At 41.8% G+C, this 57,671-nt stretch carries 56 protein-coding genes and 3 pseudogenes (2 of these 59 cut by a window edge); 22 read left to right on the forward strand and 37 right to left on the reverse strand.

The genetic code is table 11. The features are described 5' to 3' along the window. Together H6G97_RS01695 and H6G97_RS01700 are read left to right on the forward strand one after the other, a co-directional pair. Positions 1 to 1,017 carry the 3' portion of a 30S ribosomal protein S1 gene (locus H6G97_RS01695; RefSeq protein ID WP_190939001.1) on the forward strand. 132 nt of this gene lie to the left of the window's left edge, so only the last 1,017 of its 1,149 coding nucleotides appear in the window; the start codon falls outside the window, past its left edge; it ends in the stop codon at positions 1,015 to 1,017. 147 nt (positions 1,018 to 1,164) lie between these two features. Continuing rightward, positions 1,165 to 1,899, forward strand: coding sequence for an HAD-IA family hydrolase (locus tag H6G97_RS01700; RefSeq protein WP_190939002.1), 735 nt, complete (start codon positions 1,165 to 1,167; stop codon positions 1,897 to 1,899). A 46-nt stretch (positions 1,900 to 1,945) separates the two neighbouring features. Here H6G97_RS01700 and H6G97_RS01705 read toward each other — a convergent pair whose 3' ends face one another. The 3 genes from H6G97_RS01705 to H6G97_RS01715 all read right to left on the reverse strand — a co-directional run bounded on the left by H6G97_RS01705 (position 1,946) and on the right by H6G97_RS01715 (position 3,955). Continuing rightward, the gene (locus tag H6G97_RS01705) at positions 1,946 to 3,049 is read right to left on the reverse strand and encodes an AI-2E family transporter (RefSeq protein WP_190939003.1); all 1,104 of its coding nucleotides are present in this window, start codon (positions 3,047 to 3,049) and stop codon (positions 1,946 to 1,948) included. A 151-nt stretch (positions 3,050 to 3,200) separates the two neighbouring features. After that, positions 3,201 to 3,635, reverse strand: a complete 435-nt coding sequence (locus tag H6G97_RS01710; protein WP_190939004.1) for an NUDIX hydrolase — start codon at positions 3,633 to 3,635, stop codon at positions 3,201 to 3,203. Positions 3,636 to 3,649: 14 nt separating this feature from the next. Continuing rightward, positions 3,650 to 3,955, reverse strand: coding sequence for a hypothetical protein (locus tag H6G97_RS01715; protein WP_338421555.1), 306 nt, complete (start codon positions 3,953 to 3,955; stop codon positions 3,650 to 3,652). A gap of 410 nt (positions 3,956 to 4,365) precedes the next feature. Between H6G97_RS01715 and folD the strand changes: the two genes are divergently transcribed. The 3 genes from folD (at position 4,366) to H6G97_RS01730 (ending at position 7,063) form a co-directional block, all read left to right on the forward strand. Beyond that, positions 4,366 to 5,253: a bifunctional methylenetetrahydrofolate dehydrogenase/methenyltetrahydrofolate cyclohydrolase FolD gene (gene folD / locus H6G97_RS01720; protein ID WP_190939006.1), complete on the forward strand. Its 888-nt coding sequence runs from the start codon at positions 4,366 to 4,368 to the stop codon at positions 5,251 to 5,253. Between the two features lie 160 nt (positions 5,254 to 5,413). Next, positions 5,414 to 6,346, forward strand: coding sequence for a geranylgeranyl diphosphate synthase CrtE (gene crtE, locus H6G97_RS01725; RefSeq protein WP_190939007.1), 933 nt, complete (start codon positions 5,414 to 5,416; stop codon positions 6,344 to 6,346). 261 nt (positions 6,347 to 6,607) lie between these two features. Continuing rightward, a complete protein-coding gene (locus tag H6G97_RS01730) occupies positions 6,608 to 7,063 on the forward strand; it encodes a divergent PAP2 family protein (protein WP_190939008.1) in 456 nt (151 codons plus the stop codon). A gap of 57 nt (positions 7,064 to 7,120) precedes the next feature. Here H6G97_RS01730 and H6G97_RS01735 read toward each other — a convergent pair whose 3' ends face one another. From H6G97_RS01735 to H6G97_RS01750, 4 genes are all read right to left on the reverse strand, one after another. Continuing rightward, complete coding sequence (locus H6G97_RS01735; RefSeq protein ID WP_338421556.1) at positions 7,121 to 7,807, reverse strand: hypothetical protein; 687 nt, start codon at positions 7,805 to 7,807, stop codon at positions 7,121 to 7,123. A 240-nt stretch (positions 7,808 to 8,047) separates the two neighbouring features. Further along, entirely contained in the window at positions 8,048 to 8,377 is a 330-nt protein-coding gene (locus H6G97_RS01740; RefSeq protein ID WP_190939070.1) for an MgPME-cyclase complex family protein, read from the reverse strand. A gap of 65 nt (positions 8,378 to 8,442) precedes the next feature. Continuing rightward, positions 8,443 to 9,162 carry a SnoaL-like polyketide cyclase gene (locus tag H6G97_RS01745; RefSeq protein ID WP_190939009.1) on the reverse strand — a complete coding sequence of 240 codons (720 nt, stop codon included), beginning with the start codon at positions 9,160 to 9,162 and terminating at the stop codon, positions 8,443 to 8,445. A gap of 101 nt (positions 9,163 to 9,263) precedes the next feature. Beyond that, positions 9,264 to 9,989, reverse strand: coding sequence for a pyridoxine 5'-phosphate synthase (locus tag H6G97_RS01750; RefSeq protein ID WP_190939010.1), 726 nt, complete (start codon positions 9,987 to 9,989; stop codon positions 9,264 to 9,266). Positions 9,990 to 10,174: 185 nt separating this feature from the next. Between H6G97_RS01750 and H6G97_RS01755 the strand changes: the two are divergent. From H6G97_RS01755 to H6G97_RS52140, 3 genes and pseudogenes are all read left to right on the forward strand, one after another. Continuing rightward, positions 10,175 to 10,315: pseudogene (locus tag H6G97_RS01755) on the forward strand (Uma2 family endonuclease); the annotation flags it as partial. A gap of 6 nt (positions 10,316 to 10,321) precedes the next feature. Further along, positions 10,322 to 10,531 (forward strand): type II toxin-antitoxin system HicB family antitoxin, encoded by a 210-nt coding sequence (locus H6G97_RS01760; protein WP_190939011.1) that lies wholly within the window; start codon positions 10,322 to 10,324, stop codon positions 10,529 to 10,531. 80 nt (positions 10,532 to 10,611) lie between these two features. Continuing rightward, a pseudogene (locus tag H6G97_RS52140) lies at positions 10,612 to 10,749 on the forward strand (type II toxin-antitoxin system HicA family toxin); the annotation flags it as partial. Between the two features lie 94 nt (positions 10,750 to 10,843). On the opposite strand, the gene H6G97_RS01770 reads toward H6G97_RS52140, so the two are convergent. The 6 genes from H6G97_RS01770 to H6G97_RS01795 all read right to left on the reverse strand — a co-directional run bounded on the left by H6G97_RS01770 (position 10,844) and on the right by H6G97_RS01795 (position 22,067). Then, the gene (locus H6G97_RS01770; protein WP_190939012.1) at positions 10,844 to 12,838 is read right to left on the reverse strand and encodes a caspase, EACC1-associated type; all 1,995 of its coding nucleotides are present in this window, start codon (positions 12,836 to 12,838) and stop codon (positions 10,844 to 10,846) included. Positions 12,839 to 12,869: 31 nt separating this feature from the next. Further along, entirely contained in the window at positions 12,870 to 13,247 is a 378-nt protein-coding gene (locus H6G97_RS01775) for a hypothetical protein (protein ID WP_190939013.1), read from the reverse strand. A 391-nt stretch (positions 13,248 to 13,638) separates the two neighbouring features. Further along, complete coding sequence (gene ilvD / locus H6G97_RS01780) at positions 13,639 to 15,324, reverse strand: dihydroxy-acid dehydratase (RefSeq protein ID WP_190939014.1); 1,686 nt, start codon at positions 15,322 to 15,324, stop codon at positions 13,639 to 13,641. 468 nt (positions 15,325 to 15,792) lie between these two features. Then, the gene (locus H6G97_RS01785) at positions 15,793 to 16,548 is read right to left on the reverse strand and encodes a calcium-binding protein (RefSeq protein ID WP_190939015.1); all 756 of its coding nucleotides are present in this window, start codon (positions 16,546 to 16,548) and stop codon (positions 15,793 to 15,795) included. Positions 16,549 to 17,384: 836 nt separating this feature from the next. Beyond that, on the reverse strand, positions 17,385 to 18,506 hold the full coding sequence (locus tag H6G97_RS01790) for a calcium-binding protein (RefSeq protein WP_190939016.1): 1,122 nt from the start codon (positions 18,504 to 18,506) through the stop codon (positions 17,385 to 17,387). Between the two features lie 441 nt (positions 18,507 to 18,947). Further along, the gene (locus H6G97_RS01795) at positions 18,948 to 22,067 is read right to left on the reverse strand and encodes a DUF4126 domain-containing protein (RefSeq protein WP_190939017.1); all 3,120 of its coding nucleotides are present in this window, start codon (positions 22,065 to 22,067) and stop codon (positions 18,948 to 18,950) included. A gap of 606 nt (positions 22,068 to 22,673) precedes the next feature. Here H6G97_RS01795 and H6G97_RS01800 point away from each other — a divergent pair. From H6G97_RS01800 to H6G97_RS01815, 4 genes are all read left to right on the forward strand, one after another. Further along, entirely contained in the window at positions 22,674 to 23,966 is a 1,293-nt protein-coding gene (locus H6G97_RS01800; RefSeq protein ID WP_190939018.1) for a histidine kinase, read from the forward strand. 151 nt (positions 23,967 to 24,117) lie between these two features. Beyond that, complete coding sequence (locus H6G97_RS01805; protein WP_190939019.1) at positions 24,118 to 24,576, forward strand: BON domain-containing protein; 459 nt, start codon at positions 24,118 to 24,120, stop codon at positions 24,574 to 24,576. Between the two features lie 193 nt (positions 24,577 to 24,769). Further along, complete coding sequence (locus H6G97_RS01810; RefSeq protein ID WP_190939020.1) at positions 24,770 to 25,204, forward strand: CAAD domain-containing protein; 435 nt, start codon at positions 24,770 to 24,772, stop codon at positions 25,202 to 25,204. A gap of 699 nt (positions 25,205 to 25,903) precedes the next feature. Then, positions 25,904 to 26,311 carry a hypothetical protein gene (locus H6G97_RS01815; RefSeq protein WP_190939021.1) on the forward strand — a complete coding sequence of 136 codons (408 nt, stop codon included), beginning with the start codon at positions 25,904 to 25,906 and terminating at the stop codon, positions 26,309 to 26,311. Between the two features lie 213 nt (positions 26,312 to 26,524). Here the strand turns inward: H6G97_RS01815 and H6G97_RS01820 are convergent, their stop codons facing one another. The 3 genes from H6G97_RS01820 to H6G97_RS01830 form a co-directional block, all read right to left on the reverse strand. Further along, on the reverse strand, positions 26,525 to 28,075 hold the full coding sequence (locus H6G97_RS01820) for a metallophosphoesterase family protein (RefSeq protein ID WP_190939022.1): 1,551 nt from the start codon (positions 28,073 to 28,075) through the stop codon (positions 26,525 to 26,527). 81 nt (positions 28,076 to 28,156) lie between these two features. Next, the gene (locus H6G97_RS01825) at positions 28,157 to 29,128 is read right to left on the reverse strand and encodes a YegS/Rv2252/BmrU family lipid kinase (protein ID WP_190939023.1); all 972 of its coding nucleotides are present in this window, start codon (positions 29,126 to 29,128) and stop codon (positions 28,157 to 28,159) included. 630 nt (positions 29,129 to 29,758) lie between these two features. Further along, positions 29,759 to 30,865, reverse strand: coding sequence for a peptidylprolyl isomerase (locus tag H6G97_RS01830; RefSeq protein WP_190939024.1), 1,107 nt, complete (start codon positions 30,863 to 30,865; stop codon positions 29,759 to 29,761). 201 nt (positions 30,866 to 31,066) lie between these two features. On the opposite strand from H6G97_RS01830, the gene efp reads away from it, so the two are divergent. The 3 genes from efp (at position 31,067) to H6G97_RS01845 (ending at position 32,700) form a co-directional block, all read left to right on the forward strand. Beyond that, the gene (gene efp / locus H6G97_RS01835) at positions 31,067 to 31,624 is read left to right on the forward strand and encodes an elongation factor P (protein WP_190939025.1); all 558 of its coding nucleotides are present in this window, start codon (positions 31,067 to 31,069) and stop codon (positions 31,622 to 31,624) included. A gap of 108 nt (positions 31,625 to 31,732) precedes the next feature. After that, complete coding sequence (gene accB, locus H6G97_RS01840) at positions 31,733 to 32,290, forward strand: acetyl-CoA carboxylase biotin carboxyl carrier protein (RefSeq protein ID WP_190939026.1); 558 nt, start codon at positions 31,733 to 31,735, stop codon at positions 32,288 to 32,290. A 62-nt stretch (positions 32,291 to 32,352) separates the two neighbouring features. Further along, positions 32,353 to 32,700: an ArsR/SmtB family transcription factor gene (locus H6G97_RS01845; RefSeq protein WP_094349905.1), complete on the forward strand. Its 348-nt coding sequence runs from the start codon at positions 32,353 to 32,355 to the stop codon at positions 32,698 to 32,700. A gap of 120 nt (positions 32,701 to 32,820) precedes the next feature. Here H6G97_RS01845 and H6G97_RS01850 read toward each other — a convergent pair whose 3' ends face one another. Then, positions 32,821 to 33,432, reverse strand: coding sequence for a GerMN domain-containing protein (locus H6G97_RS01850; RefSeq protein ID WP_190939027.1), 612 nt, complete (start codon positions 33,430 to 33,432; stop codon positions 32,821 to 32,823). Positions 33,433 to 33,750: 318 nt separating this feature from the next. Continuing rightward, positions 33,751 to 35,559, reverse strand: coding sequence for a proline--tRNA ligase (locus H6G97_RS01855; RefSeq protein WP_190939028.1), 1,809 nt, complete (start codon positions 35,557 to 35,559; stop codon positions 33,751 to 33,753). 150 nt (positions 35,560 to 35,709) lie between these two features. On the opposite strand from H6G97_RS01855, the gene H6G97_RS01860 reads away from it, so the two are divergent. Next, positions 35,710 to 37,092 (forward strand): lysophospholipid acyltransferase family protein, encoded by a 1,383-nt coding sequence (locus tag H6G97_RS01860; protein ID WP_190939029.1) that lies wholly within the window; start codon positions 35,710 to 35,712, stop codon positions 37,090 to 37,092. A gap of 21 nt (positions 37,093 to 37,113) precedes the next feature. Next, a complete protein-coding gene (locus H6G97_RS01865; RefSeq protein ID WP_190939030.1) occupies positions 37,114 to 37,362 on the forward strand; it encodes a FitA-like ribbon-helix-helix domain-containing protein in 249 nt (82 codons plus the stop codon). Here H6G97_RS01865 and H6G97_RS01870 read toward each other — a convergent pair. The 17 genes and pseudogenes from H6G97_RS01870 to H6G97_RS55855 all read right to left on the reverse strand — a co-directional run. Then, entirely contained in the window at positions 37,334 to 37,909 is a 576-nt protein-coding gene (locus H6G97_RS01870) for a Uma2 family endonuclease (protein WP_190939031.1), read from the reverse strand. The two genes, H6G97_RS01865 and H6G97_RS01870, sit on opposite strands and share 29 nt — an antisense overlap. A 118-nt stretch (positions 37,910 to 38,027) precedes the next feature. Then, positions 38,028 to 38,570, reverse strand: coding sequence for a (2Fe-2S) ferredoxin domain-containing protein (locus tag H6G97_RS01875; RefSeq protein ID WP_190939032.1), 543 nt, complete (start codon positions 38,568 to 38,570; stop codon positions 38,028 to 38,030). A 101-nt stretch (positions 38,571 to 38,671) separates the two neighbouring features. Beyond that, positions 38,672 to 38,875, reverse strand: a complete 204-nt coding sequence (nifT, locus tag H6G97_RS01880) for a putative nitrogen fixation protein NifT (RefSeq protein WP_190939033.1) — start codon at positions 38,873 to 38,875, stop codon at positions 38,672 to 38,674. Next, positions 38,850 to 39,137 carry a nitrogen fixation protein NifZ gene (locus H6G97_RS01885; RefSeq protein WP_069070441.1) on the reverse strand — a complete coding sequence of 96 codons (288 nt, stop codon included), beginning with the start codon at positions 39,135 to 39,137 and terminating at the stop codon, positions 38,850 to 38,852. The genes nifT and H6G97_RS01885 overlap by 26 nt, the downstream gene beginning before the upstream one ends. After that, positions 39,124 to 40,257, reverse strand: coding sequence for a homocitrate synthase (gene nifV / locus H6G97_RS01890; RefSeq protein WP_190939034.1), 1,134 nt, complete (start codon positions 40,255 to 40,257; stop codon positions 39,124 to 39,126). The genes H6G97_RS01885 and nifV overlap by 14 nt, the downstream gene beginning before the upstream one ends. A 371-nt stretch (positions 40,258 to 40,628) precedes the next feature. Beyond that, positions 40,629 to 40,826, reverse strand: coding sequence for a DUF2949 domain-containing protein (locus tag H6G97_RS01895; RefSeq protein WP_094349915.1), 198 nt, complete (start codon positions 40,824 to 40,826; stop codon positions 40,629 to 40,631). A gap of 306 nt (positions 40,827 to 41,132) precedes the next feature. After that, on the reverse strand, positions 41,133 to 41,378 hold the full coding sequence (locus tag H6G97_RS01900; protein WP_190939071.1) for an Asr1405/Asl0597 family protein: 246 nt from the start codon (positions 41,376 to 41,378) through the stop codon (positions 41,133 to 41,135). Positions 41,379 to 41,458: 80 nt separating this feature from the next. Further along, positions 41,459 to 42,220 (reverse strand): serine O-acetyltransferase, encoded by a 762-nt coding sequence (gene cysE, locus H6G97_RS01905; RefSeq protein WP_190939035.1) that lies wholly within the window; start codon positions 42,218 to 42,220, stop codon positions 41,459 to 41,461. Positions 42,221 to 42,900: 680 nt separating this feature from the next. Next, complete coding sequence (locus H6G97_RS54650; protein WP_277883241.1) at positions 42,901 to 43,026, reverse strand: hypothetical protein; 126 nt, start codon at positions 43,024 to 43,026, stop codon at positions 42,901 to 42,903. A 285-nt stretch (positions 43,027 to 43,311) separates the two neighbouring features. Then, entirely contained in the window at positions 43,312 to 43,788 is a 477-nt protein-coding gene (locus H6G97_RS01910; RefSeq protein ID WP_190939036.1) for a hypothetical protein, read from the reverse strand. Between the two features lie 90 nt (positions 43,789 to 43,878). Next, positions 43,879 to 44,319, reverse strand: coding sequence for an HNH endonuclease (locus H6G97_RS01915; protein WP_190939037.1), 441 nt, complete (start codon positions 44,317 to 44,319; stop codon positions 43,879 to 43,881). A gap of 9 nt (positions 44,320 to 44,328) precedes the next feature. Continuing rightward, positions 44,329 to 44,583 carry a hypothetical protein gene (locus H6G97_RS01920; protein WP_190939038.1) on the reverse strand — a complete coding sequence of 85 codons (255 nt, stop codon included), beginning with the start codon at positions 44,581 to 44,583 and terminating at the stop codon, positions 44,329 to 44,331. A gap of 32 nt (positions 44,584 to 44,615) precedes the next feature. Further along, entirely contained in the window at positions 44,616 to 44,843 is a 228-nt protein-coding gene (locus tag H6G97_RS01925) for a type II toxin-antitoxin system HicB family antitoxin (RefSeq protein WP_190939039.1), read from the reverse strand. A gap of 53 nt (positions 44,844 to 44,896) precedes the next feature. Beyond that, positions 44,897 to 45,130, reverse strand: a complete 234-nt coding sequence (locus H6G97_RS01930; RefSeq protein WP_190939040.1) for a hypothetical protein — start codon at positions 45,128 to 45,130, stop codon at positions 44,897 to 44,899. Between the two features lie 15 nt (positions 45,131 to 45,145). Beyond that, entirely contained in the window at positions 45,146 to 45,931 is a 786-nt protein-coding gene (locus H6G97_RS55845) for a HEAT repeat domain-containing protein (protein ID WP_422394152.1), read from the reverse strand. Beyond that, a complete protein-coding gene (locus H6G97_RS55850; RefSeq protein ID WP_422394153.1) occupies positions 45,904 to 47,487 on the reverse strand; it encodes an NACHT domain-containing protein in 1,584 nt (527 codons plus the stop codon). The genes H6G97_RS55845 and H6G97_RS55850 overlap by 28 nt, the downstream gene beginning before the upstream one ends. 186 nt (positions 47,488 to 47,673) lie before the next feature. Beyond that, positions 47,674 to 47,907: pseudogene (locus tag H6G97_RS55855) on the reverse strand (zinc-binding dehydrogenase); the annotation flags it as partial. A gap of 293 nt (positions 47,908 to 48,200) precedes the next feature. On the opposite strand from H6G97_RS55855, the gene H6G97_RS01945 reads away from it, so the two are divergent. Both H6G97_RS01945 and H6G97_RS01950 read left to right on the forward strand, forming a co-directional pair. Further along, positions 48,201 to 49,805 carry a PQQ-dependent sugar dehydrogenase gene (locus H6G97_RS01945; protein ID WP_190939041.1) on the forward strand — a complete coding sequence of 535 codons (1,605 nt, stop codon included), beginning with the start codon at positions 48,201 to 48,203 and terminating at the stop codon, positions 49,803 to 49,805. Between the two features lie 602 nt (positions 49,806 to 50,407). Next, on the forward strand, positions 50,408 to 52,591 hold the full coding sequence (locus H6G97_RS01950; protein WP_242054777.1) for a PQQ-dependent sugar dehydrogenase: 2,184 nt from the start codon (positions 50,408 to 50,410) through the stop codon (positions 52,589 to 52,591). Positions 52,592 to 52,899: 308 nt separating this feature from the next. On the opposite strand, the gene H6G97_RS01955 is transcribed toward H6G97_RS01950, so the two are convergent. Beyond that, positions 52,900 to 53,844, reverse strand: coding sequence for an NAD(P)-dependent alcohol dehydrogenase (locus H6G97_RS01955; RefSeq protein ID WP_190939042.1), 945 nt, complete (start codon positions 53,842 to 53,844; stop codon positions 52,900 to 52,902). A gap of 235 nt (positions 53,845 to 54,079) precedes the next feature. Here H6G97_RS01955 and H6G97_RS01960 point away from each other — a divergent pair, with 235 nt between their 5' ends. Next, complete coding sequence (locus tag H6G97_RS01960) at positions 54,080 to 54,439, forward strand: element excision factor XisH family protein (RefSeq protein ID WP_338421559.1); 360 nt, start codon at positions 54,080 to 54,082, stop codon at positions 54,437 to 54,439. After that, positions 54,421 to 54,762 carry a XisI protein gene (locus H6G97_RS01965; RefSeq protein WP_190939043.1) on the forward strand — a complete coding sequence of 114 codons (342 nt, stop codon included), beginning with the start codon at positions 54,421 to 54,423 and terminating at the stop codon, positions 54,760 to 54,762. The genes H6G97_RS01960 and H6G97_RS01965 overlap by 19 nt, the downstream gene beginning before the upstream one ends. A gap of 61 nt (positions 54,763 to 54,823) precedes the next feature. Here the strand turns inward: H6G97_RS01965 and H6G97_RS01970 are convergent, their stop codons facing one another. Then, positions 54,824 to 55,402, reverse strand: a complete 579-nt coding sequence (locus H6G97_RS01970; RefSeq protein ID WP_190939073.1) for a Uma2 family endonuclease — start codon at positions 55,400 to 55,402, stop codon at positions 54,824 to 54,826. Between the two features lie 1,144 nt (positions 55,403 to 56,546). On the opposite strand from H6G97_RS01970, the gene nifB reads away from it, so the two are divergent. Further along, a protein-coding gene (nifB, locus tag H6G97_RS01975; RefSeq protein WP_190939074.1) for a nitrogenase cofactor biosynthesis protein NifB crosses the window boundary here: on the forward strand, positions 56,547 to 57,671 show its 5' portion. 324 nt of this gene lie beyond the right edge of the window; only the first 1,125 of its 1,449 coding nucleotides appear in the window; the start codon lies at positions 56,547 to 56,549; the stop codon falls past the right edge of the window.

Raw genomic sequence — 57,671 nt, forward strand, 5'->3', positions numbered from 1 at the left:
CGCGGCGCTCTGATTGACATTGGTGCTAAAACCGCAGCATATATTCCTATACAAGAAATGTCTATTAACCGGGTGGATAGCCCGGAAGAAGTCTTACAGTCAAATGAAACGCGGGAATTTTTCATCCTCACCGATGAAAATGAAGATGGTCAATTAACTCTTTCCATTCGCCGCATTGAATATATGCGGGCTTGGGAGCGCGTGCGACAACTGCAAGCAGAAGATGCTACAGTACGTTCTGGCGTATTTGCAACCAATCGCGGCGGAGCATTAGTACGAATTGAGGGATTACGTGGCTTTATCCCAGGTTCTCATATCAGCACCCGCAAACCCAAAGAAGAATTGGTAGGCGAAGATTTGCCATTGAAATTCCTAGAGGTGGATGAAGAACGCAACCGCTTAGTTTTATCTCACCGTCGGGCGCTAGTTGAGCGCAAGATGAACCGCCTAGAAGTCGGCGAAGTAGTGATTGGTACAGTTCGTGGTATCAAGCCCTACGGTGCTTTCATCGACATTGGTGGCGTAAGTGGTCTACTGCATATTTCTGAGATTTCTCACGAGCATATTGATACACCTCATAGTGTGTTCAATGTCAATGATGAAGTGAAAGTTATGATCATTGACTTGGATGCAGAAAGGGGTCGGATTTCCCTATCTACCAAGCAGCTAGAACCTGAACCCGGCGACATGATTAAAAACCGGGATTTGGTCTACGATAAGGCGGAAGAAATGGCTGCTAAATATCGTGAACAGCTACTAGCCAAGCAGCAAGGTGCTACTGCTGCAACAGCTGCATCTCTAGAAGTTTCAGAAGAAGAGATTCCACCAGCAGTGGAACTTGACGAAGAAATTCCGCCAGCAGCGGAACTTAATGAAGAGATTTCACCAGCAGCGGAACTTGAAGAAATTCCCGCAGCTACAGAAACTGAAGAAGAAATTCCCGTAGCAGCAGAACTTGAAGAAATTCCCGCAGCTACGGAAACTGAAGAGGAAATTCCAGTAGCTGTTGAAGAATAATAGATTTTTTATAGTTTTACTTATTTTTAAGTAAGAGTATTAAATGATTGTATAAAGAGGGTTTTCCCCTCTTTTTTTATGTGCAGAATCGTTAAAAGTGGAGAGTTAGGATTTAAGAGTTAGGAATAATAAGTGGGGTGAAATATTGTGGTAACTATTAAATGTAGAAACATGACTTTTGATAATATCCAGGCAATTTTGTTTGACAAAAATGGTACTCTGGAAGATTCAGAAACGTATTTGCGATCGCTAGCACAAAAAGCAGCAAGATTAATAGATGCTCAAATTCCTGGAACAGGAGAACCTTTATTGATGGCATTTGGCATCAATGCTAATCTTTTAGATCCCGCGGGTTTAATATCAGTAGCAAGCCGTCGGGAAACTGAAGTTGCGGCTGCGGCATATATTGCTGAAAGTGGGAAAGGATGGTTTGAGTGCTTAAAAATAGCCCGTCAAGCTTTGGATGAAGCGGAAAAATACATTGGACAAACCCCTTCACCATTGTTTATGGGTAGCCTAGACTTATTGAAATACCTACGGAAAGGTGGATTAAAACTTGGCATCCTCTCCGCTGCAACAACTGAAAAAGTACGTAATTTTGTCGCCAATCACCAATTAAATGATTATATCCAATTAGAAATGGGAGTGGATGAGGGGCCAGGTAAACCAGATCCAGTGCTATTTTTGCAAGCTTGCCAAGCCTTGGGAGTTGAACCAGGCGCTACATTGATGGTGGGAGATGCAGTGGGTGATATGCAAATGGCACGTAATGCTAAAGCCGCAGGTTGTATTGGTATCACTTGGGTGGGTAAGCCAGATAATGTTCGAGGTGCGGATGTGGTGATTAATCAACTTGATGAAATCCAGATTTTGGAGGATTAATTTATAGCGCTTACCAGTATTTTTAGCTAATCGGAATGATTAAATCTTAGCTATAAGTTCCTACTCTCTCACTTGTTACCGCAACAGGTTCTGACTTGATATCATTTATCTTATTAAATTCTCCAGCCCGCCAGCTATCTGTTATATCCTTGATAAAACTGGCAATAGGGATCGCAATTAACAAACCCAGCACTCCTCCTAACTTTGCCCCCAGCAGTAAAGAAATAACAACCCATACAGGATTTAAGCCGGTCAAATTGCCGAGAATTCGCGGTGCAACAATATTAGAATTAACTTGGTCGATGGCAACAGCTACACCTAAAACTTCCACCCCTAGCCAAAAATTTTGTAGCGCGACCAACAAACTTACTATGGCGATACCTACTCCTGTACCAAAGGGAAAAAGTGAAAACAAGCCAATACCAATACCAAAAAGTAAAGCTAGGGGAACTTGCAGTGCCAAAAACACCAGTGTAATTGTCACACCTAACACAGCCCCCAATGTTGCTTGACCAATGAAGTAATTGTGGAAATCCTCCCGCAGTAATTCCCGCATTTTTGGCCCAATGTTATTGGGAAACCACTGAAAAATTCCGTCCCAAAGACGTTCGCCGTTCAATGTTAGGTAGATAGTTAGCACTACCGCCAGTAGAACATTGAGGACAATACCAATTGTATCGACAGCAAAACCAAGAATTCTACCAGTAAAGGACTGAAGTTGGTTAGATAATCGTTCTAGAAGTTGGGTAAATAAACCACTTAAATTAATGGGAAGTTGTTGTTGACTTAAGGCCCAATCTTGAAAAGTTTGCAGCTGCTGAGTGCCAGAATCTATCCAACTGGGCAAAATATTAGCCAGTTCAACAAGCTGTTGGATAATCAAGGGAACCAACGTGATGCCTAAAGCTCCTAAAACCACCGCAGTCAAAAGCAACACTCCCCCGATCGCGAGGTTGCGTTTTACCCCTTGTTCTTGAAGAAACTGGATTGGATAGTTCAATACAAAAGCCAGCAATATAGCGGCGGCAATAATGCTAACTAAAGGTTGAAAATATTGTACAACCTGGATCAGTAGCCAGCCGTTGAGAATGGCAATGGGAAATGCCAATCCTATAGTTAACCATCGCGGTAGTTTGTTTGTTGATTGCATTAGTGATAACCCCATAAGAGTTTGTTCTAACTTTATTTTGGCTTCTTGGGATGTGGGAAGTGTGGGGATGAGGGAGTAGGAGAAGAAGAATTAATAATCAATGTCTAATGACAAATGACAAATGACTAATGACAAATGAGTAATCCCCAAATTATGTTGGATTTTTCTCAATAAAATCCAACATAATTTTCTGATGCATTGCCCCCAAGGGTCGAATTTCGCCAGCGTTTTGTGAATAACAGTTACCTTGGCGAATATTTTCTAGGGTGAATAACCCCATATCCCAGCCCTCATTTAGAACCAGTTGATTTAATTCCACCAAGAGTGGTGCATGAAAGACATGACGTACAACTCTTTCGTCACGATAACAGCCAAATTCAACAAAGGACGGTAGACTATAGCCGATTTCTTCTAAAATTTCTCGTTTTACCGCGATATCCGGTGTTTCCCCAGGTTCGATGTGACCGCCAAACAGCGCCCAGTAACCAGGGTAGAGAATACCGGGGATGTTGTCGCGCAGTTGCATGAGAAAGTTGTTTTTTTGGTAGAGAATTGCGATCGCTACATGCACCTGTTCATTGTTCATATCTTTATTGCTGATTACTCTTCTTCTAAATAGACTTCCCCCAATTCTTTGCCAGCTAAGGGAATACTTCGGTAGCGAACTTTACCCTTAATTACCACTTGTGAACCCTCACCCAGATTCTTTTGATTGGTGACAACCCAAATTTTGCCAGTTGAATCACTTATTTCATAAGCCCACTGTTTGATCATGGGAGCTTGCTTTTCTACCTGACCTTGGATGTAAACTATAGCCTGATTGTCTTGTTTTGGTTTAATTTTTCCAATCGGGGTGACATTTGTACCAATTTGTAAGCCATTTTTACTTAAGTTAGGCGATGTCAAGTTACCACAACTACAAAGCCCCCCTACCAGGAAAAAAGCTAACCCTAGGCGGTAAGGAATAATACTGTGCCTATACAAGAACGAAAGGTACAATTTTTTCGTTTGTCGCATGAAAGTCACCTATTTATTTTGGGCATTGGGTATTGGGGTTAGGGGAGAGGTGACAGCTTATAGGGAATAATCTGTTGTACTCTGTACCCTGTAACCTATTCCCTCCTTTACTCACCACTCCCCAATTCTTTATTCATCAGATGATGACGTTGATCTGAGAAAATAAACATTATGGATTTACTGTGAGAGAAACGCTACGACATCAAACAGCAACACAATAATAGTCGAAAGTCAATATTTAAGAATCAATATTTTTACTTTGGACTTTCGAGAAAAGACGAATATAGCTGGGAATTTTCATGGAAACAAAAACTGCCAAACTCCTTGATGGTAAAGCTTTAGCTGCAAAAATTCAGCAAGAACTTTCTGTTGCCATTACACAAATACAACCAAAAATTGGACGACCCCCTGGTTTAGCAGTGTTGATGGTTGGTGATAACCCAGCGTCAGCAGCTTATGTACGCAATAAAGAAAAAGCTTGTGCTAAAGTTGGTATTGCTTCTTTTGGCAAACATTTTCCCGCCCAAACAACCCTTGGCGAGTTAGAAGAGGTAATTGCTGCACTCAACCACGATGAAAGGGTGGATGGTATTCTTGTGCAGTTGCCCTTACCTAACCACTTAGATGCTGTAACTCTGCTACATCAAATTGATCCCGATAAAGATGCTGATGGACTGCACCCAGTGAACTTGGGGCGATTAGTACGGGGAGAAACAGGTTTACGTAGCTGCACCCCGGCTGGTGTGATGCGGCTTTTGCAAGAATATAAGATTTCTTTACAGGGAAAACAGGCAGTAGTCGTGGGACGCAGTATTTTGGTAGGTAAACCGATGGCGTTGATGCTACTAGAAGCTGATGCCACAGTTACGATCGCTCACTCGCGATCGCATGATCTTAAAACCATCACCCAAAATGCTGATATTCTAATTGCAGCAGTAGGCCGTCCCGGACTGATCTCTGCTGATATGGTGAAACCGGGCGCTGTTGTGGTAGATGTGGGAATGAATCGCGTCACCGATGCTAGTGGCAACAGTCGCTTAATTGGCGATGTCAATTTTGAATCAACTGCTGCTGTAGCAGGATTTATCACCCCCGTTCCTGGTGGTGTTGGTCCTATGACTGTCGCCATACTATTGCAAAATACATTTGCTAGCTATTCTAGGGCAGCAAGAGAACAAAGAGAGTGATGAGTTAAAAGTGATGAGTTAAAAGTTAAGAGTTATTAATTCCTAACTCCTAACTCCTAATTCCTAACTTTTAACTCCTAACTCTTCATTTTTTCAGCGCCACAGCACCTTAAAATTGTGACGTATGAGACGAAAATCGCAAAATGTTAGGATTTAAAGCATGGTAGCAACTGATAACGTTCAAAAGACACCACCAGAGGAAGCCACGTTTAACTTAGCAGCCTATCTAAAAGAGCGACAAAAGCTTTGTGATACTGCCTTGGATCAGGCTATCCCGATCATTTATCCAGAAAAGATTTATGAGGCGATGCGCTACTCGTTATTAGCTGGAGGCAAGCGTGTACGTCCTATTCTTTGCCTTGCTACCTGTGAAATGATGGGTGGAACTATTGAGATGGCCATGCCAACGGCTTGTGCGGTGGAGATGATCCATACAATGTCGTTGATTCATGACGACCTCCCAGCGATGGATAATGACGATTACCGTCGTGGAAAGCTGACGAATCATAAAGTCTATGGCGAAGATGTGGCGATTTTAGCTGGCGATGGCTTATTAGCTCTCGCTTTTGAGTTTGTTGCCATTGAAACCCCCCAAAACGTTCCTAGAGAGCTAGTCTTGCAGGTAATTGCCCGTCTTGGTCGGGCGCTGGGGGCAGGTGGCTTGGTCGGCGGTCAAGTTGTCGATTTAGAGTCAGAAGGTAAACCAGATATTTCCCTAGAAACCCTAAATTTCATTCATAAACACAAAACAGCCGCTCTTTTGGAAGCTTGCGTAGTTTGTGGCGGGATCATAGCTGGGGCATCACCTGAAGATGTGCAACGACTGACCCGTTATGCTCAAAATATTGGGCTAGCATTCCAAATTATCGATGATATTTTAGATGTCACTTCTACCCAAGAGCAATTAGGTAAAACTGCTGGCAAAGACCAAAAGGCGCAGAAAGTGACCTATCCTAGCCTTTGGGGGCTTGAAGAATCGCGCTCAAAAGCCCAAGAGCTAGTTAAAGCAGCTTGTGTAGAATTAGAACCATTTGGAGACAAAGCCAAACAACTCCAAGCGATCGCTCATTTTATTACCAGCCGCAAGAACTAGTAATGCTTTAGGGAATTCGTAATTTCTATAGCGTAAGCGTTTAATTGGTTTTGAATGGGTGGTTTATTGATGCCATGCTGTACTACACCTGCTAGCAGAATTCAAAACTCGAAAAGCTGATCAAGTAAGTTTTTGGATGATTTTGAATAATGGGTCTGTTTCCACCGTGATGTACTAAGTTAATTTTGAATTTTAGGTTGAATCTAAATGTTTCCTCAACCAACAACTGCTGCTAATATTTACTAACCTAACCAAAATACCATGCAGGACATAGGCAACATTTTAGACAACCGGGTGCTGCTGGTTGCTCTGGTAGCTTGTTTAATTGCTCAAGCATTAAAGCTCGTAGTCGAGATCGTCAAAAATCGCAAACTGAATGTGCGTGTTTTGGTGACAACCGGAGGTATGCCCAGTGCCCATTCGGCTCTGGTTACAGCTCTAGCCGCAGGTGTAGGGCAAACACTGGGTTGGGCATCTCCTGATTTTGCCGTTGCGATCGTTTTTGCCATCATCGTCATGTATGATGCAGCCGGAGTTCGCCAAGCGGCCGGTAAGCAAGCTCGTATCCTCAATCAAATGATTGATGAATTATTTCATGAAAAACCAGACTTTAGCCAAGACCGTCTGAAAGAATTACTCGGACATACACCAGTTCAGGTAATCGCTGGGTCGGCTTTGGGCATAACCATCTATTGGTTAGCTAGGTCTGCTTATTAGTCAATAGTCTACAGCCCAGAGTTTATTAACTAATGACCAATGACTAATGACTAATGACTACAACCGCACACTTGAGCGCAGCAAAATCACCTTACGACTATCTACTATGCTGGCAATGAAACCGCCATTGTTTAGCTTTTGCAATGTATTGTATGCTTCACTTTGGTTAGTTGTATAAACTGCCAGCAAGTAAGGGCGTTGTCCATAAGAAACAAAACCGACGTTACCTCCTACTGCTTGCTGCACACTATTTACTAGTTCTGGACGGTTGTAATAATCTACCAGCACTGCATAACCCTCTCCTAAAGCTTGAGGATTATAGCTGACTGTTGGCTGAGGTGGCTGTGCCTGCCGCTGTGGTTGTGGCTGTGGCTGTGCCTGCCGCTGTGGTTGTGGCTGTACATCTGGTGTTGTTGGTCGAGTGGTAATTATGGCAGACAAGCCAACAATATTGCTGACATATCTCGCCCAACGATTAGCATCGTCGATTTTGTTAAAGCCCCCTACTCGCGTCACAGTTTCGTTGAGATATTTGCAGGTGATGGTTTTAAGTTCAGGTGGTAAGGCACTACGCAACTGCTTTTGATTATTTGTTGTGGGGCTGACTACTAATAAAAGATACTCACCCGCATTTGGTGGTTGACAAGAGGGAATGGCTTGTTGGGCAAAGACAGAGCTTATGCCACCAATCAACCCTGCCATCGCTAATCCTAAAACACTTGGTAAAGTCGGAAATCTATGCACAAAAGTTAGATTATGTAAATCAAGGTGTCTTAGAAGATTTTATAAGAAAAAAGATAAAAACCTAGTTAGTTCAGTATGGCAATAAAAAGAGTGTCAAAAAATATATTTTGCTACTCAAAAATAAAATTAGAAAGTGGGGAATAGAGAAGGGAATAGGTTACAGGTTAGAGGGTACAGATTATTCCCTATAACCTGTCACCTCTAACCTAATCCCAATGCCCAATGCCCCATGCCCCATCCCTAAGATACGGTAGCTAACGATGCCAAAGCATCTGGTATTGCTTCAGAAGGAGCCTGGAATTCTCCTGTAATGACGTACTCTAAACGCAGTTTTAACCAAGTAATAAATTGAGGATTAGTAGAAATAATCGCCACTGCTGGTTGAGGACATTTTTCCTTTAGCTCTTTAAACTGCGGTGTTTCCAAGAAAGCTGGTTGTTCAACCAACCAAAAATCTATTTGTTTTTCTTGTTCGTGGTAATGACGGGTACGTTCTTTAATAACTTCGTGTATCGGTTCTTCTTCGAGAAGAAAACGTTTACTAGCCAAAACGTAATAGTATGTTTGCATTTTCATCCTTTGGTTGCTATGTGAATAATTTAAGGGCACAGTCCTGCACTCTGTACCCTTACAAGCTAAATTTTGTGGGATTTCTTGAACCAAGAACTGAACGGACAAGCACTTTTTTGGTTTTCAGCATTGGTTTGTTTGCCACCAGATGTTAGCTTTTCCAAAAACAGATTATTGTCAAAGTAGTGTTCTAAGGAAATAACTTTCAAGTCATCGGTAACTTTTGCAATGCTCATGCCGATAATTTCTACTGTCTCTCCAGTAGGTGCATGGCCTTTATATTGTCCGTTAAAATGTCCCCAATGCCGCCATTTGAATGTGACATTTGGTGGGCCTGAGAAAACTTCCAGTACTTCCCAAGGAAATCCTTGAGGAAATGTTGTGTGGAAGACTTTTGCGGATGATTCAAAGCTTTCTTCTGAAGCCTTGTAATGTTCTGAATCAGCCATAAATAAATTGTAAGTACCTTGGGCTGATAAATCTGCTGCGGTATACTCTACTCCGCCATTGGTACTCACCCGAAAGTTTTCATTAACAATAGATAACCACTGTTGAGGGTTAGCTTTGAAGGATACCTCCATCTCGAAGGTTCGCACTAAGTTTTGCACGATCGCTTCTAGTGTACCTTCAAGGTGATTGTAGATACTTTCTTTAGCGAGGTTCTCTTTGGAACGGGAATAATCAGGCGGTGTCTGATAACGCCACTCGACATCAGTGCTTTCAGCTATCACTCGATCTCGATCCTGTACCCAAAGCGGCAGGTTGTTAGATTGTGTTGCGCTCATAGAAGTTTTTGCTGAAGATTTGATCCCAATTTCTAGATTTCGCAGTGACAACCCTCTGTGGGGGATTGGGAACTGGGGCAGATGAGGGAAAAACCAATACCCTATGCCCCATTCCCTCTTATAGCTTGTTTCATCTCTCGGACTGCCCTTTCTATACCTACTAATGCTGCCCGGCTGATGATGGTATGACCAATATTCAGTTCTTCCATGCCTGGAAGCACAGCCACCGGATAGACGTTCCAGTAGGTGAGTCCATGACCAGCGTTGACTCGTAATCCAGCTTGAATCGCTTGTTCACACCCTTTAGCTAATATGGCTAATTCTCGCTGGCGATTTGCTTCATCCTTAGCCTCAGCGTATTGTCCGGTGTGCAATTCAATAAACTGCGCTTGCACCTTGACAGATGCTTCGATTTGTGCGGCTTCTGCGTCGATAAATAAACTAACTGGAATATTAGCGCTTTGCAATTTATCGACTATCTCACTTATTCTAGCAATTTGCCCGACAATATCTAATCCGCCTTCTGTTGTGACTTCTTGGCGCTTTTCGGGGACTAAGGTCACGTAATCTGGTTTGATATCAAGAGCGATCGCTAGCATTTCGTCTGTAGCGGCCATTTCTAAATTAAGGTGCGATCGCACTGTTTGCCGCAATATCTGCACATCCCTGTCCTGGATATGCCGCCGATCTTCGCGCAGATGCACTGTAATTCCATCTGCACCGCCTAATTCTGCCAGCACCGCCGCAGCTACGGGGTCTGGTTCCACCGTCCGCCGTGCTTGCCGGATAGTGGCGATGTGGTCAATGTTAACGCCAAGTGTAGCCACCCCAAATTTCTCCCAAATCCACAGTCCTCAGAACTTGATTTTACCGGAAATACCGGGAGTTTTGCTGGAGAAGCTAAAGACAGATTACACACGTAAAATAGTTTTACTCAGCACTCTTGATTTTTCTTGTTGTGAAGAATAATTTATGATAAAAATCTAAGGCTTTCTGAGAAAGGCGATCGCTCATGACTACTGAGACAAATCCAGCAGCCATTGTGGACTGGGAACCCCCCATGCCTCCTACAGATTTAATTTTTGATGATAGTGAACCCTTAGAATCAAATCGCCACCGTATTGCCATGAATGTGTTGATTCGGTCATTGCGTTAATAGATGAAAAGACAAGTTATTATCTATCCAGGAGAAGATGGTTATTGGGTAGCTGAATGCCCTAGCTTACCTGCTTGTATCAGCCAAGGAAAAACGAAAAAAGGAGCTATTGGCAATATTAAGAAAGCTACTGAATTATATATTGAAGTATTAAAAGAAGAAGGTCGTCCTATTCCAGAAGATAACTTGGAAACAGTTTTAGTCGATGTATGAGCAAGTTGCCAATAATTTCTGGTCAAAGATGTATTAAAGCTTTAGGGAAGGCTAGTTTTTATCTTTGACGACAACGTGGAAGCCACATTATTTTACGTCGAGATGAACCATTTGCTGAAATAGTAGTTCCAAATCATCAAGAATTAGACAAAGTAACTTTACGGGCAATTATTAGACAGGTTGGGTTAAGTGTTGATGAGTTTATCGAGTTGTTATAAATTAAAAACTGGTGCGATCGCTATTTTGAAATATCAGAATTAGTTAGTGCGTAGTTTACCGCCGTAGGCATCGCTATTAAGTAAAGCTGCAAAATTAAAGTTTAATTAGCACAAAATTTCTGATATTTCTTAAAATCTTACCTTTTTTTTGCCAATAATTCACTATGTAGCTGCGACGATTAGAGCGAGTGTTGTTTCGACCGATAAAGCATTGTGCTGTGTTTTGTTGACCGAGTACTAAAGTATCTTTTGCATCTGCTTCATTATCCAAAATCGCCATTCGAGAGCGACCATCAGTCAACAACCAACCACTATCTCCTTCATTTACAATCTTGAGATTAGCTGGATTATAGGATAAGCAGTCTGGTTGCTGGATTGTAGTATTAATACCTGAATTTCCTGTCCAATAATTCACTATGTAGCTGCGACGATTGGGGCGAGTGTTGTTACGACCTAAAAAGCAGTGTGCTGTATGTCGTTGAGCTAGTGCTAGAGCGTTCTTTGCATCTGCTTCATTATCCAAGATCAGCATTCGAGAGCGACCATCGGTTAACAACCAACCACTAACACCTTCATTCACAATCTGAAGGTTAGTTGGGTTATAAGGTAAGCAGTCTTGTTGCTGAATAACTGGTGTGGGTGGTTTGGGTTCGGTTGTCTCAGTTTGGGTTGGTTTGGGTTCAGTTGTCTCAGTTTGGGTTGGCTTGGGTTCGGTTGTCTTAGTTTGGGTTGGTTTGGGTTCAGTTGTCTTAGTTTGGGTTGGTTTGGGTTCAGTTGTCTTAGTTTGGGTTGGCTTGGGTTCAGTTGTCTTAGTTTGAGTTGATTCTGGCTTTATTGTTGTTTGACTTCCATCGTCTTGAGAATTTAAAGTTGTCAGCAAAGGCTGAGTTTCTTGATAACCAATACTCCATTTCCATGAAGCAAAACCAGCAAAGAGAAGAATCCCTGTAACAATAGTTGCGATCGCCCACTTGGAATTGCGAATATAACTTTGATTAGACACAAATTTTTTAACTTCTTTGGGCGCAACACGGACTAAAATTGGCTCTAAATCTTGATTTCTCAGTCCTAAAGCTTCTTGAAAAGATTTCAACTCGTTACGAGTTTCGTCACTCAGAGGATATTTCTTTTTAATCTCCGCAATTAATACTTGCTCGTATCGCCGCAATCTTTTTTGGTATTCTTCGTAGGGTTTGAGAACCTCAGTTTCAATAATGGTTGCTTCTTCTGGTAACAATCCTAAACTTTGCCTTTTCAAGTCTAAGGTATTGCGTCCAATAGCAGAAATTACACCACGACTGGCAAAAAGCTCAACTTCTTTGCGATATCTCAATTTAGGATCGCCAATAGGTGCTTTAGCAAGACGAATTTTGAAACCTTCCTTAACTGCATAGATTTCTGGTTGCATGGCGGGAGCCGCTTCTCTAACTTTCTTTTTGGCGTACTCATGCAGCTCATCTATGGAAATCACACCATCATTATCTTGATCTGCTGCTCCTGTTTCAATACCTTCGACGACATAACGAGTATAAATTGAGAGATTGTCTCCCTCTTGTTGGAAAGAATATTGTGTAGAAGTAGAAGAGGTGAGAATAACTCGCCCTTCACCTCCCAATTGAGTATGAATATCTACAGAACCGTCATCTTTAGCTGATAAGCCTTCTGCAAATGCGCCACTAAAACAACAGTCGAGAATTACGACTTGTCGCTTACTGCGGCTATCACTCATAATGTTATGAATAAAATTAGCTGGAACTGCTGTCGCCTTGACGAGCCGCCCCTGAGAATTTTTGCGAGTGAGGCGAGTTGCTAAGTAAAGTTTGCCACTTTCATCTTTAATACCGTGACCTGAAAAGTAAAGCAATATGAGGTCTTCTTTGCGGCGATCGCTAAACAAAGTCTCGATCGCTTCCTGCATTTTTTGAGGATCGGGATTCTCCAGTTTTTGGATATCTGCTTCAGCAAATGCGCCCATTTCTGGATGCTGCAAAACTTTAGCGATCGCTTCCATATCTCTGACTGAGGCTGGTAATGGGTTAAGACCAGGCTCGTAATCACTGACTCCTATTAGGAGAGCTACCTTTGTCATCTCCTTATCCTATCTTTTGTTATAAAACTTCTCAGCCTACGGCTACAAACTTTTGCGCGGCTTCCAGCGCTGCTGCTAATTCTTGCTGGCTGCTGGCTTTAATTTTCAGCTTTTTACCGTTGGCTTCAACTTCCAATTCAACGGTTTTATTACCCAAGCGATCGCCCACAAATCCCAATACTTTCTTAAAATTGGCCATACTCACCTCAGCTTGCAACACCCCTAACAGGAAACCTCCTAACGCCTTTGATCCTTTGGGTGTTTCTGTAACTGCTACAAGTTCAGCACTTTCCACATCTAAGTCTTTAATTTCTCGCACCAGATTCCGTGTTTCACGTTCTTGCTCTTCTGCATCTAAGTTTGGATTACCAAGAGCGATCGTGAATTTAATGTTAGATTGTTCGGTCATTTTTATCCTTTTAAGTTTTCAAATAGCTAAGAGTCAATATGTATTTCCGTGATTCCCTTGTTGACACCATATTTGATAGATTAATTTCCCTAAAACTCTGGATTTACTTTACAAAACTTTACAAAATACCAATAAATATTTAGTAGAAGCAGGGGCGATCGCTCCTTTCTAACTCGGATTTTTTAGTATAAAATAGCAACGTAAACTGCTAAAAACACTTATAAAACTGACTGCTACAACATTAAAAAAGCCACTAATATCACAAAGGTGAAGAAAAAGTGTTAATTAGTGGCATGGTCTACAATCGCATAGCGTCTAGTTTCCAATACTTTGGATAGCCTACACTGACCTTGACAGTACAGTGTAGGTAGTTGACTTCATGTCAAATTAACTAAAACAAGTCTAAATCTGTCACAGCACCAATACTGCTAGAAGATACCAATTTGGCATATTTCGCCAACACGCCTTTAGTGTAGCGCGGAGCCGGAGGTTGCCAATTGGCACGACGCCGAGCCAATTCTTCTTCGGACACATTCAACTGCAATAAACGAGCAGGTGCATTAATAGTAATACTATCGCCTTCTTCTACAAGGGCGATCGCACCACCAACTGCTGCTTCTGGTGCAACATGACCGACCACCATGCCGTAAGTACCGCCAGAAAAGCGCCCGTCGGTAATTAACCCTACAGCATCACCCAAACCAGCACCAATAATTGCTGAGGTGGGAGCCAACATTTCCCGCATCCCTGGGCCGCCTTTAGGCCCTTCGTAGCGGATAACTAGAATATCACCAGCTTGAATCTTACCCGCCAAAATTGCATCTAAAGAAGCTTCTTCCGATTCAAAGACCCGTGCGGGCCCGGTAATTACTGGTTTTTTCACGCCGGTAATTTTGGCGACAGCCCCTTCCGTTGCTAAATTACCTCTGAGGATGGCTAAATGTCCTTGGGGATACATCGGGTTATTCCAAGGGCGAATCACATCTTGATTAGAAGATGGTTCTTCTGGGATGTCTGCTAATATCTCTGCAATTGTTTGACCGCTGATGGTGAGGCTATCACCATGCAATAAATCATGCACAAGTAACATCTTCATTACTTGGGGAATGCCACCAGCTTTGTGCAAATCTGTAGCTACATATTTACCGCTTGGTTTTAAATCACACAAAACGGGAACACGACCGCGGATAGTTTCAAAGTCGTCCAGGGTTAATTCTACATTAGCGGCACGGGCGATCGCTAAGAAATGCAATACCGCATTGGTCGAACCACCCACCGCCATAATCACAGAAATAGCATTCTCTATAGATTTACGGGTGATAATTTGGCGGGGCAAGATTTGTTTGCGAATCGCTTCGACTAACGCATAAGCCGATTTTTCGGTACTGTCGGCTTTTTCGGCATCTTCGGCTGCCATTGTTGAGGAATAAGGCAAACTCATCCCCAGTGCTTCAAATGCTGAAGACATGGTGTTAGCTGTGAACATTCCCCCACAGGAACCAGCCCCAGGACAAGCCCGACTTTCAACTTCTAATAATTCTTTTTCGTCAATTTTTCCAGCACTGTATTGACCAACAGCTTCAAAAGAACTGACAACAGTTAAATCGCGTCCGTTATAGTGACCGGGTTTAATTGTGCCACCGTAGACAAAGATAGCAGGGATATTCATCCGGGCGATCGCCAGCATTGCCCCTGGCATATTTTTATCACAACCGCCAATTGCTAGCACACCATCCATACTTTGTCCAGTACAGGCGGTTTCAATGGAATCAGCAATGACTTCCCGCGACACTAGGGAATATTTCATCCCTTCAGTTCCCATCGAAATCCCATCACTAATGGTAATTGTGCCAAACATCTGCGGCATCGCCCCAGCAGCTTTAATACCAACTTCTGCCCTTTGCGCCAGTTGATTTATCCCCATATTACAGGGAGTGATCGTGCTGTAGCCGTTGGCAATACCCACAATAGCTTTATTGAAATCTTCATCTTTAAAACCAACTGCACGCAGCATAGCTCGATTAGGCGATCGCTGCACTCCTTGCGTGACAATTTGGCTTCTCAAATTCTCTGACATCTTTTTTCCTTCCGTGCCATCATCGCAACTGTTGCGATTGTATTATCTGATTTTCTCATGCCTAGGCGGTGCGATCGAACATAAGTAATTCTCTATTGTTTCACGGTGTCTTTTGGTTAGCCCCAACTATAGTAAATGTTTGTTCATCTGAGCGTTGGATAAAATAGGGATGATTATTATGTGTTAGGCATCTAGAGTGCCAGAAATACTGGGGATAGCACTGCGAATTTAAATGTGAAAAAAAGCTATTGCCATAAGCCGATGTTCCGACTTTCCGTACTCATCCCCCACTAATTGATTCAGGTGCAAAGCTGGAGACAACTTTGCACCTGAATCAATTCTTGTTCAACATTAGACCTGCCTTCAAAATAGCGACTAGGGACTAAGTACTGAAAAAGAGATATTTTCATTCTCTTCTGCCTTGTGCCTTTTGCCTCCTGCCTTATTTTCAAGGTAGATAATATTAAATTAAAGGATAATGTCGCTTGCGACTAGTTGTGGTGCTCCTACAAGCCGAATCTCAAAATCAGCTGACAGATCCCCGCCAGTGTTAGCTTGGAGAATATCTCCTGAATAACGGATTTGACCGGGTGCGGTGAATGCCCTACTTCCAATGAAAGTGAAAGCTTGGTTGCCCCCGATATTGGAGTTGGCATCAATGGTAAATAGATCAATTCGATCACCTGGCAAGCTACCGTTTCCATTAAAGTCAGTGATGACATCGCGTGACGAACCACGTTGACTCTCAGAAATCAAGTTGTACTCGAAAATATCCCTACCTGATCCTCCAGTGAGACGATCAGTCCCACTACCGCTAGTCAGGATATCATCCCCATCACCACCAGTCAGGATATCGTTGCCAGTATCGCCAAAGAGCCTATCATTGCCACTGCCGCCATCAAGAGAATCGTTGCCTCCGCCAGCGTTAAGAGTATCGTTGCCAGTACCGCCAAAGAGCCTATCATTGCCATTAGCAGCATTAAGGATACTGTTGCCACTACCACCGATAAGTGTACTGTTGCCGCTACCACGAACGGTAACGATATCGGTATTACCATTACTGCTACTGCTACTGCTACTGCTGCTACTGCTGCTACCTCTGCCACTGCTGCTACTAAAACTAGAAATAGAATTAGGACCAGAACTAGAACTGAAACTAGAACTAGAACTAGAACTAGAACCAGAACTAGAACTAGAACTAGAAGTTATTGATGAAGTTGCCATTAATCGTTTCTCCTAAACTTAGAGGGAAAAAAATTACATCTTTACTGCTTTATTATAAAACGGGATTGCTGATTAATAGTATAAATTTGGTTTACCTCAAAGTTGCAAAACAAACAGTTTCATACATTGAATTTTGGAGTTTCATACTTTCATTCAGTAACGTCGATAAAACAAGGTGAAAATATCACAATGAAGAAATAACTGAAGTAAACCTGATTGCAATAGGTCTTTGCTTTTAAGCCTAAAGACTTGAGAATATTTGAGGATAAATAGATGTATTTGATGATATTTAGATTAAAATTTTACCAAAACTCATTTTCTATCCTTGTTCCTTATATTTTCCCAGGTTCCGGTTGGAAAATGCTAAGAAATAAGTAAAATTTATACTATGTAGTTGCATAGGGTTGAGAAATTGTGACTGTATTCAGAATAACAAGACTATAGTATTACCTTTCAGCATATTTTTCTCTTATTAAGAAATAATAATTAGTTTTCTTTTTATCCTCTCGTCAGAACAAAATTTGAAACCTTTGTTCATATATAGTTGATTTTAGTTTTTGGCTTATCAAATTCTTTGATATCTTTTTGACTTCCCTGGCATTATCACAACTGTTGCGATTGTATTAGCTGATTTTCTCATCCCTACGTGGCGCGATCAAGTATGAACCAGCATTGGTAATTTTCTATAGTTCAACGTCTAGCTATTACCATCATAAAAACACCCCTTTTAGAGGAGGGGTGCAAAAATCTAGCTTTAGTGGAGTGGGGTTGTAACGAGAATTAAGAGTGATTCATCTAACTTGATATTAGATCCCTACTATTTCGATTATTATTGATTAAACTATAATGTCGCTTGCGACTAGTCCTGGTGCTCCTACCAGCTGAATCTCCAACTCAGGGGAAAAATCGAAATTGGTGTTAGCTTGAAGAATACCTCCCGAATATCGGATTTGACCAACTGCGGAGAATGCAGCAGTCCCAATGAAAGTGAAGGCTTGATCGTTGGCTAAAAATGGGTTGGCATCAATGGTAGATAGATCAATTTGATCACCTGCTAAGTTACCGTTTCCAAGGAAGTCAGTGATAACATCCCTTGATGCCCCAGGTTGACTCTCAAAAACTGAGTTGAAATCGAAAATATCGTTACCCAATCCTCCAGTGAGGCGATCAGTCCCATTACCACCGTTAATGGTATCGTTACCATTTCCACCCGATAATTGGTTATTTTGGTCGTCGCCCACAATACTGTCATTTGCATTTGTGCCGATGACATCATCAAAGTCAACTACTGTAAATGGCAATCTTCCCAAAACAGGAACGTTATTGGCAACTAAACTTCGGGTTTCCAAGTTAACGGTGATAAATACCCCAGCCAAAGACTGGGATGCATCTATAGTGTTGTTGTCAACATCAGAATTAGCAATAATGTTTTCTACTCTAAAGAGCGTGTCTTGCCCCAATCCCCCAGCTTTTCTAACGGTTCCAACACCTGACAAGGTAATCCTTTGAGATACAGCTCTATAGTTTATAGTATCAAAGCCTTCTCCACCATCAATACTGTCGTTACCCTCACTGCCTATGAAGGTATCGCTGCCATCAGCACCCCCAATGAGGGTATCGTTACCAGCACCCCCATCAAGGATATCGCTACTATTACCCCCATCAAGGATATCGTTACCACTACCACCGTTCAGGACATCCCTGTCAGCACCGCCATTAAGCACATCATTGTCAGCACCTCCATCGAGAACATCGCTGCCAGCACCCCCATTGAGGATATCGCTACCAGTACCCCCATTAAGGATATCGCTGCTGGCATTACCGTTCAGGATATCGTTGCCGCCATTGCCGTTCAGGATATCGTTATCAGCACCCCCATTTAGGGCAGGGCGCAAGATAGATGGGCTACCGTTGATGGTATTGTTGTCATTAAAATTACTACCGTTAATGGTTGCCATAATCAGCTTCTCTTTAAATTAGAGGTTAAAAAAATTGCCTCGTTCCTCCTTATAAGGAAACGAGGTGGAAAAATGAACATACAGATGAATTAAACCTGATTAAAGCAGGTCTTTACCATCAAGCCTGAAAATTTGAGAAGCACAGAATACAACATTAATTTTGACATCAGAATACTGCCAACATTAATGTTGTATTCATTGTTCTTATAGGTTATATTTTTGCTACTTTCACTACTAAGGTAGTAAAAAAATGAGTAAGTTTGCTCATGCTGTAATTATACGCCTTTTAAAAGGTTTTTACTGTGTTCTGCATAACAAATATCGAAGCGTTTTCCATTACCTGTGCGTAAGTCCTATTTTAATTAAAAAAAAAGTGGCATTCATTTGTAGAAACTGAATACCACTCTGTATTTCTGAAAAATTCTTGATGACGGAGATATTTTAACGAGGTAGAGGTATCCCCAAAACGGCCACTGCTCCAGCGATCGCACTGGCTGCAAGAGAAGTAATCGCTGTCCCAAATAACCACCAAGCAGCATTGGCTACGGTTTTTTTGGTTTCTTGAGCTTGTTTTTTAGTTTGCTCTTGGATTGCTTTCAGGCGTTTTTGTGTTTCTTTCTGGATGCGTTCGGCTCGGTACAATACGCCATCCCGCGCCGCTTCTATTTGGTCAATAATGCGGTTAGCATCCGCCTCAGAAATATCCTGACGAGAACTTATGACTGCAATTAAGGTGTCACGATCAAATTGACTGAGGCGATCGCGCAAGGCTTCAAATCCGGCTTGCGGATCGTCAAACACTTTCGCAAAGTCTTGCTTAATCCCTTCATAGTTGAGTTCGGAACGATCCAGAGAGTTGAGATAGTTGCGAATTTTGGCAAAGACTCCATCCAGCACTGATTGCACTCTCTGCTGGATCTGCTGGAATTGTTCAACAATGGAACCACGAACAGAATCAATTTGATCCACAATCCGATTCGCTTCTTCTTCCGAAATATCCTCGCGTTGGGATAACAGCGATACAATTGTCGAACGGTCAAATTTCGAGGCGCGATCGCTTAAACTCCCAATTCCAGCGCGGGGAGAAGACAGCAGCAATTGTAAATCGCGTTTGATTCCTTCGGGATTAAGTTCTTCTTTGTTAGTGTTACGCAGATATTCTTCGAGATTGGCTTCAAAATCTAAAGCTTGTTGAGCAGTACGTTTGGCTAAACGTCGTGGCGCTCTCACAATATCATTAATCGCATCTTGTACCTGATCAATAATCTGATTAACCTGCTCTTGGCTCAAGTCTCCGCGTTGACTGACGAGTTTAACTAAGGTTTCTCGATCAACATTGGATAAGCGATCGCGCAGTGCTAAGGCTCCAGCTTTGGGATCATCGAGTAATTTTTCTAAATCGGCTCTGATCCCTTCTGGATCGAGTTCTTCCAAATTAGTGTTGCGGAGATATTCGGTGATCGCTTTTGTCGTTTTTTCGTACTGTTCTCTCGCCTGTTGCGGTACTTGCAAAATACTATCTCGGACTGCTTCAAGCTGATCGAGAGTTTGGTTGATCTGTTCTTCGCTCAAATCTTGACGCTGATTGAGCAATTGTACCAATGTATCGCGGTCAAATTGCGATAGGCGCGATCGCAAAAGACTAATTCCAGCTTGCGGATCGTCTAGTAAAACTCTAAACTCACGTTTGATAGCTTCGGGATTGAGTTCGTCTTTGTTAGTATTCCGTAGATATTCTTCAACCCTTTGGCGCAGTTCATCAGCTCTGGCTTTTGCTTGTTCTTGCAATTCTCTAGCACGATTTAACAGATTATCGCGGTTACGTTCGAGTTGACTAACAATATTATTAGCTTCCTCTTCACTAATATCTTGACGCTGACTAAGCAATTGTACAAAAGTATCGCGGTCAAATTGCCCAAAGCGACTAGTCAAATCTTCAAACCCAGCTTGCGGATCTTCCACTAAGTTGGCAAAATCCCGTTCAATACCTTCAGGATTGAGTTCTTCTTTCCCCGTCGAACGAAGATAATCTTCGATCCGGCTGCGGAAATCCTGCCCTTTTTCTCGCGTTTGAGCCTGTTTTACAGTTTCTAAAACTTCCAGGCGATCGCTTTCCATTTGGCCGGCAATTTCTTTCACCCTGGCTTCGCTGATATCACCGCGCTGCTTCAACAAGTTGGTGAAATATTCTTGATTGATTTCTTCCAACTCCCGTCTTACGGTTGCCGGATCGGCATTCACATCATAGATGACTTCTTTAAATTCATCTACTAGGGTAATTCGGTTAAAGTGCCAAGGGAACGAATTCAATATGTAGTCTTCTACATCTGCCTTAATCGTGTTTCCAAGTGATATTGGTAATTTTGCAGAGACTTGTTCAGCTGCTTGCTCTCTATACTTATTGAATTGTTCTGTGATTTGATCAACATCGACATCTTGAACTTTTTCTTTCAGCTTTTGCAACTGAGATGTAATTTTGTTCACATCGATATTAGAAAGATTGACCCGATCCAGAACTGCTGGTGCAGCGGCACTCAAACCATATCGAATAGCTTGGTTAATTATACCATTGCCATTACCGCCTCCCACTGTAACCAGTTGTTGAAGCCGTTCACCCAATTGCTCAGAATTCAATTCTTCAGGTGTAGCAGACTTCAGTAAATTGATTACTTGCTCAGTGGGATTTTTGCGATTCAAAGCTTGTTGCCAAGCAGCTTCAAATTGGTCAGCAATGCTATTAATATCTTCTTCAGATAAATCTGCACGACTGCTGATTAAGTCAACAAATGTTTGGCGATTAATGTTTTGCAATAAATCGCTATTAGCAACAGACTGCAAATCTGTATCTTTAAGAAGTTGGTCAAATTGATTTCGAATTTCTTTGATATCCAGTTTTGGTAATTGCAGAGAACCTAAAGAACTTTGGAGCGTATTTCTAATACCTTCAGAATCAAAACCTGAAGTTAATTCCCGCCGGACTGCGGCTGTAATATCTTCGGCGGTGGAAACTAACTGTTTTTTTGCAGCATTAGCACCGATGCCAGCAGTTGCTGTGCCCATCAGAGCTTGAAAACCAGAAGTCACAGTATTAGAGATAGAACCAATTAAAGAACCTACCGCCGATGAACCTAACCAAATTACTAGTGCAAAATAGGTAGACCAGATGACTACACCTATAATTGATCCTAAAAATGCACTTTCTATTAAGCTAAGTTTTACCGCTAAAAAACAAGCAATAAATAATGCAATGCTAGCGGTTATTAACGCCCAAGCACCAACTTTAGCTTGAACATTACGAATTGTTTTACCCAAACCTTCTGACTCATCATCAGAATCTGAATCAATTTCCCAAGATGAAATTCCTACAGCGACTGAAAAGTTTGTGAGTAACAATTGAAAAGCAAATGCCATTGAAACCCCAGCCAGCAAAGCTACCAAGAATTTAGGCCCAGAAAAAAGAACTGATGCTTCTTCAGGAGTTAGTACTTCTTGAGCTATTATCGGCGCTAATCCAAAAGGCAGGCAATTCCATCCCAAAATAGTTAAAACACCTTGAAACATAGGATTTTCTCACTTGCACTGATGAAACAAATACCCATTTAAAAAATGGCTTAATTATTAGTTTAATCAGCCGTTATATCAGATGACACTTTCTTAGGTAGTAGGTTCATTTGCCAAAAGTAATATTTTGACAAAACCTGGTTATTTTTTTCAGAAAAAATATTGTTTTCTTCCAATTTGGATGAGTTCGTATAGAAGAAAATAGGCTTAAATATCTTGTCTTTAAGGTGTATTTCTTACAACTATTTTATAGAAATGAATATTTGTATTTATTACCCATATTCACATAAAAAAATATTTTTATTAAACGAAAAATTATATAAAGGCATTACGTAAAAAAAACGAGCAAGAGTAAATGATATAAATAAAAAATCTTTCTTATACTAAACTATCAAAAATATTGACAAACAAACTAATTAGGATTTAAAATTTTGTAAAGCAAACTAGCATTTTAGAATATTCATTAAGATAAAATCACCTATTCCTCATGATAGAGACAAAAATTCTTCCAAGCGATTGATGGAAACTAAAAATAAATGTGTATTAATAAAGTTATTACAAGCTATAAAGTTGCGAATAGTTGATTTTGGCTGAGGAGAGAAAGTAATGGTTGTAGGTATACAGAAACGTGGTGTAGGTGTATTTTCTAATCGTCGAAATGTTGAAAATGCACTACACGAATTGAAAAGTGTCGGATTTGACATGAACAGAGTTTCTGTCATTACCCAGGATGGAGACAGAGATGATATAGCTGGGGCTGATGTGCGCGATCGCGTTGGCGATAAATCTGACGAAGGCGCTAAAGTTGGAGCAGCTACAGGCGGTGCTTTAGGCGGATTAACTGGCTTGTTAGTTGGTCTTGGCACTTTGGCAATTCCTGGAATCGGGCCAATTATGCTCGCTGGAGCCGCAGCAACTACCATAGCTACAACTCTTGCTGGTGCTGGTATTGGTGCAGTAGCTGGTAGTTTGCTTGGTGCATTAGTTGGGTTAGGAATTCCCGAAGAACGAGCCAGAGTTTACGACGAACGCGTCAGACGAGGACATTATTTAGTTATCCTTGATGGCACAGATGCAGAAATTCTCAGAGCAGAAACAATTTTAAATCGTCAGGGTGTAGAAGAGTTTGGAATTTACGATAACCCAAATCCTACACATACAGCCACAGATACAACCACTGGTTATGTAGCTCCGGCTAGTAATGCGGCTTATAGTGGTGTTGCTAAACGCGCGATTGGGGTATTTTCTCATCGCCGAGATGCAGAAGTAGCAATTACAGATTTACGAGATGCGGGTTTTTCCTTAAGTAAAGTCTCCATCATTGCCAAAGATGCAAAGGGTCATGGGATCGCTGGTGTAGATGTAGACAAAAACGTTGGTAGTGGAAATAAAGCAGACGATGGTGCAAAAGCTGGAGCAGCTACAGGCGGAGTCGTCGGCGGTTTGACTGGTTTGTTAGTTGGTCTGGGGACTTTAGCAATTCCTGGAGTTGGGCCGGTGCTTGCAGGTGGCGCAGTAGCAACAGCTTTAGCGACAACCTTAGCTGGTGGTGCGATCGGTGCAGCGGCTGGGGGTATTGTTGGCGCACTTGTTGGTTTAGGAATTCCTGAAGAGAGAGCTAGAGTATATGGCGATCGCTTTGAAAGAGGCGACTACTTAGTAATTATTGATGGTACAGAAGCTGAAATCCATCAAGCTGAAGCGATTCTTAAACGTCGCGGTATTGAAGAATTTGCTATCTATAATTCCACTGAGATTAATGAACATCGCCCTGGCTTAGACCGAGCAACGCATAACGATACAGCAGTTGTAAATAGCGATCGCACCAATTATTCAACTGGCCTTCATGGAGACGATCCTGCTGTAGTCATTGTTGATCGTCGTGATGAAACACTTTAACCCAAGGTAGTTGTCACTGACATCAATTCTGCGAAATTATAGGAGCAAGTAGATAAAAACTTTGCTCCTCGCTTCAGAAACTTGCTCCTCACTTATGCCGTGAATATCAACAAACTCCACAAGTTTCCCTTTCCGATTCAGAATTAAACATATGCAAAAGCTAACTCCTTTCTTAATTAGTTGTCTCTTTGTTTTTGGTGTCGCCGCTTGTCAAGATACTGCCAAAACAACTGTAAGTGCGCCTGCTCCTGAAGAAGCTCCACAAGTTCCATCGACACAAACAACACAAGCTGCTAAAGAAGACGCGCAAAGTGAAGTTCGCAGAAGGCAACTTAATGCTGATATTCGCGCCCGCGAAGAGCGAAATAATCTCACTGGCGGCGATACAAACAGAGCCGCCAGTGACTTAGCAAGTCAAGTTCGCTCTAAGTTAGAGGCTAATATACCGAATGGTCAATTAACAGTTGATGCAGCAGATGATGGGACTGTAACTGTAGCAGGAACCGTAAACAATCAAGACCAGTTGGCTAAGATTGAACCTTTATCTAAGGAAATTAAAGGTGTCACAAATGTAGTTGTTAAAGCCGTTGTTGCTCCTCCACAAAGCTGAGGTAGCTAACAAAAAATTTAAATGAGTAGGTAGGCATAAATAAGTTGCGATGTCCCTACTCGCACTTAGTGGTCAGCTATACTCAATAGTGACCATTAATAATTTATAACTGAACGACTGACGACCTGAATAATTATATTTATTGACGATCAGTCAGTTATACAAACTCTTACATTGGTCAAAAATAAAAACTATGGAAACCGAACAACAGCAACGTGAATCCATCAATGCTTCCTTATCACAAGATATGCTAGCAATTGAAGGTGCTGATACTCAAAACTTGCCAAAGTTACCACCAGCATCTGAACCTGAATCTCAATGGCAGCAAATTAGCAGGCAAGTTTCTCAATTTTTGGAGCAACTGCCTAGATACTTAGGTAGCTTTTTTCAGGACTACAAGCAACCTCTAATAACTGTTGCTTTAATTCTGACGGCGATTATTACAGCCAAAGTAGTACTAGCATTACTTGATGCAATCAATGATATTCCCCTACTTTCGCCACTCTTTGAGCTAGTCGGAATTAGTTACGCCAGTTGGTTTATTTTCCGTTATTTGCTGAAAGCTTCTACTCGGCAAGAATTAGCTGATGAAATTGAATTTCTGAAAAACCAGTTTTTAGGCGAATAAATTACTAACTTATCTGAGACAGGATTCAGGAGTCATAATTCAGCATAAATTCTGTATGAATAGACTCTTTTTAAACCCCAACTAAACCTCTGCTTTAGTTGTTTTTAAGAGTATTACAAAAATACTGGAACTGCTAAAGCTACGCCCGTAAGGGCACGGCTTGCAATATAATCTTGTACCACATCTGAATGGGAACCGCTATAATAGCAAAATTCAGTCGAAAAGGACTAATAATACTATCATTAGTTCTTTTAAAATAAATTAAAAAGAAACCGCCCAGAAGTTTATTTTCGGGCGGTTTTTTAATTTTTACAAGAGGTCTAATGCCCCTTGATATCAGCGTCAATTTCAGCCTAAATCTTTGTTCTACATAATGCAATACGGTTAAGTTAGACCTAAAAACTTTAGGCTGCGTAGGTTAGGTTAAAGAAGGAAACCAACATTTTCGGGCATTTGTTGGGTTTTACTTCCCTACGGACGTTACGCGAACGTTTAACCCAAGTGTATTGCTACATAATGAACCTAAATTACAACCATTTAACATAAATTAATATGATTTTCTAGGATACATCAAAAGATAGATAACATAACATTATATTTTAATTTAAATCACTTCTAAAGATAGTAGATTCAAGATGAAAAAAAGCGTAGTCTAGTTTTTGAAGTTATTTAATACATTCTTTAACGAGGACATAAATTATGGCTAATGAAGCAGTTAATCAAGGTATAGATTCATCTGATCGGGCTGAAGTAGATACTTATGATCGTGGTATTATCCCAGCAGAAACAGCCGCTCGGATGGAAAGAGAAGGAACTACCTACAAAACACTCCCCACAGAAGAAAGGGAGGCAGATGCACCTACAGATGACCAAACTGATCCAGATAGTATACGCACTACTGACGGCTATACCGTAGACAAAGAAGGTTTGTTGAACAACTATGCAGTTGAACCAGAAATGTACTACGAAGAACCGGGTGATGCACGTAAAAAAGCAGCAGAAGATAAAGCAAATCGTGTTGAAGAACTTGGAGAAATTAATCAAGACGAAGAAGGCAAGTTGACAGAAAAGGGTGACAGCCGGGGCAGAGGGCCAGGAATAATTTAATTCACAATTATGCTTTTTCTGGATAAAATTAGACGTAATAAAACGGAATAGGTGGTTGTAGAGACGCAATGATTGCGTCTCTATTTATATGGGCAAATAAAGTGCAAGCTGACATAGAATTGTATGAGAATTTTTTAGCTTGGGCTGTGTTTTAACTTAGTGCCATTCAAGACAAGGGGATAAGGAGAATAATCCATGCCCAATGCCCATTCGTTAAATGATCAGCGGCTCAAGTTCCCGATTATGCCATTGCCGTTGATGCCATTCGGCAACCAAAGGACGGACAATAAACTTAGGCTGTCCATCGCCTTTAACGTCAATGCGTAAACCCGAATAAGGTCGTCGCTTCTGAAAACCTTGACCATTGCGACCAATGAAGAGATGCGATCGCGCCACTAATCTATCCTCTTCCATCAAATCTGCTCCCTCAATCCGCTGGCGGCGCAAACTAAAGCCGCTACCACCACAAACAAGCCAGTGGATATGAGAATCAGCGTGTCCTGTATCCATTGTCTCCAGGTGTTCTAAGCAGTGCGCGTGACCGTTTAATACCAAATCCACTAAAGAACGCCCCTGAGTTAAGGAACCTAGCTCTTTCGCTACCGCATCCAGCACACCACGCAGGCGATCGCGAATAATCAGAGTTTGTGCTTGTTGCCACTTTGTCGCCTCAGTTACATAAGGTGGATGATGGAAATAAATTATCCTTCCCCGAACTTCAGAATTATTCCAAGATTCAATTAATCTTTGTTTGAGCCACTTTAGTTGTTCAATGTCAGTCAGTGTTGTTTTATCAGCAGCTAGTTGTTTATCGATATCAACAATAATTTCTTCAATTTGTGACAGCTTGGCGTGGAAGTCGTCTAATTGGTCGGCTTCGCTGGGGTTTTCGGGTCGAAGTTTGGCTGAGGTTTCAATAATTTGCTGCTTTTCCTGTTCGTAATCTTCACGACGTTTTTCTAGAATTCTGCGATCGGCATCACCTTCTTTTGTTTTAGGCAACGGTGGTGGATCGTTAAATGTATTAGAATCTAAGGCAAAGAAATCAATACCGCCATAGCGAAAAGTATAATAGCGATTGGGAAGACGGGTAAAATGCCCAGGTTGATACGAAAGACAACGACCTGTATCTGTCTTAGCTGTGTAGTGTTTATCTAAGTGGCTGGCTAACTCTCCCGGAAGCTGAAACGCCTTTAGATAGTCCATAAATGCCCGTGCGTAGGCTTCACCGGTTCCTGAGCCATGCAAACCCACATCTAAGTCTAACCGCGATCGCAACAGGCGACGAATGGGTAATGTTGTTAGAGATGCCAAGCTCAATAAAATTGGCAAGTTATAGTAATCGTGATTTCCCGGTACAGGTAAAATGGGCAGCTTAAAAACCATCTGGTCATAAGCAATCTGCTTGGCATCCTCTCCACCCAAGATAAACTCTTGATAGGGCTGGATAAAGTTTTGCTGGTAGTATTCCCTCGAACCCACTAAATAGATCACATCTCCGGTGTGCAGCATAAAACTGCATTCATTGTGATAAGGAAGCATGAGTTCAGCTACCTGTCGCTGAGGATTGTGACCCCGGTGCTTGCCGGAACCACTATCACCGACAACTAAAAATGAGAACTCAGAATTGTCTGTTTGACCATCCTCTAACACCAGCCGGGTTTGATCGATGTTCCGTTCCACAATTAACGGATCTTGCCACCGTACCCGCTGATTCATTTTACGAATTTTGTTAGCGATCGCTGGATCAGATACGAGTTTCAATATAACTTACTCCTGAATCTTTAATTGAAGGTGAGCAGAAGAAAGAGGTTACAACAAGTGTTTACCCCATGCTCAATGCCCTCATTCTGTCGCTGTGTCTTTCATCTCAATAGTTAGATTAGGAAGTCCCTCTAGTTTTTCTGTAGGTTCAACTTCTTCTACTAATGGCACAAAAATTCGTAAGCCTGCTGGCACACACTTAATTTCTACTGGTGTTGTGCCCACTATTTCACCATCTAGAACAACCTTTTGTGGTGGCTCAGTTGTAATTTTAAATTGTTTGGCTCGCAGAAAGCCAATATCATTCCGTTCTGCGGCGTTACCTGTAGAAGCTGTTTGAAATAGATGAAATGTAGCTGCGATCGCTCCTGCCCTGTTAGCTGGAGCTACAATTGTTAAATCTAGTAACCCATCATCATAAATCAGGCCTGCTGGCCCCTGAGCCAAAACTGAAGTTGCAGGCGCGGCATTTGCTACCGTTACCGCACAGGCGCTAGTTTTAATTATCCTGTCTTCAGTTTCAATTTCAACATCAAAATTTTTTAAGCTTCTTAGTTGCTGAATTCCCGCGAAAACGTAGGCCATCATTCCAAAACGATTCTTGGCTTCCCGGTCTGCCAATTCTACAGTTTCAGCTTCAAAGCCAATACCTGCCAAAAGAACCATAGGGTGATCGTTGCAATAAGCTACGTCTACATCGCGGGTTGATCCCTGCAAAATTGTCTCACACGCACCTGCGATCGTGTCAGGAATTCCTAAAGCTGTGGCAAAAGCATTTGCTGTGCCTCGAGAAATAATGCCAAAGGAAATATTACTACCTATTACAGCTGTCGCCGCCGCTGAGAGTGTACCATCTCCCCCAGAAGCAATGATTGCATCTACCCCTCGCTCTACTGCTTGATATGCTAGTTGATCGGCATCGATTTCTTCAGTTGTGACATAAATATCTAGGTCAATACCTGGCTCTAATATTGCCCTAATTTGTGCCAGTTCTATATCGGGGTCGCCCTGACCCGCAACAGGATTGAAGATGAGACAGGCGGAACGATTCATAAGGCATTACAACTAAGCTTGGATTATTAATGAAGATACCAAATTATTCTTAGCATTCCTGTAAATTTTCGGCTTCCCTTTTGGGGCTGAGTTTTTTGGATATATTGACCAATTTTAGTAGGATCTGCGATCGCATCTTTATTTCATCTGGATAAGTCAATAAGTTCTTTAACTATCCGCTTAAGTGTCTTATCTGCCCTTGCTTTTTAGCTGAAATACTAAGACTATGAATGCAATTTGTTTGATATTCAGTCTCAAGCGATCGCACATCAAATTAATAGACCTACCCTAAAAATAGAGAATAGAAATTTTATTGCTCCTTGTTAAATTTTTGGAAGCTAAAAAATTTAATTATTACGTTCCATTTTTGAAAAAAATATTAACTAGGACTTACGCATTGACAAGAAATACCAAATATACCTAAAGGTTAAAAATCATATCTTTTGTAAGGACACAGCATTGCTGTGCCCCTACAGCATGGTCTATTTACGATCAAAGGATAATTAAGAAAAGCCTGAAATAATTTATCTTTAGTTAATTCACATCACGATACATTTGTACAGTGCGTAAGTCCTATGAACATATTTTAGATTTTGGATTCGATCCAAAATCTAAAATATCTAAAATATATTATGCGGCTTGCGGCTCAACCAGATTTTTTATTCCCTGAACCACAGTTGCGGATTCAATTTTGTCACCCGCCTTCAGTTTATCCAAAACTTCTTTACCTTCGGTAAGATAGCCAAAAACGGCATAACGACCATCCAGTAGGTTGCGTCCCGCGGGGGTGAGTTCCGGTTCAAACAAAAAGAAGAAAAATTGTGATGAACCACTATTTACTTCACTTTCGCGACGAGCCATCACTACTGCACCAAAGGCAGAGAAAGGCAGAACTGGCATATCTACGTAACGACCAGCTTCTTCTAGAGTAATGCCATAAGTAGGTGCTTTATCGCCTTGAACTAAGATTTCTAAAGGAATAGCGCGATATTTGCCCGTTGTTGGGTCAATAAAACCTACGTCTTTCCCAGCAGGATCTCCAGTTTGGAGAAAGTAAGATTCTTCAGAACGGGTAAATTCTAAACCATTATAAAAACCCCTTTGTACCAAATCTACAAAATTACCAGCAGTTACAGGGGCACTGTAACCGTCTACAACAACGGTCAAATCACCTTTGTTGGTTTTGAATTCTACTGTGGCACGACCTTTAAGTTGTGGCAGATTACTGTACTCAGTAGGCACTTCAAAGGGGAATTGTGTCACCATTGACTCTTCTAGCTCAGTAATGAGATCCAGAAGTTTGCCTCTCTCTTGCAGAATTTGTTCTTTATCCTTGCTCTTCGCCAATTCTTGCAATTTATTCACCCCAGATTTTAACTCGCTAATCCAAGCTTCGGCTTGGGGTTGGCGTTCTGCGGGAACGCTTGTTAAGATTTGGGAAGGTTTATCGAGAATACGGGATGCTTGGCTAATGTCTTTGGAAATAGCACCCCAACGCCGATTTGCCCGCAGTTGGGCAGAGATGTCCTCTAAACTGCCTTGTAGTTGCCGCACAGGTTTGTTGTCTATCGGGAGTGCATACCGCAACAAAGCCTTGCCGTCGGTAATTGCATTGCCCGCTGGCAGTGCGGCGCTACTGGAGGGAGTCCACCCAGCTGTAGTTATGCCTAAAAATATTGTTACCAGCAGTATTGCCATTAGGCTGTTCTTCAGCCAGGATTTTAATAAGTTAAGCATGGGATAACTCAAATGCAGCAGTGAATTGTTGACTGGACGTAACCCATAAACAATCTTCCCACGTTAGGTGATGAGTGGAGCAGAGGTCTAGGGCAGAGTAAAATGACTAATGACAATAACAACTAACTAATGACAAATGCCCAATGACGACCCTAGAAGGGTACAATAAATGCCGATTGTCTTCCAAAATTTGAAAGTTTCATGATCTCCAGTAACGACTTTCGACCCGGTGTTTCAATTGTATTGGATGGGTCTGTATGGCGAGTGCTTGAATTCCTGCACGTCAAACCAGGCAAAGGTTCTGCCTTTGTACGAACTAAGCTAAAAAATGTCCAGAGTGGGAGCGTGATGGAAAAAACGTTCCGAGCCGGGGAAACAGTACCGCAAGCCACTCTCGAAAAAAGTACGATGCAACATACCTATAAAGAGGGCGATGAGTTCGTCTTTATGGATATGGAAACCTATGAAGAAGGCAGATTAACCCGCGCACAAATTGGCGATCGCGTCAAATATCTCAAGGAAGGTATGGAAGCCGAGGTTATCCGATGGGGCGACCAAGTGCTGGGAGTAGAATTGCCTAAGTCTGTGGTTTTGGAAATTGTCCAAACAGATCCAGGTTTAAAAGGTGACACTGCCACCGGTGGCTCAAAACCAGCAACCCTGGAAACTGGTGCAATTGTGATGGTTCCTTTGTTTATTTCCCAAGGAGAACGCATCAAAGTTGATACTCAGGAAGATAAGTATATCAGCAGGGAATAACTTTCATCTCTATGGAGATGCAAGTCCCGATTTAAATCCCTACATAGGGATTAATCCCCTGCCACACTTAAGATACTAATTTACGGATAGGTCGAGGTAATAAAAACTGTGCCATTGGACTTTAATGAAATCCGCCAACTACTGGCAACTATCGCACAAACAGATATTGCAGAAGTCACGCTCAAAAGCAATGATTTTGAGCTAACAGTCCGTAAGGCTGTAAGCGTCAGCAATCAGATGTTGTCGGTAGGTCAAGCGACCTTCGGTGGTGTGGTAGGTTCTGGTTCGACATCGGGTTCATCTGGGGCAAGCCAGGTGAACACAAGTCAGCTAACAGAGGTGTCCACATCTCGCGTGTTTGAGAATACTGGAACTAACACACAATTGCAGTTGCCAGTAAATCCTCCCTCAACCATTGATCAAAGATTAGTAGAAGTGCCTTCCCCAATGGTAGGAACCTTTTATCGCGCTCCTGCGCCAGGAGAAGCGGCATTTGTGGAAGTTGGCGATCGCGTCCGCAAGGGTCAAACAGTCTGTATCATTGAGGCCATGAAGCTGATGAATGAAATCGAAGCCGAAGTCTCTGGACAGGTGATGGAAATTCTTCTCCAAAATGGTGACGCTGTAGAATATGGTCAACCTTTGATGCGAATTAACCCTGATTAAGTATTAATGTATATATGAAGTGAGTCATTGTTAAAACTTTCAGTCCTTGCGGGTCAATCCTGATGAAACAAACGTTGCCTTTACCACCAGAAGTGGTGCAACAAGTAGCTGAATACTTCAGCCTGTTAAGTGAGCCAATGCGCCTGCGGCTGCTACACTTATTACGGGATGAAGAAAAATGCGTGCAAGAGTTGGTAGAGGCAACACAGACTTCTCAGGCAAATGTGTCAAAACACCTGAAGGTAATGTGGCAAGCAGGTATCCTTAGCCGCCGCAGTGAAGGAACTTGCGCCTATTACCGGGTGGAAGATCAAATGATTTTTGAGTTGTGTAATCGGGTTTGCGATCGCCTCGCCACAAGGCTAGAGCAGCAAGCCCGTAATTTTCGTGTATTAAATAGCAAACGTTAGGTCTTTTGTCATTTGTCATTTGTCAGTTGTTATTTGTGAAAAACTAATGACCAATGATTATTTGTCATTTGTCAGTTGTCATTTGTGAAAAACTAATGACCAATGACTAATGACCAATGACTAAAGGGGATAATTTTTCTGAAACTGTTCACGAGTTAGGGGTTGTTGTAACTCTACACCTTCACCACCTAAGACATCCAACGGTTTGCCGTTTACATCAATGTAAACCTTAGCTTTAGGGTTTAAAGTTGTCGCAGTGTAAACAACTTGTCCCACGCGGCCCATCATTGAAGTACTACCACCACCGCTGGTAAAATCTTCAGATAAATTAACGTGAACCTCGTCATTTTCCGCTTTCAGCCCCAACAGTTTGGTTCCTTTGGGGATGGTTGTAGAATCTGTCCCTTCTGTTGGGCCTGCTAACAAGCTTTGGAAAGCTGCTTCTAAAGGCTGGTTGGGTCGTATAGAAGCGACTCTAACAGGTTGGGGGACTAAAGTAACATTTTTGTCTGTTGATCTTAGCCAATAAACGTTAGGGGTTTGCTCATTAGCTGGTTGCCTAGTTGATGGCTGTGATGGCTGTTCGATGCGCCCAGAGGGGTTTGAGGGTATGGGAGTATTGCTCGACTGTGAAGTAAACCAAGCTAAACCGCCACCCACCGTTACAACCGCTACTGACACGGCTGCAATCACGCCTGAAGAAATACGATTAGATCCTTGTTGGCCTTTCATGTTCAAAACTTTCCTAACTGAGGGCTGATATGGTAGTTATGTGAGGAGCAGCCTGGTTAAAGACGATACTTATAAGTGAAGAGTTTCCTATAACCGGGAGGAGACTTGATGGCTCAAAATACAACATTAGTCCCGTGACTCCCTAATTCAATTCTAGAATTTTTACTTCTAATCCGTCACCTGCCAAATTATGTAAATCTCATTCTTTCTAAAGATGATCGAAAATTAAATTTACAAAGCAGAGGAGGCGGAGTAGTTCTCATAAAAGACACTCCGCGAAACTCTGCGCTTCCCTTTGCGCCCCTCTGCGTTTAATCTTTACCCTCTATATGCTTCCGTAATCCATTGTTTGAGTGTAGTTGTAACTTCCTCAATGACGATTTCTTGAGATTTACGAGTAACTCTTTCTACAACTTCAACTTTGCCATTAGCGATCGCGCGTCCCGTTACAATTCTATAAGGTATGCCAATCAAGTCAGCATCTTTAAATTTCACTCCCGCCCGTTCATCGCGGTCATCTAGTAGGGTTTCAATTCCCGCTTGATTGAGTTCTGTATAAAGTTTTTGGGCGATTTCGATTTGTTGAGCATCCTTTATGTTAGGAATTGTGACGATCGCGTGGTAGGGTGCGATCGCAACTGGCCAAATAATCCCATCTTTATCGTAAGATTGCTCTACAGCAGCTTGCGCTAATCGTGACACGCCTACGCCAAAACAACCCATCAATAGCGGCTTTTCTTCACCCTGTTCATTGGTATAAGTTGCTCCCATCGCTTGGGAATATTTAGTACCTAATTGAAAAATGTGACCTGCTTCAATTCCACGGGCGCTGAATAGAGTTTGTTCTGGGTTATGGATGGCGCGATCGCCTGGTCTTGCCTTCCGTATATCTACTATTTGCCTTGGTGCTGCAAATTGCTCACCCCAATTAGCACCAACTACGTGATAGCCAGCTTCATTCGCGCCTGTAACAAAGTTTTTTAAATCAACGGCTGTTTGATCCACTAAGCGCAAAAACTTGGGGTGAATCTGTTTATTTCCAGTAATATACTCATCTGCAATATCTGGCGCAATGTAGCCTAAAGGTAGAGATTTAGCTGTCCATGCTTGCTGGGCTTCTACATTTGGTACATTTAAACTAATAATAGTTTTAGCACCATATTCAGAAGCTAATTTAGTCAATTCATTTTGCAATTTGACCTCATTAACTTCCTGATCGCCTCGGATGCTCACCAGAACTAGCACCGTTATACCATTATCATAAACTGTCTGATAAAGGACATTTTTCACTAATTGAGTCGGAGAACAGCTGAGAAGCTGACAGACCTTTTCAATCGTCTCTGTTCCAGGTGTATCGCGTTTCTCGTAGGTTGTAAACCGTGAGGTTTCGGCATCAATTGGTAAAGAAACAGCCTTTTCTACGTTAGCGGCGTATTTACCATCCTCAGTGTAGAGAACTTCATCTTCACCAGCTTCTGCCAAAACCATAAATTCTGTGGAACCAGAACCGCCAATTGCACCAGAATCAGCTTCTACTGCCCGAAAAGCTAAACCAGAACGCCGCAGAATATTACTGTACGCTTTATACATATCCTGGTAAGTTTCTTTGAGGCTGGCTTCATCGGTATGGAAGGAATAGGCATCCTTCATGATAAACTCCCGTCCGCGCATTAAACCAAAGCGGGGACGAATTTCATCGCGGAATTTGGTTTGAATTTGGTAGAGATTTAGTGGTAGCTGGCGATAAGAGCGAATCATATCACGAGCGATCGCTGTGACTACTTCTTCATGAGTTGGGCCTAATCCTAATTGTTGCTCACGGCGGTCAATTAGGGAAAACATGATCCCCTCAGCTTTGGTATAAGTGTCCCAGCGTTCCGATTCTTTCCATAAATCAGCAGGTTGTAATTGTGGCAAAAGACACTCTTGTGCGCCTGTAGCGTTCATTTCTTCCCGCACAATTTGGGAAACTTTTTGCAATACCCGCCACATCAAAGGCAAATAAGCATAAAGACCACTACCGATGCGACGAATGTAGCCTGCACGGAGTAATAATTTATGACTAGGAATCTCAGCATCAGCCGGATCATCCCGGAGTGTAACGAATAACATTTGTGACAGTCGCATCGTTTATAGCCTTTCTTTGATCACTAATTTCTATGTCAACTAAAGTATGAAGTATTAAGGATGAAGTACAAAGTACACAGCGTTATTTATTTTTCATTTTTACTTATAGCCTTCCGCCTTTTTTGATCGCAACTTTAGGAGAAAACTACCTTGGCAGATGTAATTTATCAAGCACAGCCACCCTTGGAATTTATTCCTCCGGTGTTTAACCCCTTAGTTTTACGAGTTGTCCATCTGCTGCTACCCAGTTGGATAAACTGGCAAACACCTATTACGCAAATTGAAGCAGACAACGTAGAGGTGCTGGTGGATCTCTATCGCCAGTTTCAGGAGGGTAAGATCCGTTTTATGCTGGCATTTCGCCATCCTAAAACAGACGATCCGTTTTGTTTAACCTACTTGCTGTCTCAACTCGTGCCAAAGGTAGCACGATCGCAAGGTACAGCGCTACAACTTCCGATTCACGCTCATTTTATCTATGATCGCGGCATTCCTCTATGGGCAGGTTCCTACGTCGGCTGGATTGCTTCTCGTTTAGGCGGGACTCCGATTCAGCGAGGTAAGGCTGACTGGACGGGGTTACGTTCGGCGCGTGACTTGTTCGCCAATGGGAAATTTCCGATGGCTGCTGCGCCAGAGGGTGCTACCAATGGTTTATCAGAGAATATTAGCCCCCTGGAACCTGGTATTGCCCAATTAGGCTTTTGGTGTGCTGAAGATTTGCACAAAGCTGGACGCGACCAACAGGTTCTTATTGTACCAGTTGGGATTAAATATAGTTACGTTGATGCTCCTTGGGATGCGATCGCTAATCTTTTAAGTGAAATGGAAGTGGCTAGTGGTTTACCTGTGAATGCACCAGAACAGGCTTCTATAGAGTCGCTTTATCCCCGGTTGTTAACCTTGGCAGAACATTTACTTTCGTTAATGGAAAAATTTTACACGCGCTTTTATCATCTAAAACTGCCAGATATTAAAACAGTAGTAGGAGAAATTGAAGATAGAAATGAAGCGTTAGCAGTTCGTTTGCAAGCTTTATTGAATGCGGCGCTACTAATATCAGAACAATATTTTGATTTGCAGTCAAAAGGTACTTTAAGTGACCGATGTCGGCGGGTAGAACAAGCTGGATGGAATTATATATTTAGAGAAGATTTTAAGGATGTAAAAGGAATATCTGCTGTAGAGAAAGCTTTAGGCGATCGCGTTGCAGAAGAAGCGAATGCACGGATGTGGCACATGCGGTTAGTAGAAAGTTTTGTGGCTGTTTCTGGTAATTATATTCGTGAAAATCCCACAGTAGAAAGGTTTGCTGAGACAACTTTAATTTTATGGCAAATGATTGCTAAAATAAAAGGCGATAAAGGTGTACAGCGTCCACAATTGGGTAAGCAAAAAGTAAAAATTACTGTGGGTGAACCTATATCTATTTCTGAGCATTACCCAGCGTATAAGGAAAATCGCTTAGGTGCTAGACAAGCGGTTGCTCATGTAACTAATGATTTACAACACGCGTTAGAAAGTTTGATTTAAAAAGTAATATGAGTAAGGATTATGAACAATATTACAATATCTAATCTTGATAATAACATCAAATATCGCCTACAAAAACGAGCAGAAAAACATGGTCGTTCCCTCGAAGAAGAAGCCAAAGAAATTCTTTGTATGGCTCTAATACAAAATCACGAACAGCCCTTAAACTTAGCTAATATGATTGAGCAGCGTTTTGCGAATTTGGGAGACTTTGAATTACCAGAAATTTCTAAAGAACCTATTAACCTGGAAACACCTGAGATAAATTAACAATTAAATCAGGGAAACAGGGCAGATTAACTGATTCATTTGGTAGATAAATTAACTTGCGGCGATAACCAAATTGAACTTGCAAAGTTTGATAAGGTTCGCTGTAGCACTCAAGATAATTATCTACTAAATTAAATATCCAATAATCAGAGATACCTGCTTCTGCATAAATAGGTAGCTTTTCTTCTTGGTCATATTTTAAGGATGAATCGGCAATCTCAATTAATAGTAAAATATCAGATGGGCTGGGATGATTCGCTAAATAGTCATCATCTCTATTTTTTGCAATTACTCTATCGGGTTCAGGCTCACTGTTGTTCGACAAAGTAATTGGTTGTTGTCCTCGCAAGGTTGCGCGATCGCCTACTAGTTTATATAATTCTCGTTCTAGGCGTGTTTCACAAACAGAGTGCGGTGTACCTTTTGCTGCCATCTGGATTATTTCACCCTTAATTAGCTCAACTCGGTCATTCTCCTCAAAGAAGCCGAGTTCAGCTAGACGGTGATATTCAGCTATAGTAAAGCGTTTAGCAGTGGTAAGGCTCATAACAACTACGAGAATGCAGAGTTACTTTTATCTTAATATAGTTGTAACCAAAAAATAAGGGTAAAATTTTTACCCCTAGAAACTTGCGTATTATTTTAAGAATAGCTAGAGAAGATTATTACTCTGTTAAGTGACTTTCTAGCAAAGTTGCGATCGCTTCTGGATGAATATTCTTGTATTTCTTTTTACCAAGGTGTAAAACACAGTTGGGAGCGCTGCCACAGCATTTTTGGCAACTTGTATGTTCAATGGTAACTTTGTCTAACAAACCGCGATCGCACAAAGTTTTTTCTAATTCTGATAATAACCCTTTACCACCACGTTTCAGGCAACCGCCCTTTTGACATACCATAATCCTCGCTTTGGGTTGAGGTGGTAAATCTTGTTTTGGACACGCATCAATTGGTGTCACCCGATAGGCTTTAATTTTAATTTTACTTGTGCGCGAGTCTATTTTACTATGACCACAAACGCGAATTTTCTGACCAGGAACTAAGGATGAACTTAGTAACCGACGCAACTCTTTAGGCAGTTTGATTTCCACATCTCCAGATGGAACCGCCAATTGTAAGTATTTATATTTTCCTGGTTCACCACCAACAAAACCTAGTAACTGTCCCTCAAGGTTCAATTCTGATAACGTCAAATACTTGTTACCCATGATTGATAAAAATTTAGGAGTGGGGAGTTAAAGCGAAGAGTTAGGAGTGAGGAGTTAGGAGTTAAAATTTATAACCCATAACTCTCAACTCTTAACTGTTTTTAAGCTAGGCGTTTAGCTTCTACTGTTTGAGGTAAATTTGCTGTGTCTGGCAAATCACGAAATTCCAATTCCCAACCATTTGCTAGGGTGAGAATTTTGCCATCACTTCCATTAGTTTGTTTAACGACTTCTTCTTCAAGGTCTTTTTTAGCAACGTAAACTACTAAAGTGCCGGCATCATTCATCCGTAGCATTACTTTCATGAGATTCCTCAACCGATTCTAGTTCTTTTTTCTTGCAGCCGACGACAAACCCTGTTTCTAAGAAATGCACAGCATATATATAGGAAGTCTGCAAATATGTGCCTATACTTGCTATGTAACCGATATCTCCCTTGTTTACCAAAACTTGGCCGACTTCCTTACCGGGAAAGGTACCATCGTTTTTTAGAAGTTTACGAACTCTGACTTTTTCACCGATTTCAAAAGCAGGTGGCAAGTTTAGTTCTAATTCATCGCGTTGCATGAGAGTACCTCTGTTCTCTGACCAAATTCAACAATTCTTCTGTCGTCAAACTGCGTTTTTTCTGTACCGATTGATGGCGTACTGCATCTAAAACAGATTGGGTTTCTTGAGAGTTCAAGAAAATTCCATGCTGTTCTAGCAAGTTAGCAACTAAATGCCGTCCAGAATGTTTACCTACTACTAAACGTCGTTCCCAACCCACTTCTTCAGGTGCAAATGGTTCGTAGGTGATGGGATTTTGCAATACCCCGTGAGCATGGATGCCAGATTCGTGAGCAAAGGTGTTTTCGCCAACGATCGCTTTCCAAGGTGGTACATCTGCTCCTGATGCGGCTGCAACTAGTTGAGACAGTTCCAGCAAACTGGGTGTGTCAATGCCCAAATCAACGCCGTAGATGCGTTTGATTGCCATGACAACTTCTTCTAATGCTGCATTTCCTGCCCGTTCACCCAATCCGTTGACTGTGGTATTCACTGATGACGCTCCGGCTTTGATACCCGCAAGAGCGTTGGCAGTTGCCAGACCAAAATCATTATGCGTGTGGATTTCTAAGGGAATCGTTAACGCTGAAACAAGCCTTTGGACTTTGGTGTAAGTGGTGAAGGGGTCGAGAACTCCTACGGTGTCGCAGAAACGGAAGCGGGATGCACCCCATTCTTGGGCATAAAGCGCTACATCTAAGAGGAAGTTTTCATCAGCCCGAGAAGAATCTTCTCCGCCGACTGCTACCCAAAGACCTTGATCGAGAGCAAAGTGGATTGAGTCTTTGAGTTTTTGTAAACTTACTCGCCACTGACCATGAAATTTAGTGGCAATTTGGATACCAGAGACGGGAATAGCAATATGCACTCGGTTCAGACCGCAGGCGATGGAAGCCTTGATATCTGAGATGACAGCGCGGTTCCAGCCCAAGAGTTTTGCTTGTAAACCCAAGTCAGAAATTGCGGCGATCGCACGGGTTTCTTCGTCGCCCATTGCCGGTATACCCACTTCTAATTCCGGTATACCAATAGCATCGAGAAACTTAGCGATCGCAACTTTTTCTTTTAGGGTAAAAGCAACACCTGCCGCTTGTTCGCCATCACGTAATGTAGTGTCATTAATTATGATTTGATTCATTGCAAATATCCCTCTCTTGGAAGTATTCTTAATATCCTTTCTCTCTACAACCCCTAGTGATGGTAAATGCTAAAAATATGACAATTCATAATGCAGGATATATGATCCTTAATTATTGCTCGATTATTAGCATCACATCTGTATGGCAGGGAACTAAAACAATGTATAATTTACTAATCGTTTTTACCGATGTCAGTTGAAATCTCTTCGAGTAGCAATGAACTAATATAACTATTAGCAAATCCCGAACAAAGTAATACACAGAAGCCAGCAATTAAGGATGCAATCATCTTCGTAACCTCATCTTTTCTAGTGTATTTGGGTGTTATTTAGGCAGGTAATGGTACTCAAAGCTAAAAGGTATAAATCAGTTAACTTTGGTCTGCTAGCCAATCAAAAATCTTTCCTAACTGCTCCAAGTCAACGAAACCATATTGCCAGAGGAGCATCGGTAGTGGGCCATTTTCTAATTCACGGTGTCGCAGAGCTACAGCAATATCAGCATTTGAAAGTTCAAGTTCATTGTGCAAAAAATTGAGTAGTTTTATATCTCTGTTCCGAGTCGCCATAATTGATTGAACTTTCAATTTATTAATTTGGGAAAAAGTTAAAAATTAGAAATTCCAATTTATATTTAGGAATTTCGCCTTTTTAATTGTTGCTATATGTCAGGGTAATTTCAGAATTAGTAGATCTAGCGAAATCTAAACACCGCCTAATCCATCTCAGTCTGCAACAAATTCTCCTAGCGGACAGTAGCTTCAACTTCTAAACCTATTCGAGCTTTGTGCATCTATGAACAAAAAGGATGAAGTCCAGTACTTGCGTCATGAATTCAAGATTAATCGTGCCTAAATTAGGTCTTTTTGAAATAATCATGACTCATCACTGTAATGCCAGCAACGCTCTAGCCATTCTAATAATTCGTAACGAGAAGCAAGAAGTTGCATAACTGTACTACGAATTAGAATTACTTCCAGCAAATTGTTCACTTGCACCCGTAAAGAACCATCAGGGGGACAAGAGCAATTAATTTTTAACTCTTGCAAACGGTGATAGATTCGCCAGCGATCGCTCAAAGGAATCTGCAAAACTTGATCGCCTAAAGTGTGATTTGTCATTTGTCCGTTGTCCTTTGTCATTTGTATGTTGTCCTTTGTCCTTTATCCTTTGTCATTTGCAAATGACCAATGACCAATGACTAATGACTCTTAACGCCTAAAGTTTGCAGTTGTTTTTCGAGTTCTTCAATGCGCGAGAGCAAAGAACGAATCACGGTTGCTTCCACATCGGGTAGCTTTCCATGTTCTAAAGGAGAAAGGCTGGCGCTATCGTTGCGAGAAATAATTCGACCGGGGATTCCCACAACTGTGCGATCGCTAGGGACATTCTGCAAGACAACGGAACCTGCGCCAATACGGACGCGATCGCCAATTTGCAGATTACCTAAAACTTTCGCACCCGCCCCAATCACTGCATTTTTGCCGACTGTGGGATGACGCTTACCAGTTTCTTTACCAGTTCCGCCAAGGGTAACGCCCTGATAAATCAATGTATAGTCGCCCACGATCGCAGTTTCGCCAATGACTACACCCATTCCGTGGTCGATAAACACGCCCTCACCAATCTCTGCACCTGGGTGAATTTCAATTCCTGTCAAAAATCGCCCCAAATGAGAAATTAAACGGGGGATAAAACTGACTCCTCGACAATGTAGCCAGTGAGCAAGACGATGCAAACATAGCGCGTGTAATCCAGGGTAGCAAAACACTACTTCTAGCCAATTACGTGCTGCGGGATCGCGCTCAAAAATAATGCGAAAATCACTCAATAATGGCTGAAAAAAAACGCCAGAGAGAAGATTTTTCAGCATGGATGTACGGGCATAATCCTGCGTTTTGGTAGTTTGGCGTAGGCGAAGCTCGTCGGAGACATCGCTAATACTGTCTAAAGACTGTTGCATCGGTAATGTCTATCTGGTAAAAGAGTCATCTGCTATTTTTATGCTTATATCAGGTGACTTCCAACTCGATAGAAAACCCAATGCTGATTGGATTTATTGGATTGATTGAGGTTGTACTCAAACGCCGAAACCCCGACTCCAGATAAACTTAAAATTTGTCTTGGGGTAGGGGCGCTAGTATTTAATGATAGGGGTACTAGTATTTTTGGGGCAGGGGTTAAGAATTTCTGTTCATGCTACAAGAAACTTTACCCGTAAGCATTTGCTAAGATTTTATCAAGATATTTTGCAATATATTAAGCTGTACTCAGATGCACTCAAATATGAGTTTGATAAGGCTACAAATCAATATTCTGTATATCCTATTACTATTAGTATCTTATTATTTGGATAGGCGAAAGACAGGTTTCTTTATTTTCTTTTAGGATTTGCTGTCTGTATGTATGTATACGTTTCAAAATATAGTTATCGCTCATCGCAACTGTTTTCTTATTATATAGATGTGTGGGAATAGCGATTGTAAAATCTTAGAACAGCAGAATAGGTAAATATTCTCATAGCGCCCCTACTCAGGCAACCTGTAAAGGTGGATTCATCCGGTTCAAATACTCGACGACGGAGATAAAAGGTGGATTCATCCGGTTCAAATACTCGACAACGGAGATAAAAGGTGGATTCATCTAGTTCAAATACTCGTCAACGGAGATAAAAGGTGGATTCATCCAGTTCAAATACTCGTCAACGGAGATAAAAGGTGGATTCATCCAGTTCAAATACTCGTCAACGGAGATAAAAGGTGGATTCATCCAGTTCAAATACTCGTTGACGGAGATAAAAGGTGGATGAACAAAATAGGGGCGTACATTTGTACACCCCTACAGTGAATTTATTTATAGTGCTTCTGTGTTGAGTCCAATAAAGACCTAACCCCCAACCCCTTCCCTACAAGGGGAGGGGAGTAAGATTCAAAGCCTCTCTCCTTTTAGGAGAGAGTTTTGGAGAGAGGTCAAAGTGTATTGCATACAAGCGAGAAGCACTATATCACAAAGATTTGTAAAAAAATATGAGACTCGCTGATGAGTATTAATTTCTCAAGAGACGGGAGTTTTTGCAGATTTACCTTTACCAATAGCTTTAAAACGTTCGCCCAACTGTTCAGCGACAGTTTTTAAGCCCGGAGTCTTTTTTGATGCAGTCTTCACGTAATCATAAACAGTCAAACTGCTAGTCATAGCTTCACTACCGACAGCCATTAGGGTATCATCTACCTGTTCGGTGAGTTGCTGCATTGAGGTTAGAAGTTCGGTAAGCGCAGCAGCTAATTGATAATCTTGAACCAGTTCCTCAACGTCAAAAGTGGCTGGAAGAATTTCGCGGTTAGACTGAGCAGCAGTAATGCTATTGTTCACAAAGGCTAGGCTTTTATCGCCCATTTTTACCAACTTACGCCGTTCTTCATTGCTGAGAGTAATCAGAAAGGGCATCTTTTTTTGGACTGTCTGTAGCGCGGCTTTAATTTCTTGGATATCTTGTGGCGAAAGGGTGGCGGCAATATTTTGATAGGACATTATATATTTACCTTGAGAGTTCTAATGGTGAAGTAGCAATGGTTGCTAAGTATAGAATTCCCATTGGTGGATGCGATCGCACATCATAACCTATTTATTTATCTGTTTTAACGCTGATGCTGAGGGATACTGACCAGATGCAATCAAAGCTTGTCGTTCTATAATCCTTTCATCGCCATTAAAATCTAGGATGCGTGCAGTTACTTCACCGATATCTGTTTGATGGTAAATCACAGCCTCATCTAGTCGAAAATGATCGCCCCAAAAGTCTCTGCGTGGGTTAAAAAACCGCACAAGTTCGCCAGTTTGCCAATTAATTGAGCCTAAATCCGTACCTTTTTGCAGGTTACAGAAGATACAGGTATAACAGAGATTATCTGCTGTTGTAGCGCCGCCGTGTTTGATGTCGATTATGTGGTCAACTTGAAAGCCTAAGCCGTCTACTTCTGGATATAAACAATACTCGCATATATGGGCGGCGCGATCGCTAACTAAACGCCGCAATTCTGCATTAATATATGGACGAGACACTTTGAATACTTACTCCGCGCTGATGTACTGAGTAGCTCTTGCTTTTGTTAGTAGCATAATATGCTCTAGCGTGAGGAAATGATCTAACTCTCGCTGGTCACTTCCTGTAAGCCCTTCAGTTTTTGCGCGATAAACGAGATCCTCTAAACGGTCTTTGGCTGCATCCGAGAGTTTGAAATCGATAACACTTTGGGGAGTGGTTCCAGCAGCAATAAACTCTATAATTTCATCGTAGACTTTGGCTGTATTTACAGATGTAGTCATGAGATTACCTATTTTTATTTAATTTTACTGATTTACAACGTTACTTTTAATGACTTTACTTGTGTTTTTGGCTCTGGTAGAGGTTCGCCGTTTGCCAAAGATGATTCAATCAGTATTTCTAAAACTTCTTGAGCATTTTTCAAAGCTTCTTCGTAAGTCTTTCCGTGAGTGCAAGGCTGCATTATCTGCGTAAACTCCGGTAGCAAAACCACATAACATTGGTCTTTTTCTGACCATTGAATAATAATTGTATATTTCATATAGCAATTCTATTTGATTAGTGAAAATCACAAGACTCAGATCCCCGACTTCTCTAAGAAGTCGGGGATCTCATTGTTATCCAGCTTTTTACCTGACCTTCAGCAATATCTTTTTTACCTCTTTCAAAGGATTCAATAAATCCAGGGATATCAAGCAATTCTTGGGTAGCCTCTTCACTCTCCTTATCTGCTAGATATGCTAAAAAGTCAGCAACTAGTTGTAAGCGTTCTGAAGATAATCTATCTAGATATTGGTTGATTTGCTGACGAACTTCTGTGTTATTCATATTTTCACTACTCTTTTACTTCTCTAATTGTGCCAACTTCTTCTGAGCAAATTCCCGCACTTGCTCATCTGGGTCATTCTCTGCGCGATCGCGCAACAGTGGTAAAGTCTGGTCATGCTGAGGAAATTGCTTGATAATTATCTCTAGTGCAATGCGCCGAGGGTTGAGGTTAAACAGGAGATCATGGCTATCCTTAAAGGGGTCATTAACAGCGCAGTGGTGGTAGATGTCAAATAAATCAGCGTCATCTTTGAAGTTCTTGGCTAATTCTTGGACTGCTGTACGTCGCACATCGTTGTCATCATCCTGGGTAGCGCGTTCTTTGAGGATGGATTTGGTTTCGGGGTCATCTTTGAAGTTCTTCGCTAATTCTTGGACTGCTGCACGTCGCACATCCCAGTTATCATCCTTGGTAGCGCGTTCTTTGAGCCAGGTTTTGGTTTCGGGGTCATCTTTGAAGTTCTTGGCTAATTCTTCGACTGCTGCACCTCGCACATCCCAGTTATCATCCTTAGTAGCGCGTTCTTTGAGGATGGATTTGGTTTCGGGGTCATCTTTGAAGTTCTTGGCTAATTCTTCGACTGCTGCACGTCGCACATAGTTGTCATTATCCTTAGTAGCGCGTTCTTTGAGGATGGATTTGGTTTCGGGGTCATCTTTGAAGTTCTTCGCTAATTCTTGGACTGCTGCACGTCGCACATCCCAGTTATCATCCTTAGTAGCGCGTTCTTTGAGGATGGATTTGGTTTCGGGGTCATCTTTGAAGTTCTTGGCTAATTCTTCGACTGCTGCATCTCGCACATCGTAGTTATCATCCTTGGTAGCTCTTGATTTCGATTAAGAATTGCCATCATCGTCAACAGCAGAGGATTTCCCGCCAATTCTGCAATAGATTTGGAAGCTTCAATTCCTCTTTGTAGCCGTTCCCGTTTTCTCACTTTATCTACTGCATCGGTAAAAGTTAACTCATGCCAACGGTAGATAAAATCCTGAATTTGTTCTGAGTCTAAATCTTGTAATATAAAGTGGCGAAACTCAGCATTAAGCAATCGTTGCGGTTTATAGCCAATAATCCGAGAAGTGACAATTACCTGCACATCAGGATAGTCATTAGTAAAGCGATGAATATCAGTAATTACATCCTCTCGCTTACCAGGGTCAAATACCTCATCCAAACCATCAAACATCACTAAGACATTACCAGCTTTTAATTGTTTATCTAGTTCAAGCTGATTGAGATGATGAACAGCACCACTACATTGATGGAAAAATTCTAGAAAATTATTGCACTCTTTATCTTCCCGTCCCCGCATATAAGTGCGTAATTCAATTAGCAACGGAATTGGTAATAATATAACATTATTCAGTGGAGACTCTGCCCAATTCAAAGCCAGAAATTGCAACAATGTAGACTTACCTGAACCAGGATCGCCCAAAATCACAATGTATTTATAATCTTGCTTTTTATTGACAACATCTAAAACTGAACGGATCGGTTGTTCAAAATAAACCCGTTTGTGGCGTTCTAAATCTTCTAATTCCACTTCTGCTTCTACTTGGTCACTTTCTCGCAGCCGTCTAAGATGTTCTTTAGGCAGTTCGTGAACTTGTGGTAATACTTGATGAGCTTCCCGGACATTTTGAGCAGTAAAAATCCGCCATAATTTCAGTTCGTTATAGGCATAGCCGCTAGTATCTAAGCTATCTAACTTAAGATTGCCATAGCGTTCACGAATTCCTTCTTGATATTTAACTAAATTAAACTCTGGAACAACACCAGCAATTTCTTTGGTATTTATTTCAATATCAGATAATTTTTGTAATTCTAGGATGTGGTATAAATCTTTTGAATCTAAAAGAAGTTCTTGCACTTGTGTTAAATACTGTTCTGTAATTGATTGCCACTTAAACTTAAATGGCAGAGGTTTTAATTGCAGCCTGTTCCAACTATCTTCTAGAGTTTTAGCGTCTAGAGATTCACAATTAATATCAAAAGCTTTACCAAGAATTTCTATAACCGGCTTATCGCTGATAAATTTTTGGATGTCTGTGGTGTACTCTTTAATCTCAGTTTCAGCAAGTTTGCAACGAGCTTTTAACTGCTGCTGCATGAGTTGCAAAAATTCCTTTAAGGCTTTCCCCGCAGCAATTTCTATGTCTTCCTTCTTAAGCTTCTGGAAAATCTTGCCAGGGATGCCTTTTAATAAATCTTTAGCCCAATCTTTAGCAGCATCCTTAGCTAAGTCTTCCAAAATGGGTTTAAAAATAAACCCGGCGGCCTGAGTTACACCCCAAATAGTTAACCACTCCAGCATAATATTCGCTTCTGTTGAGATTTTGATTACGAGTATATCCACTAGCTGGAGTAATGTTTCCAGATTTCAGAGTTATTGCAGAAACACATTCTCTGGTTACGCCAGAATAATTGCCGCGATCGCATACTGGGACGCCTCATCATAAAACCGTTCTACCTCTAAACTCAAAAACCCATCTGGTACAATCGGTGCTTTATTTATTCTTCTCTTTGAGCGATCGCATGGCTGCGCCGAGGTAATTTTCCCCACAGCACGCCCAGTTTCGCTATCACCATGAGCCGCCGCTAGTTCTTGTAAGGGATATGTGCGATCAATCACTGCACGAATTTTACCCGCTTCAATCAATTCTTTCAGATAAAGCAAATCTTGAGTGATACAGTGTTGGGTTTGAGGACTCTTTTGGTTTGAGAGAGCGATCGCTCTGCTTTTCTTAAGTAACTCTCGGTTGACCCATTTTTCGATAAGTTATATCATGTCCGTTTAATTACTTATTAAACCCGGAGAACCTCAAAGAGCCAAAGCTATGCATTGTCTTCCCTCTAATTGCTAAGACGTTGGGAATGGCGTTCAACGATCGAGAAAAGGCAAGTAATTGTACGGATGCGGTATAAGAAAAAATGAGAATGCATAAAGATATTTTAAGTATTTAAAAAAACTAGCACCCCTGAGTTAACTTGATGCAAACTCTCGGTAAAATCGGCTAGTCGAGAGTTGTGTGTCAGATAAATCACTATCACGCTAGAGGGAAGTTCAAAATGGTTGCATTTACTTTAAAACCAACACAGATACTTAGAAGCATACTATCCGCATCGCTACTTAGTCTGATGTCATTAGAGGTTCTTACCACCGCTGCGTTCGGCAAGCCGCCCGCTGCGTCTGTTGAAACTAAGCTGAAAGTGCCTAGTACAATGACCTCTTGGCCCTTTAACACTAACCGTTACTTGAAAGTGCCGCCCAATTTTTCCGCCTCTGTTTATGCTCGCATTGAGAAAGCCCGCTTTATGGCAGTTGCTCCCAATGGGGATCTTCTCGTATCACAGCCGAGTAAGGGTAAAGTGTTAATTGTCCGACCAAATGGCACTAAAGACCCAATTATTTCGGACTTCGTGACGGGTTTACGCAAACCACATGACATTGTGTTTCATAAGATTGGTAACACCACATACATTTATATCTCTGAGACTCATCAAATTAACCGCTTCATCTACAACTCTGGAGATATAGTCGCGCAAAATCGCCAAATCGTTGTAACTGGTTTACCAGACAGCAGCACATCAGAACTCAAAGGCTCTTATGGTCACGAACTGAAAAATATCGCACTTGATGCCAACCACAAACTGTATGTGTCCATCGCCTCTACATGCAATGCCTGCAAAGAAGATACTGTCAGTAACCCAAAGCGTGGTGCGATTTACGTCTATAACGCTGATGGAACCAATCAGCGGCTTTTTGCCCAAGGTTTACGTAATGCCGAAGGATTAGCATTCGTACCAGGTACGAATGACTTTTGGGTAGTCGTTAATAATCGAGACCAGATTGCCTATCCCTTCAACGATAGTACTGGCAATTACGGTAAAATTATTCCCTCTTACGTTGACGATCACCCACCAGAGGAGTTCACGAAAGTCCGAGATGGTGGTAACTACGGTTGGCCATTCTGCAACCCCAATCCAGACACGCCAAATGGCCTCAACAACATGCCATTTGATCGAGATTATCAGTACAATGCTGATGGAAATGTTAATTGCAATGCAATGGACAGGATTAGCAAGGGTATTCAAGCCCATTCCGCTCCCTTGGGATTAACATTCTTACAAAATACCAACTTTCCCAGCCTCTACTCAAGTGGAGTAGTGACGGCGTTGCATGGTTCATGGAATCGACGGAAGAAAACAGGCTACAAAATAGCTTACTTTCCCTGGAACAGTACGACAAAAACCCCAGGGGATGAGATGGATTTAGTCAATGGTTGGCTAATTCCAGGAACGCAAGATGTCTGGGGGCGACCTGTGGATATGGTAGTCGATCAGCAAGGTAATTTGTTGATTTCTGATGACTACAGCGGCACTATCTACAAGCTCTCCTACACGCCTTCACAACAGGTTAAGGTATACAAAGACCCAAATTTGACTGGAGTTTCCCAGTCTTTTCCTGCAACTCCAGGAGTATACAAAGCTAATCAAGGTGGCTTAAATGTTGTAGGGAATGATGCTATTAGCTCATTAAGTGTACCACCGGGTACGGTAGTACGTGTCTGCCAAAATGAAACTGGTGGTCTATGCCGTGAGTATAGCGCTGGTGATTATAAATCTGTTGGAGCTGACTTAGATAACGTAATATCTTTTATAGAAGTCAAGTAGTACCAGTCACCGGATTTTAAATTTTGGATTTTGGTGAAGCAGAGCGGTCTTGGGGGTTTCCCCCATGAGCGACTGCTGAACCCGAAGGGCTTAAATAGTTTAAAATCCAAAATTTAAACGAGTCCCAAAGCAAGCGAATTTAAACGCGAGAACAATTTTATTATCTAAAATCAAAAATTGAGTCACCTGTGCTACTTTTAGCTTATTGAGGAAGTCAGGAGGGAGAGGGCAGTTTAAGAGAGGGTAATTTTTACCACAGCACGTCCAGTTTCGCTATAACCATAAGTCATAAGACCGATGAATCCAGTTCAAAGGCTCACCGACAGAGTTCTGAGTAAAAATATACCTAGCGAAGTATTGTCAAAAACTAGTATCTTTAAGTAAAGTTCACTCAAAGGGATTTCCAAATAAAAAAATATTCAACAATTACATCTTGTAGGATAAGGTCTTATCTGCCTTCGGCTAAAGGCGGGTAAGACCTCACCCCACAAGATGGAATAATTTATTTATTGAAAATTCCTAACTCTCTCTCAAAAAAATCGAACAAACAGCCGAGAGTTGGGTGTAATATAAATCACTAGCACGCTAAAAGGAAGTTTATAATGAGTGTGTTTTTCCTAAATCCAACACAGATGCTCAGACGCTTACTACCCGCATCGCTAGTTACTTTGATCGCCTCAGTTACTAGTCTGATATCATTAGAAGTTTTTCCTAACGCAGCTTTCGGTCAACCTCCAGACGCGTCTGTTGAAACCCAGCTGAAAGTGCCTTATTCGATGAGCTATACGCCTTTTAATATTAGCCGTTACTTAAAAGTGCCGCCCAATTTTTCCGCCTCTGTTTATGCTCGCATTGAGAAAGCCCGCTTTATGGCAGTTGCTCCCAATGGGGATCTTCTCGTATCACAGCCGAGTAAGGGTAAAGTGTTAATTGTCCGACCAAATGGCACTAAAGACCCAATTATTTCGGACTTCGTGACGGGTTTACGCAAACCACATGACATTGTGTTTCATAAGATTGGTAACACTACATACATTTATATCGCTGAGAGTCATCAAATTAACCGCTTCATCTACAACTCTGGAGATATAGTCGCGCAAAATCGCCAAATCGTTGTAACTGGTTTACCAGACAGCAGCACATCAGAACTCAAAGGCTCTTATGGTCACGAACTAAAAAATATCGCACTTGATGCCAATCACAACCTGTACGTGTCCATTGCCTCTGCATGCAATGCCTGCAAAGAAGATACTGTCAGTAACCCAAAGCGTGGTGCGATTTACATCTACAACGCTGATGGAACCAATCAGCGACTTTTTGCTGAAGGCTTACGTAATGCCGAAGGATTAGCATTTGTACCTGGTACGAATGATCTTTGGGTAGTCGTTAATAATCGAGACCAAATCGCCTATCCCTTCAATGATGGCAGTGGCAATTACGGTAAGATTATTCCCTCTTACGTTGACGACCACCCGCCAGAGGAGTTCACGAAAGTCCGAGATGGTGGTAACTACGGTTGGCCATTCTGCAACCCCAATCCAGACACGCCAAATGGCCTCAACAATATGCCGTTTGACCGCGACTATGAATTTAATGCTGATGGAAGTGTTAATTGCGATGCGATGGACAGGATCACCAAGGGTATTCAAGCCCATTCCGCTCCCTTGGGATTAACATTCTTACAAAATACCAACTTTCCCAGCCTCTACTCAAGTGGAGTAGTGACGGCGTTGCATGGTTCATGGAATCGACAAAAGAAAACAGGCTACAAAATTTCTTACTTTCCCTGGAACAGTACGACAAATACCCCAGGGGACGAGATTGATTTAGTCAATGGTTGGCTAATTCCAGGAACGGAAGAAGTCTGGGGGCGACCTGTGGATATGGTAGTCGATCAGCAAGGTAATTTGTTGATTTCTGATGATTACAGCGGCACTATCTACAAGCTCTCCTACACGCCTTCAGCACAGGTTAAGGTATACAAAGACCCAAATTTGACTGGAGTTTCCCAGTCTTTTCCTGCAACTCTAGGGGTATACGAAGCAATCAAAGGTAATTTAAGTGTTGTAGGGAATGACGCTATTAGCTCATTAAGTGTACCACCGGGTACGGTAGTACTTGTTTGCCAACATGAAACTGGTGGTCTATGCCGTGAGTATAGCGCTGGTGATCATAATTACGTTGGAGCTGACTTGGATAACATAATATCGTTTATAGAGGTCAGACCCTCTTCTACACCCTCACAAGAGGTTAGGGTTTACAAAGACCCAAATTTGACTGGAGTTTCCCAGTCTTTTCCTGCAACTCCAGGAGTATACGAAGCAATCAAAGGTAACTTAAATATTGTAGGGAATGATGCTATTAGCTCATTAAGTGTACCACCGGGTACGGTAGTACGTGTTTGCCAAAATGAAACTGGTGGTCTATGCCGTGAGTACAGCGCTGGTAATCATAATTACGTTGGAAATGACTTAGATAACATAATATCGTTTATAGAGGTCAGACCCTCTTCTACACCCTCACAACAGGTTAGGGTCTACAAAGACCCAAATTTAACTGGAGTTTCCCAGTCTTTTCCTGCAACTCCAGGAGTATACGAAGCAATCAAAGGTAATTTAAGTGTTGTAGGGAATGACGCTATTAGCTCATTAAGTGTACCACCGGGTACAGTAGTACGTGTTTGCCAAAATGAAACTGGTGGTCTATGCCGTGAGTATAGCGCTGGTGATTATAATTACGTTGGAGCTGACTTGGATAACATAATATCGTTTATAGAGGTCAAATAATACCAAATTTGCAAAGAAAATTTGGGATGCTCTTGTGTTCTAGTTAAATCAATTACTTACCTTATAAGCCATCTGTGCTGCTTTTTTAGTCCGTTGACTGTTAACGCTGATGAATCAGTATATGCAAGTCTGCCTTTTAGACATATGGTAAAAATGGTGTAGAGACGTAGTAGCACTACGTCTCTACAAGGGTTTTAAATAATTTATATTTAATTTCTGGAGATGTATTTTGAACTAAACTATCACTCCAGAGATAACGAAACTTTGAGAAACAGCATCTCGGCTGACTTGCAGAGCTTTAGTTACAATCAATTGCTAATTGCGATCGCAATTTTCCCCACAGCACGCTCACTTTCGCTATAACTATGAGCCGCTGCTAATTCTTGTAAGGGATATGTGCGATCAATTACAGCACGAATTTTACCCGCTTCAATCAATTCTTTGAGATAAACCAAATCTTGAGTGTTGGGTTTTTCTAGAATAAATTTCGCTTTTTGACCAGGAAGGAACGCTGTTAAGACACCCTCGAAAAAAACTTCGGGGCTAGGTAGTGTGGTGATATAAATTCCATTGGGTTTGAGGACTCTTTTGCTTTGAGAGAGCGATCGCTTACCCACTGCATCAAAGATAATGTCATACTGCGCTATATCTTCGGTGAAATCTTGCTGCGTATAATCAATCACGCGGTCTGCTCCTAGAGATTTCACAAAATCCAAATTTTTGGTACTGCTAACTCCTGTCACTATTGCCCCTAAAGCTTTAGCAATTTGCACCCCGAAAATCCCTACACCACCAGCAGCCCCATTAATCAACACAGCTTGTCCTGTTTGAATATTTCCCTGATCTCGCAACGCTTGCAGAGCCGTGAGCGCTGCTAAAGGCACAGCCGCAGTTTCTTCATAAGACAGATTGCTTGGTTTGAGCGCCGCCAAGTTTTCTGGGATAGCTGCAAATTCGGCGTAACCTCCTCCAGGGAAGCTAGTACTGCCATAAATAGCATCTCCAGGTTTAAAGCGCGTGACACCAGAGCCAACTGCTACCACATCTCCCGCCACATCAAATCCCAGAATCTTCGGAAATTTGCTGCCGCTAATCAAGCTCAACATCCCTTGGCGAATTTTCCAATCAACGGGATTAACGCTACTAGCACGAACTTTCACAAGTAACTGCGTTGGCTCAATTTTCGGCTGCTCTACGTCTTCGTACTGCAACACTTCAGCCGCGCCATACCGACGGATAACCACTGCTTTCATCGCATTTCTCCTGGTTGCTACCCTGTTTTGCTGAATCACACAGCCTGTTTTTCCTAATAAATCTAGTGTAGCGATGTCTACGACGGGCTACGCTTACGTATGGTATTTAACAAAGATGGTGCACAATCAGAGATTCCCTAAAATACAAATATCAGTCTAAAACTACACCTATATGCCACTTAGAGACCTTTATCACAACAATGTTAAAAATGCTTTGATTAAAGACAAATAGACAATTACTCATGACCCACTGACTCTAAAGTTTGGTAAAAAAGATTTGTATGTTGATTTAGGTGCTAAACAGTTGTTGGCGGCTGAAAAAGCAGAATCCAAAATTGCAGTTGAGATTAAAAGTTTTACCGGGAGATCGGATGTTGATGATTTAGAAAAAGCATTGGGTCAGTATATTTTATATCAAGATATATTGATTGAATTGGAGCCGGAACGAATACTATATCTTGCAGTCCCTAACAGTATTTTTGATGATTTATTTGAAGAACCTATCGGCAAACTTTTACTGAGAAATCATCGTTTAAAGCTGATTACTTTTGATCCAAAACAGGAGGTTATTAAACAATGGATTATACCAAGTTAGACCACTATCGCCAGGTGATTGAAACTATCCTCACTGAATATGCCTCACTACCCTATTCTTATGCCAATATTCAATCAGAAGTAGTGTTTGATCGAAGCCGCGATCGCTATTTGTGGATGGATCTAGGTTGGGATGGCGATCGCCGCATTCACGGCTGTCTGGTTCATATTGACCTGATTGATAGCAAAATCTGGATTCAACGGGATGGCACGGAAGAAGGCATTGCCGCCGATTTAGAACGGGCTGGAATTCCTAAAGAACACATCGTCCTTGGCTTTCGTCCACCGGAGTTAAGACCCTACACAGGCTATGCAGTTGCTTGAGAAGCGTAGGCGCAGCCCGTCGTAGACATCGCTTTTTAAAAGATAATAAAGAACATTCTATTTATTCTTCAGTGGTAAATACAACACCTTCATACAGCAGTTCAATCGGACATTTAAATTCAATGCTCGATAGAGTGATGATATCTCCAGCCGTGTAGGGATAGTAAAGCCACATCCTACCCTCACCCCGACAGTAACGCTCAACGGAGATTTTTTCCGAGTCAATCAAGATATATTCTTGCAAACTGGGGATTGTCAGATAATAAGTAAATTTTTCACCCCGATCTTTAGCGCTTGTACCTGGCGAAAGAACTTCGGCAATCAGCTTGGGATGTTGAATAAAGTTGCGGGCATTGAGGTCTTGAGGGTCGCAACTGACAATAACATCAGGATAATAGTAGCGGCTCTGGGCAGTGAGTTGCATTTTCACATCTGACACATTCACTCGACAACCCCTGGAACGCAAATGGGGATATAAAGGTCTGTAGAGATTGAGTGCAATGTCGTTATGGGGAATTGTACCGCCTGTCATGGCAAATACTTCGCCATTGGCATATTCGTAGCGAACGTCTTGCTGAGGTTCCCATTCGAGATATTCCTCAATGGTCATTTTTGGCGGCTGTTGGGGGATGGCTATCATAACTAAGATTTTTTCACGCTTGGTTTGATTGTAGCTAAATGACATTCTGACTTTTCACGATATCGGTAAAACCTCTCTTTTTCTAGGAGAGAGACTTTGAATTTTCCCCCTTAGAGTGTCGGGAAGTGGGTTAAGGGGTGAGGTTTTTTGCTAAGGTTTGTAATGAGCAATTCAGAAAATTAATTGCGATCGCTCAATCATGTTAAATTATAGTTTGTTGTTTCTCTTAAACACAAAATCTGAGAGTTTGTTACCCATCTCCTCATTGTGGGAATGAAAAAAAAGAACTGAAAAGTTAAGTTTTTGAAAATTATGTGCAGCAATACATCTATTCCCACTAGCTTATATAGCTTGCCAGACAAGGTTTCAAGGCATAATTGAACATCATTGTCAAAGGAAAATTAAAAGAATATGAAGTGCATTTTTACCCTCAAAAAAATGATATGTTAGATACAGAATTCAATTTCGCGCGTTTATGGAGTAGAACAAGATAGATTACTTCAGTTTTTCACCCTCAAACCCTTGGTATTTCTTGCTTTTAACGCAAATTGAGGGCAATGTGAGTACACATTTAAATAACCAAAATCCAGTTGGAAGTAGATTAAATTCTTTGCTGGGATTAGGTTGTGGCTGAGTACAAAGAAATCCTGAACCCCTATCTATAAACACTAGAACCCCAACCAAAAAAGACTAGAACCCCTACCCGAAAAAAACTTTTTTAATTCTTGTAACGCTTGAAGAATTAGGGTTTTTAGTATTTGAGTACAAACGTAATAAATCCAATAAATTCTATCCTAGAGAGACGCACCGTTCGGCTAGGAGACGGCTGGTATAAATCTTATATCGCCAATCACCTAACGCTCTGAAACAAAACAAAGCGGAAAGTGAGTGGAGGGATGACATAGCACCAAGCCTGAAGTGAAGAGAAGTCGCGGCTGTAAGCACAAATTCTACCCAAGAACAGAACCTTGACACACCAGCCGAACATCACATATCTATCGCCTGCCTTACTTGAAAACAAGTCGCCCGAACCCAAGGGTTTGCAGGCAGTGTGAAAGACGCGACTTCAATTCCTAGGCATAGAGAGTGGCAACAGCATCTCCCACAGTGGCAGCCAAGTCCACCGACCTTTTTGCGAAACTCAATGACATCACCGTCTACACGACTCCTCAACTCCAACGCTACGGAATCGACAACCCAAGCAAAATCCGGTGGTTGCGGCTGCGACAGCACCACCAGCGCCACCGTGGAAAGGGACGAAAAGCTCCAAGAACGCATTGCTAAACATCCCTGCTACAGCGAAGACGCTCATCACCACTACGCCCGGATGCACGTTGCAGTTGCTCCCGCTTGCAACATTCAATGCAACTATTGCAACCGCAAATATGATTGTGCTAACGAAAGCCGTCCTGGAGTAGTTAGCGAATTGCTAACACCAGAACAAGCAGCACACAAAGCTTTAGTCATTGGCGGCAAGATTCCGCAAATGACAGTTGTAGGAATTGCCGGCCCTGGCGACCCTCTAGCGAACCCAGAAAAGACCTTCCGCACATTTGAGTTGATTGCAGAGCAAGCACCAGACATCAAGCTGTGTTTATCAACCAATGGTTTAATGCTGCCCGACTACATCGATCGCATTAAACAATTAAATATAGATCACGTTACGATCACCATTAACATGGTAGATCCAGAGATCGGTGCTAAGATTTATCCTTGGGTTCACTACAGACGCAAGCGTTATAGAGGTCTTGAAGGTGCGAAAATCCTCCACGAAAGACAGATGGAAGGATTGCAAGCCCTCAAAGATGCTGACATCTTGTGCAAAGTTAACTCAGTGATGATTCCCGGAATTAATGACCATCACTTAGTTGAAGTGAATCGAGTCATTCGTGAGAAAGGTGCATTCTTGCACAACATTATGCCATTGATTTCTGCACCAGAACATGGCACACATTTCGGTTTAATCGGTCAACGTGGCCCCACACCCAAAGAACTCAAAGAAGTTCAAGACAATTGCTCCGGTAACATGAAAATGATGCGCCACTGTCGCCAGTGCCGCGCCGATGCAGTAGGATTACTGGGAGAAGACCGCAGCCAGGAGTTTTCCAAAGAGAAATTCTTGGAAATGACTCCAGAATATGACATGGAGCAACGCGCTACGGTTCACGAAGGGATTGAGAAGTTTAAAGAAGAACTTAAAGTAGCCAAAGATAAAGCGCTAGCTGGTAAGAAAATTGCCAACAGTCCCAAAATCCTAGTTGCAGTAGCA

The organism is Nostoc flagelliforme FACHB-838 (assembly GCF_014698065.1).
GTDB classification, from domain to species: domain Bacteria; phylum Cyanobacteriota; class Cyanobacteriia; order Cyanobacteriales; family Nostocaceae; genus Nostoc; species Nostoc flagelliforme_B.

Bases quoted from the DNA above. Each gene is read 5' to 3' on its own strand.
- H6G97_RS01705 (WP_190939003.1), bottom strand. From the start codon at position 3,049: ATGCAATCAACAAACAAACTACCGCGATGGTTAACTATAGGATTGGCA.
- H6G97_RS01710 (WP_190939004.1), bottom strand. From the start codon at position 3,635: ATGAACAATGAACAGGTGCATGTAGCGATCGCAATTCTCTACCAAAAA.
- folD (WP_190939006.1), top strand. From the start codon at position 4,366: ATGGAAACAAAAACTGCCAAACTCCTTGATGGTAAAGCTTTAGCTGCA.
- crtE (WP_190939007.1), top strand. From the start codon at position 5,414: ATGGTAGCAACTGATAACGTTCAAAAGACACCACCAGAGGAAGCCACG.
- H6G97_RS01730 (WP_190939008.1), top strand. From the start codon at position 6,608: ATGCAGGACATAGGCAACATTTTAGACAACCGGGTGCTGCTGGTTGCT.
- H6G97_RS01740 (WP_190939070.1), bottom strand. From the start codon at position 8,377: ATGCAAACATACTATTACGTTTTGGCTAGTAAACGTTTTCTTCTCGAA.
- H6G97_RS01745 (WP_190939009.1), bottom strand. From the start codon at position 9,162: ATGAGCGCAACACAATCTAACAACCTGCCGCTTTGGGTACAGGATCGA.
- H6G97_RS01760 (WP_190939011.1), top strand. From the start codon at position 10,322: ATGAAAAGACAAGTTATTATCTATCCAGGAGAAGATGGTTATTGGGTA.
- H6G97_RS01770 (WP_190939012.1), bottom strand. From the start codon at position 12,838: ATGACAAAGGTAGCTCTCCTAATAGGAGTCAGTGATTACGAGCCTGGT.
- H6G97_RS01775 (WP_190939013.1), bottom strand. From the start codon at position 13,247: ATGACCGAACAATCTAACATTAAATTCACGATCGCTCTTGGTAATCCA.
- ilvD (WP_190939014.1), bottom strand. From the start codon at position 15,324: ATGTCAGAGAATTTGAGAAGCCAAATTGTCACGCAAGGAGTGCAGCGA.
- H6G97_RS01785 (WP_190939015.1), bottom strand. From the start codon at position 16,548: ATGGCAACTTCATCAATAACTTCTAGTTCTAGTTCTAGTTCTGGTTCT.
- H6G97_RS01790 (WP_190939016.1), bottom strand. From the start codon at position 18,506: ATGGCAACCATTAACGGTAGTAATTTTAATGACAACAATACCATCAAC.
- H6G97_RS01795 (WP_190939017.1), bottom strand. From the start codon at position 22,067: ATGTTTCAAGGTGTTTTAACTATTTTGGGATGGAATTGCCTGCCTTTT.
- H6G97_RS01800 (WP_190939018.1), top strand. From the start codon at position 22,674: ATGGTTGTAGGTATACAGAAACGTGGTGTAGGTGTATTTTCTAATCGT.
- H6G97_RS01805 (WP_190939019.1), top strand. From the start codon at position 24,118: ATGCAAAAGCTAACTCCTTTCTTAATTAGTTGTCTCTTTGTTTTTGGT.
- H6G97_RS01810 (WP_190939020.1), top strand. From the start codon at position 24,770: ATGGAAACCGAACAACAGCAACGTGAATCCATCAATGCTTCCTTATCA.
- H6G97_RS01815 (WP_190939021.1), top strand. From the start codon at position 25,904: ATGGCTAATGAAGCAGTTAATCAAGGTATAGATTCATCTGATCGGGCT.
- H6G97_RS01825 (WP_190939023.1), bottom strand. From the start codon at position 29,128: ATGAATCGTTCCGCCTGTCTCATCTTCAATCCTGTTGCGGGTCAGGGC.
- H6G97_RS01830 (WP_190939024.1), bottom strand. From the start codon at position 30,865: ATGCTTAACTTATTAAAATCCTGGCTGAAGAACAGCCTAATGGCAATA.
- efp (WP_190939025.1), top strand. From the start codon at position 31,067: ATGATCTCCAGTAACGACTTTCGACCCGGTGTTTCAATTGTATTGGAT.
- H6G97_RS01845 (WP_094349905.1), top strand. From the start codon at position 32,353: ATGAAACAAACGTTGCCTTTACCACCAGAAGTGGTGCAACAAGTAGCT.
- H6G97_RS01850 (WP_190939027.1), bottom strand. From the start codon at position 33,432: ATGAAAGGCCAACAAGGATCTAATCGTATTTCTTCAGGCGTGATTGCA.
- H6G97_RS01855 (WP_190939028.1), bottom strand. From the start codon at position 35,559: ATGCGACTGTCACAAATGTTATTCGTTACACTCCGGGATGATCCGGCT.
- H6G97_RS01865 (WP_190939030.1), top strand. From the start codon at position 37,114: ATGAACAATATTACAATATCTAATCTTGATAATAACATCAAATATCGC.
- H6G97_RS01870 (WP_190939031.1), bottom strand. From the start codon at position 37,909: ATGAGCCTTACCACTGCTAAACGCTTTACTATAGCTGAATATCACCGT.
- H6G97_RS01875 (WP_190939032.1), bottom strand. From the start codon at position 38,570: ATGGGTAACAAGTATTTGACGTTATCAGAATTGAACCTTGAGGGACAG.
- nifT (WP_190939033.1), bottom strand. From the start codon at position 38,875: ATGAAAGTAATGCTACGGATGAATGATGCCGGCACTTTAGTAGTTTAC.
- H6G97_RS01885 (WP_069070441.1), bottom strand. From the start codon at position 39,137: ATGCAACGCGATGAATTAGAACTAAACTTGCCACCTGCTTTTGAAATC.
- nifV (WP_190939034.1), bottom strand. From the start codon at position 40,257: ATGAATCAAATCATAATTAATGACACTACATTACGTGATGGCGAACAA.
- H6G97_RS01895 (WP_094349915.1), bottom strand. From the start codon at position 40,826: ATGGCGACTCGGAACAGAGATATAAAACTACTCAATTTTTTGCACAAT.
- H6G97_RS01900 (WP_190939071.1), bottom strand. From the start codon at position 41,378: ATGACAAATCACACTTTAGGCGATCAAGTTTTGCAGATTCCTTTGAGC.
- cysE (WP_190939035.1), bottom strand. From the start codon at position 42,220: ATGCAACAGTCTTTAGACAGTATTAGCGATGTCTCCGACGAGCTTCGC.
- H6G97_RS54650 (WP_277883241.1), bottom strand. From the start codon at position 43,026: ATGAATCCACCTTTTATCTCCGTTGACGAGTATTTGAACTGGATGAAT.
- H6G97_RS01910 (WP_190939036.1), bottom strand. From the start codon at position 43,788: ATGTCCTATCAAAATATTGCCGCCACCCTTTCGCCACAAGATATCCAA.
- H6G97_RS01920 (WP_190939038.1), bottom strand. From the start codon at position 44,583: ATGACTACATCTGTAAATACAGCCAAAGTCTACGATGAAATTATAGAG.
- H6G97_RS01925 (WP_190939039.1), bottom strand. From the start codon at position 44,843: ATGAAATATACAATTATTATTCAATGGTCAGAAAAAGACCAATGTTAT.
- H6G97_RS01930 (WP_190939040.1), bottom strand. From the start codon at position 45,130: ATGAATAACACAGAAGTTCGTCAGCAAATCAACCAATATCTAGATAGA.
- H6G97_RS01945 (WP_190939041.1), top strand. From the start codon at position 48,201: ATGGTTGCATTTACTTTAAAACCAACACAGATACTTAGAAGCATACTA.
- H6G97_RS01950 (WP_242054777.1), top strand. From the start codon at position 50,408: ATGAGTGTGTTTTTCCTAAATCCAACACAGATGCTCAGACGCTTACTA.
- H6G97_RS01955 (WP_190939042.1), bottom strand. From the start codon at position 53,844: ATGAAAGCAGTGGTTATCCGTCGGTATGGCGCGGCTGAAGTGTTGCAG.
- H6G97_RS01965 (WP_190939043.1), top strand. From the start codon at position 54,421: ATGGATTATACCAAGTTAGACCACTATCGCCAGGTGATTGAAACTATC.
- H6G97_RS01970 (WP_190939073.1), bottom strand. From the start codon at position 55,402: ATGATAGCCATCCCCCAACAGCCGCCAAAAATGACCATTGAGGAATAT.